At 72.4% G+C, this 52260-nt stretch carries 43 protein-coding genes and 3 pseudogenes (1 of these 46 cut by a window edge); 15 read left to right on the top strand and 31 right to left on the bottom strand.

The features are described 5' to 3' along the window. The 8 genes from IG05_RS0138240 to IG05_RS0138275 form a co-directional block, all read right to left on the bottom strand. Positions 1-622, bottom strand: partial view of an SWIM zinc finger family protein gene (locus IG05_RS0138240; RefSeq protein WP_234336198.1) — the 5' end (the start) only. Its footprint begins 1220 nt before the window's first position; only the first 622 of its 1842 coding nucleotides appear in the window; its start codon is at positions 620-622; the stop codon falls past the left edge of the window. Beyond that, a complete protein-coding gene (locus tag IG05_RS0138245; RefSeq protein WP_030348729.1) occupies positions 619-3492 on the bottom strand; it encodes a DEAD/DEAH box helicase in 2874 nt (957 codons plus the stop codon). Before IG05_RS0138245 ends, IG05_RS0138240 begins: the two co-directional genes overlap by 4 nt. A 96-nt stretch (positions 3493-3588) precedes the next feature. Then, a complete protein-coding gene (locus IG05_RS0138250) occupies positions 3589-4170 on the bottom strand; it encodes a hypothetical protein (RefSeq protein WP_030348730.1) in 582 nt (193 codons plus the stop codon). After that, a complete protein-coding gene (locus IG05_RS0138255; RefSeq protein ID WP_030348731.1) occupies positions 4167-5312 on the bottom strand; it encodes an ROK family glucokinase in 1146 nt (381 codons plus the stop codon). The genes IG05_RS0138250 and IG05_RS0138255 overlap by 4 nt, the downstream gene beginning before the upstream one ends. A gap of 49 nt (positions 5313-5361) precedes the next feature. Next, positions 5362-6132, bottom strand: a complete 771-nt coding sequence (locus tag IG05_RS0138260; protein ID WP_030348732.1) for an ATP-binding cassette domain-containing protein — start codon at positions 6130-6132, stop codon at positions 5362-5364. Continuing rightward, positions 6129-7172 carry an ABC transporter permease gene (locus IG05_RS0138265; RefSeq protein ID WP_030348733.1) on the bottom strand — a complete coding sequence of 348 codons (1044 nt, stop codon included), beginning with the start codon at positions 7170-7172 and terminating at the stop codon, positions 6129-6131. Before IG05_RS0138265 ends, IG05_RS0138260 begins: the two co-directional genes overlap by 4 nt. Then, positions 7169-8173 (bottom strand): sugar ABC transporter substrate-binding protein, encoded by a 1005-nt coding sequence (locus IG05_RS0138270; RefSeq protein WP_030348734.1) that lies wholly within the window; start codon positions 8171-8173, stop codon positions 7169-7171. The genes IG05_RS0138265 and IG05_RS0138270 overlap by 4 nt, the downstream gene beginning before the upstream one ends. A 163-nt stretch (positions 8174-8336) precedes the next feature. After that, positions 8337-9074: a GntR family transcriptional regulator gene (locus IG05_RS0138275; protein WP_107051497.1), complete on the bottom strand. Its 738-nt coding sequence runs from the start codon at positions 9072-9074 to the stop codon at positions 8337-8339. Positions 9075-9204: 130 nt separating this feature from the next. Between IG05_RS0138275 and IG05_RS0138280 the strand changes: the two genes are divergently transcribed. Then, on the top strand, positions 9205-10221 hold the full coding sequence (locus IG05_RS0138280; RefSeq protein WP_030348736.1) for a Gfo/Idh/MocA family oxidoreductase: 1017 nt from the start codon (positions 9205-9207) through the stop codon (positions 10219-10221). Positions 10222-10591: 370 nt separating this feature from the next. On the opposite strand, the gene IG05_RS0138285 is transcribed toward IG05_RS0138280, so the two are convergent. The 9 genes and pseudogenes from IG05_RS0138285 to allB form a co-directional block, all read right to left on the bottom strand. Then, complete coding sequence (locus IG05_RS0138285; protein ID WP_030348737.1) at positions 10592-11782, bottom strand: cytochrome P450 family protein; 1191 nt, start codon at positions 11780-11782, stop codon at positions 10592-10594. Positions 11783-11854: 72 nt separating this feature from the next. After that, positions 11855-12529, bottom strand: coding sequence for a response regulator (locus IG05_RS0138290; protein ID WP_030348738.1), 675 nt, complete (start codon positions 12527-12529; stop codon positions 11855-11857). 85 nt (positions 12530-12614) lie between these two features. Continuing rightward, positions 12615-13874, bottom strand: coding sequence for a sensor histidine kinase (locus tag IG05_RS0138295; RefSeq protein ID WP_030348739.1), 1260 nt, complete (start codon positions 13872-13874; stop codon positions 12615-12617). 317 nt (positions 13875-14191) lie between these two features. After that, positions 14192-14590, bottom strand: coding sequence for a ribonuclease domain-containing protein (locus IG05_RS0138300; RefSeq protein WP_030348740.1), 399 nt, complete (start codon positions 14588-14590; stop codon positions 14192-14194). 85 nt (positions 14591-14675) lie between these two features. Next, positions 14676-15584, bottom strand: a complete 909-nt coding sequence (locus IG05_RS0138305; RefSeq protein WP_030348741.1) for a DMT family transporter — start codon at positions 15582-15584, stop codon at positions 14676-14678. Positions 15585-15844: 260 nt separating this feature from the next. After that, positions 15845-16471, bottom strand: a pseudogene (locus IG05_RS42850) (dihydrofolate reductase family protein). A gap of 74 nt (positions 16472-16545) precedes the next feature. Beyond that, positions 16546-17355, bottom strand: coding sequence for an AIM24 family protein (locus IG05_RS0138315; RefSeq protein ID WP_030348742.1), 810 nt, complete (start codon positions 17353-17355; stop codon positions 16546-16548). 122 nt (positions 17356-17477) lie between these two features. Next, positions 17478-18608, bottom strand: a complete 1131-nt coding sequence (gene alc, locus IG05_RS48630) for an allantoicase (RefSeq protein WP_234336207.1) — start codon at positions 18606-18608, stop codon at positions 17478-17480. A gap of 54 nt (positions 18609-18662) precedes the next feature. Further along, a pseudogene (gene allB / locus IG05_RS0138320) lies at positions 18663-19997 on the bottom strand (allantoinase AllB); the annotation flags it as partial. 272 nt (positions 19998-20269) lie between these two features. Here allB and IG05_RS0138325 point away from each other — a divergent pair. Next, the gene (locus tag IG05_RS0138325; RefSeq protein ID WP_030348744.1) at positions 20270-21067 is read left to right on the top strand and encodes an IclR family transcriptional regulator; all 798 of its coding nucleotides are present in this window, start codon (positions 20270-20272) and stop codon (positions 21065-21067) included. Between the two features lie 224 nt (positions 21068-21291). Here IG05_RS0138325 and IG05_RS0138330 read toward each other — a convergent pair whose 3' ends face one another. The 3 genes from IG05_RS0138330 to IG05_RS0138340 all read right to left on the bottom strand — a co-directional run bounded on the left by IG05_RS0138330 (position 21292) and on the right by IG05_RS0138340 (position 23980). Continuing rightward, entirely contained in the window at positions 21292-22251 is a 960-nt protein-coding gene (locus IG05_RS0138330; RefSeq protein WP_030348745.1) for a DMT family transporter, read from the bottom strand. A gap of 96 nt (positions 22252-22347) precedes the next feature. Further along, positions 22348-23082 (bottom strand): ArsR/SmtB family transcription factor, encoded by a 735-nt coding sequence (locus IG05_RS0138335; protein ID WP_030348746.1) that lies wholly within the window; start codon positions 23080-23082, stop codon positions 22348-22350. Positions 23083-23665: 583 nt separating this feature from the next. Continuing rightward, positions 23666-23980, bottom strand: coding sequence for a DUF5955 family protein (locus IG05_RS0138340; protein WP_078894806.1), 315 nt, complete (start codon positions 23978-23980; stop codon positions 23666-23668). Between the two features lie 143 nt (positions 23981-24123). Here IG05_RS0138340 and IG05_RS0138345 point away from each other — a divergent pair, with 143 nt between their 5' ends. Both IG05_RS0138345 and aceB read left to right on the top strand, forming a co-directional pair. After that, on the top strand, positions 24124-24732 hold the full coding sequence (locus tag IG05_RS0138345) for a nucleotidyltransferase family protein (protein ID WP_030348748.1): 609 nt from the start codon (positions 24124-24126) through the stop codon (positions 24730-24732). Between the two features lie 185 nt (positions 24733-24917). Next, positions 24918-26543, top strand: coding sequence for a malate synthase A (gene aceB, locus IG05_RS0138350; RefSeq protein ID WP_030348749.1), 1626 nt, complete (start codon positions 24918-24920; stop codon positions 26541-26543). Positions 26544-26595: 52 nt separating this feature from the next. Here aceB and IG05_RS0138355 read toward each other — a convergent pair whose 3' ends face one another. Next, positions 26596-27510, bottom strand: coding sequence for a HipA family kinase (locus IG05_RS0138355; RefSeq protein ID WP_030348750.1), 915 nt, complete (start codon positions 27508-27510; stop codon positions 26596-26598). 684 nt (positions 27511-28194) lie between these two features. Between IG05_RS0138355 and IG05_RS0138365 the strand changes: the two genes are divergently transcribed. Then, on the top strand, positions 28195-31035 hold the full coding sequence (locus IG05_RS0138365) for a helix-turn-helix transcriptional regulator (protein ID WP_078894808.1): 2841 nt from the start codon (positions 28195-28197) through the stop codon (positions 31033-31035). A 108-nt stretch (positions 31036-31143) separates the two neighbouring features. Here IG05_RS0138365 and IG05_RS0138370 read toward each other — a convergent pair whose 3' ends face one another. Continuing rightward, the gene (locus tag IG05_RS0138370; protein ID WP_030348753.1) at positions 31144-31920 is read right to left on the bottom strand and encodes a thioesterase II family protein; all 777 of its coding nucleotides are present in this window, start codon (positions 31918-31920) and stop codon (positions 31144-31146) included. Between the two features lie 235 nt (positions 31921-32155). Between IG05_RS0138370 and egtA the strand changes: the two genes are divergently transcribed. The 4 genes from egtA to egtD are packed head-to-tail and all read left to right on the top strand — an operon-like array spanning position 32156 to position 36523. Continuing rightward, positions 32156-33463 carry an ergothioneine biosynthesis glutamate--cysteine ligase EgtA gene (gene egtA / locus IG05_RS0138375; protein WP_051790710.1) on the top strand — a complete coding sequence of 436 codons (1308 nt, stop codon included), beginning with the start codon at positions 32156-32158 and terminating at the stop codon, positions 33461-33463. Further along, positions 33460-34809 carry an ergothioneine biosynthesis protein EgtB gene (gene egtB, locus IG05_RS0138380; RefSeq protein ID WP_030348755.1) on the top strand — a complete coding sequence of 450 codons (1350 nt, stop codon included), beginning with the start codon at positions 33460-33462 and terminating at the stop codon, positions 34807-34809. Before egtA ends, egtB begins: the two co-directional genes overlap by 4 nt. Then, positions 34809-35564, top strand: coding sequence for an ergothioneine biosynthesis protein EgtC (egtC, locus tag IG05_RS0138385; RefSeq protein WP_030348756.1), 756 nt, complete (start codon positions 34809-34811; stop codon positions 35562-35564). The genes egtB and egtC overlap by 1 nt, the downstream gene beginning before the upstream one ends. Beyond that, positions 35561-36523 (top strand): L-histidine N(alpha)-methyltransferase, encoded by a 963-nt coding sequence (gene egtD / locus IG05_RS0138390; RefSeq protein ID WP_030348757.1) that lies wholly within the window; start codon positions 35561-35563, stop codon positions 36521-36523. The genes egtC and egtD overlap by 4 nt, the downstream gene beginning before the upstream one ends. A gap of 175 nt (positions 36524-36698) precedes the next feature. Here the strand turns inward: egtD and IG05_RS0138395 are convergent, their stop codons facing one another. Continuing rightward, complete coding sequence (locus IG05_RS0138395; RefSeq protein ID WP_030348758.1) at positions 36699-38033, bottom strand: alpha/beta fold hydrolase; 1335 nt, start codon at positions 38031-38033, stop codon at positions 36699-36701. A 69-nt stretch (positions 38034-38102) separates the two neighbouring features. Between IG05_RS0138395 and IG05_RS0138400 the strand changes: the two genes are divergently transcribed. Continuing rightward, complete coding sequence (locus IG05_RS0138400; RefSeq protein ID WP_030348759.1) at positions 38103-38720, top strand: TetR/AcrR family transcriptional regulator; 618 nt, start codon at positions 38103-38105, stop codon at positions 38718-38720. 15 nt (positions 38721-38735) lie between these two features. Here IG05_RS0138400 and IG05_RS0138405 read toward each other — a convergent pair whose 3' ends face one another. Then, positions 38736-38987 carry a hypothetical protein gene (locus tag IG05_RS0138405; protein ID WP_051790700.1) on the bottom strand — a complete coding sequence of 84 codons (252 nt, stop codon included), beginning with the start codon at positions 38985-38987 and terminating at the stop codon, positions 38736-38738. A gap of 88 nt (positions 38988-39075) precedes the next feature. Here IG05_RS0138405 and IG05_RS0138410 point away from each other — a divergent pair, with 88 nt between their 5' ends. Further along, complete coding sequence (locus tag IG05_RS0138410; protein ID WP_030348761.1) at positions 39076-39351, top strand: hypothetical protein; 276 nt, start codon at positions 39076-39078, stop codon at positions 39349-39351. Between the two features lie 71 nt (positions 39352-39422). On the opposite strand, the gene IG05_RS0138415 is transcribed toward IG05_RS0138410, so the two are convergent. From IG05_RS0138415 to IG05_RS0138435, 5 genes are all read right to left on the bottom strand, one after another. Further along, positions 39423-39962 carry a hypothetical protein gene (locus IG05_RS0138415; protein WP_030348762.1) on the bottom strand — a complete coding sequence of 180 codons (540 nt, stop codon included), beginning with the start codon at positions 39960-39962 and terminating at the stop codon, positions 39423-39425. Continuing rightward, positions 39955-42069: a tyrosine-type recombinase/integrase gene (locus IG05_RS0138420; RefSeq protein WP_234336201.1), complete on the bottom strand. Its 2115-nt coding sequence runs from the start codon at positions 42067-42069 to the stop codon at positions 39955-39957. Before IG05_RS0138420 ends, IG05_RS0138415 begins: the two co-directional genes overlap by 8 nt. After that, the gene (locus IG05_RS49675) at positions 42038-42970 is read right to left on the bottom strand and encodes a hypothetical protein (protein WP_234336203.1); all 933 of its coding nucleotides are present in this window, start codon (positions 42968-42970) and stop codon (positions 42038-42040) included. The genes IG05_RS0138420 and IG05_RS49675 overlap by 32 nt, the downstream gene beginning before the upstream one ends. Positions 42971-43382: 412 nt before the next feature. Beyond that, positions 43383-44810 (bottom strand): MFS transporter, encoded by a 1428-nt coding sequence (locus IG05_RS0138430; protein WP_234336205.1) that lies wholly within the window; start codon positions 44808-44810, stop codon positions 43383-43385. A gap of 277 nt (positions 44811-45087) precedes the next feature. Further along, complete coding sequence (locus IG05_RS0138435) at positions 45088-46362, bottom strand: cytochrome P450 (RefSeq protein ID WP_051790702.1); 1275 nt, start codon at positions 46360-46362, stop codon at positions 45088-45090. Positions 46363-46567: 205 nt separating this feature from the next. On the opposite strand from IG05_RS0138435, the gene IG05_RS0138440 reads away from it, so the two are divergent. Both IG05_RS0138440 and IG05_RS0138445 read left to right on the top strand, forming a co-directional pair. Further along, positions 46568-47854: a cytochrome P450 gene (locus IG05_RS0138440; RefSeq protein ID WP_030348767.1), complete on the top strand. Its 1287-nt coding sequence runs from the start codon at positions 46568-46570 to the stop codon at positions 47852-47854. Then, entirely contained in the window at positions 47851-49551 is a 1701-nt protein-coding gene (locus IG05_RS0138445) for an acyl-CoA dehydrogenase family protein (RefSeq protein WP_051790704.1), read from the top strand. The genes IG05_RS0138440 and IG05_RS0138445 overlap by 4 nt, the downstream gene beginning before the upstream one ends. Positions 49552-49612: 61 nt before the next feature. Here the strand turns inward: IG05_RS0138445 and IG05_RS0138450 are convergent, their stop codons facing one another. Continuing rightward, entirely contained in the window at positions 49613-50359 is a 747-nt protein-coding gene (locus tag IG05_RS0138450) for a TetR/AcrR family transcriptional regulator (RefSeq protein WP_324605050.1), read from the bottom strand. Between the two features lie 150 nt (positions 50360-50509). On the opposite strand from IG05_RS0138450, the gene IG05_RS0138455 reads away from it, so the two are divergent. Further along, positions 50510-51382, top strand: a complete 873-nt coding sequence (locus tag IG05_RS0138455; protein WP_030348770.1) for an aldo/keto reductase — start codon at positions 50510-50512, stop codon at positions 51380-51382. A 14-nt stretch (positions 51383-51396) separates the two neighbouring features. Next, positions 51397-51804, top strand: a complete 408-nt coding sequence (locus IG05_RS0138460; protein WP_030348771.1) for a DUF427 domain-containing protein — start codon at positions 51397-51399, stop codon at positions 51802-51804. Positions 51805-51867: 63 nt separating this feature from the next. On the opposite strand, the pseudogene IG05_RS0138465 reads toward IG05_RS0138460, so the two are convergent. Continuing rightward, positions 51868-52260, bottom strand: a pseudogene (locus IG05_RS0138465) (2-oxoacid:ferredoxin oxidoreductase subunit beta); the annotation flags it as partial.

The following is a 52260-nucleotide window of genomic DNA, read 5'->3' on the forward strand; positions in this document are numbered from 1 at the left end:
CGAACGCCGGGAAGGTGCGGCGCAGTTCGCCGTCGCGGTGGGGGGTGGCCATGGTGGCGGGCACGTGCGGGGGCGCGGGGGCGGGGGCCGGCGCCGGCGGGGCCGGCTCGTCGGGTTCCGGCGCGGGGGCGGGCGGGGGGGGGGGCGGCGACGGGGTACGCGGTGCCGCGGGGGCCCGGCGCACGCGACGGGGCTGCGCCGCCTCGGCGCGCAGGGCTTCCCGCCGGGCAGCCCTGAGTGCCTCCCGGGCCACGTCACCGGGACGCCCACCCGCCGCAGCACCGAAGCCGCCACCCGCAGCCGAACCCACGACCCCTTGGGACTCCCCGCCCACCGCCGGCCCGGCATCCTCGTCCACCACCCGTCCGGCAGCCTCGTCCACCGCCGGTACGGAACCGGCGGTCCCGGGCCCCTCTCCCCCGGGCCCTGAGACCGCGGCGCCCCTGAGCGCCTCCCGGGCCGAGTCGGCGGGCCTCGGGTCGGTGTTGTCGGCGGGTGCCGCTTCCGCCGCGGGGGTGTCGTGGTCCCCGCCCGGATCCGGGGCGGACCCGGCCCGTTCGCGGGCCGCGCGCAGGGCCTGGCGGGCGGCGTCGCCGGGGCGGGGACGGCCGGCGTCCGTCATGGCGTCCTCCGCAGGGAGACGAGGTCGGACAGTTCGCGGTCCGTCAGCTCGGTGAGGGCGGCCTCGCCGGAACCGAGGACGGCGTCGGCCAGGGCGCGCTTGGCGGCGAGCATCTCGGCGATGCGGTCCTCCACCGTGCCCTCGGTGACCAGCCGGTGCACCTGGACCGGCTGGGTCTGCCCGATGCGGTAGGCGCGGTCGGTGGCCTGTTCCTCGACGGCCGGGTTCCACCAGCGGTCGAAGTGGACGACGTGGCCCGCACGGGTGAGGTTGAGGCCGGTGCCGGCCGCCTTCAGGGACAGCACGAGCACCGGGGTCTCACCGTTCTGGAAGCGGTCCACCATGCGCTCGCGCTCCGGCACCGGGGTGCCGCCGTGCAGCAGGTCCACCGGGATCGCGCGGGCGGACAGGTGGGCCGTGATGAGGCGGGCCATGCCGACGTACTGGGTGAAGACGAGCGCCGAGCCGTCCTCGGCGAGCAGGGTGTCCAGCAGCTCGTCCAGCAGGGCGAGCTTGCCGGAGCGGGCGGCGAGCCGGTCGGGGTGCGCCTCCTCCTTCAGGTACAGCGCCGGGTGGTCGCAGATCTGCTTCAGCGCGCCCAGCAGCTTCAGCACCAGGCCCCGGCGGGCGATGCCCTCGGCGGTCTCGATGGCCAGCATCGACTCCCGCACCACCGCCTCGTACAGCGCGGCCTGTTCGCGGGTGAGCGGCACCGGGTGGTCCGTCTCGGTCTTGGGCGGCAGTTCGGGGACGATGCCGGGGTCGGACTTCCTGCGGCGCAGGAGGAACGGCCGTACCAGGCGGGCCAGCCGCTCGACCGCCTCCTCGTCCTCCCCGTTCTCCACCGCCCGCGCGTGCCGGGCGCGGAAGGACTTCAGCGGGCCGAGGAGCCCCGGGGTGGTCCAGTCGAGCAGGGCCCACAGCTCGGAGAGGTTGTTCTCCACCGGGGTGCCGGTGAGCGCCACGCGCGCGGGGGCCGGGATGGTGCGCAGCGCCTTGGCGGTGGCCGAGAAGGGGTTCTTCACGTGCTGGGCCTCGTCGGCGACGACCATGCCCCAGCGCTCTTCGGCGAGCCCGGCCGCGGCGGAGCGCATGGTGCCGTACGTGGTGAGGACGAAACCGCCGTCCAGTCCCTCCAGACTGCGGTCCTGGCCGTGGAAGCGGCGGACGGGCACGCCGGGCGCGAACCGGTTGATCTCCCGCTGCCAGTTGCCGAGCAGGGAGGCCGGACAGACCACGAGGGTCGGCTCGGTACGGGCCCGCTTGAGGTGCAGGGCGATGAGGGTGACGGTCTTGCCGAGGCCCATGTCGTCGGCGAGGCAGCCGCCGAGGCCGAGGGAGGTCATCAGCTCCAGCCAGGCCAGGCCGCGCAGCTGGTAGTCGCGGAGGGTGGCGGCGAGACCGGGCGGCGGCTCGGCGGGGCGCAGGCCCGCGGTGAGGCGGTCGCGGAGGGCGGCCAGCGCCCCGGCAGGGACGGCCTCGACGGTCTCGCCGTCGACCTCGGCGGTGCCGGTGAGGGCGACGGACAGCGCGTCGACCGGGTCGAGCAGGCCGAGTTCGCGCTTGCGCGCCTTGCGCACGAGAGCGGGGTCGACCAGCACCCAGCGGTCCCGCAGCCGTACGGCCGGGCGGTGGGCCTCGGCGAGGGTGTCCATCTCCGCCTCGCTCAGCGGATCGCCGCCGAGCGCCAGCTGCCAGCGGAACCGGAGCAGCTCCTCGCCCTCGAAGAAGCCGGTGCCGTCGGTCGCCGAGCCGGGCGCCGGGCGGATCACCGCGGTGGCGGTCAGGTCGCGGGCGAGGTCGCGGGGCCAGTGCACCGCGACCCCGGCGGCGGCCAGCCGGCCCGCCGCCACGCCGAGCAGCTCGCCCAGCTCCTCCTCGGACAGGGCGAGGACGCCTGGCACGTCCTGTTCGGCGAGGCGGTCCAGGGGCGGCCACACGCGGGCGGCGCGCCGGACGGCGAGGGCCGCGTCCACGCGCGCGCGGGGCCCGAACGCCGGGTCGGCCTCCCCCGTCCACAGGGCTGCCGCGTCGGCCACCAGGGTGGGGTCGGCGAGGCTGTGCACCTGCACGACGGCCGCGCCCGCGGACCGCGTCCCCTCGTGCGCGCCGGCGTCGAACACGTCGTACGCGGACAGGTCCAGGCGGAGCGAGATCCGCACCCCGGCGTCCATCCCGGCGGCGACCTCGGCCGCCCAGGCGTGTGCCCCGGGCAGGGCCTGGGGCTCGAGGGCGGCGTAGGGCCGGCCGGCGGTGTGGGGGGCGGCCGGTGTGCGGGGCAGGGTGTCGGCGACCGCGTCCAGGAAGGAGCGGACCAGGGCCTCCGGGTCGGGCAGGCACAGCGGGCCCGGCCCGGGGAGGGGCACCGCGTGGCCCTCGGGCGGCAGGGCGGCGGCGACGGCCCGCAGGTGGGCGATGTCGTCGGGCTCCAGCGGGCCGGCCCGCCAGGCGTCGTGGCCGCCCGGGGTAAGGCCGGGCAGCAGCCGGCCGCGGGCGGCGAGCCGCAGCGCGTGCAGGGCGGCGGCGCCCCAGCAGGCGGTGGCCGGGTGGGCGGCCGGGTCGCGCCGGGCGCGGACCAGCAGCGGCAGGGCCTCGGCGAGCGGCAGGGTCAGCGCGGGCACCCGGCGGCGGCGCACACCGGCGCCGTGGCGGCGGACGACCGTCAGCTCCTCCGGGGCGCGCCCGGTGCCGGCGGGCAGCGGGTCGCCGTCCGGGGACCAGAAGGCCAGGCGGCCCTCGCGGGGCAGGGGCGCGGGCAGGTAGACGGACGCGAGGCGCACCGGGACCGGCTGCCCGGTCTCCGCCCCCGCCCCCGTGCCGGGGGCCGGGGAGCCGCCCGTGCGCTCGGCCACCGCAGCCGTGCCGCTCATACGTCCTGCCACCTCCCGCCGATGTGTCGGATCAGTCGTCTCCGACTCTACGGGCGGGGTCTGACAATCGGCCCCGGGGCCGGTGCGGGCCCGGGGCTACGGCACCGTGCGGGAGACCACGAACACCATCGGACGCGCGGGGTCGGCCAGGTTGACGACCACGTCCTGGGTGGGCGCCGGGTTCTTCTGCTCGTGGGTCAGGCCCCACCAGGGGCCCGGTCCGCCGAAGGTCCAGCCGCTGACCTTCCGGTCCCGTTCGCCGACGGCGATCTCGTCCTTCTTCAGCTGCTCCCGGCGGACGCCCATGGCCTCCAGGAAGCTGTCCAGGCCCGCGGGGTTGGTGCGGAACTGGACGTAGAGGCGGCTGGTCTTCCAGTTGTTCGTCTCGTAGGAGGCGATGTCGTCGGCGGGGTGCGGGACGGTCACCTGGTAGAGGCGGCGCTGCACCTTCGAGGGCCAGCCCGGGGTGAGGCCGGTCGCCGAGTACTTCGCCTCCTTGTCCTTGCCGCTGTTGCGGCTCTGGTTCGCGGAGATCACCAGGTAGCCGGCCGGGACGCCGATGAGCAGGACGATGATCAGCAGGGTGAGCGCCCGGCGCCGGGCCTTGTGCCGGGGGTCCTCGGCGGGCCGCCGCGGCTCGTCCGGCGGGCCGCCCTGGTGGGGCAGCGACGGCGTCATGCGCTGTCCTGGTCGCGGCGGGACTGGACGTACCGCTCGTAGCGCTCGTAGCGCTCCACGCGGCGCCGCTTGGCCCGGCGGAACCGGCGGGCGACCAGCCGGGCCAGGTCGGCGGCGCCCACCATGCCCGCCTCGGGGCCGAGCTGGGCGCGGGTGATGCGGGCCTCGGGGCGGTAGCCGCGGCCGGTGAGGTGGCGCTTGAAGGCGTCCCGGGCCGGGCCGATGAGCAGGTCGTCGGCGGCGCTGACGCCGCCGCCGATCACGAAGCAGGACGGGTCGAGCGCCGCCGCGAGGTTGGCGATGCCGACGCCGAGCCACTGGCCGATGTCCTGGAGCAGCTCGATGCACATCGCGTCGCCCTCGCGGGCCAGCTCGGTGATCATCGGGCCGGTGATCTCGTGGATGTTGCCCTTGACGTGCTCGATGATCCCGTAGGCCACCGGCGAGTCGGCCGCGGCCAGCTCCCTGGCCTCGCGGACGAGCGCGTTGCCGGAGCTGTACTGCTCCCAGCAGCCGCGGTTGCCGCACGGGCAGCGGTGCCCGCCGGGCACGACCTGCATGTGGCCGAACTCCCCGGCGACCCCGAACTTGCCCCGCTTGACCTGGCCGTCCTCCAGGATGGCGCCGCCGATGCCGGTACCGAGGGTGATCATGACCAGGTGGTCCTCGCCGCGGCCGGCGCCGAACCGCCACTCCGCCCAGGCGGCGGTGTTGGCGTCGTTGTCCACCAGGACCGGCACGGCGAGCCGGCCGGCGATGCGGTCGCGCAGGGGCTCGTTGCGCCAGGACAGGTGGGGGGCGAACAGGACCCGGTTGCGGTCGGCGTCGACCCAGCCGGCCGCGCCGATGCCGACCGCGTGCACGTCGTGCCGGTCGGACAGGTCCAGCACCAGCTCGACGATGGTGTCCTCGACGACCTTGGGGCTCTTGGACTTGTCCGGGGTCTCCGTGCGGAGCTTCTCCAGGATGTTGCCGTCGGCGTCCACGACGCCCGCCATGACCTTGGTGCCGCCGATGTCGATGCCGACGGTGGGCACACGGGGGGCAGTCAGATGTGACCGGCGTTCCCTGGTACCCACGGTTCGCAGGACGGGTGCTCGGCGGGAGCCGATGGGGGCCGTGAGGTCGCGGTAGGTGCTCATCGGGCTCGATTGTGCCGCACCCTCACGCTGAGTGCTGCGCGGGGCGGCCTCAGCCCCGTTGCAGTTCATGGCGCAGGGCGTCGAGATCGGATCCCCCGGCCATCTGCTGCGTCAGCTCGTCCAGGGTGATCTCGTCCCGTGTGTGGTTGCCCGCCATCGTGCCGCGCCTCAGCAGCACGAAACGATCGCCCACGAGGTACGCGTGATGCGGGTTGTGGGTGATCAGAACAACGCCCAGACCCTCGTCCCGTGCCGCGGCCACATATTTCAGGACCACACCGGACTGCTTCACCCCCAGTGCCGCCGTCGGCTCGTCCAGGACCAGGACCTTCGCGCCGAAGTGGACCGCCCGCGCGATGGCGACGCACTGGCGCTCGCCGCCCGACAGCGTGCCGATGGGCTGGTCGACGTCCCGCAGGTCGATGCCCATGCGGAGCAGTGCCTCGCGGGTGGTGCGGCGCATCAGCTCGGTGTCCAGGCGCCTGAAGGGGCCGGCGCCCTTGCGGGGCTCGGAGCCGAGGAAGAAGTTGCGCCAGACCGGCATGAGCGGGACGACGGCCAGGTCCTGGTAGACCGTGGCGATGCCCCGGTCCAGGGCCTCGCGCGGGGAGGAGAGGGCCGTCTCCTCGCCCTCGATGCGCAGGGTGCCGCCGTCGTGCCGGTGCAGGCCCGCGATGATCTTGATCAGCGTCGACTTGCCGGCGCCGTTGTCGCCGAGGACGCAGGTGATCTCGCCCGCGCGCACCTCCAGGGAGACCCCTTCCAGGGCGCGGACGGTGCCGTAGTGCTTGCTGACGCCGGTCAGCTCCACGAGTGTCACTTGGTCGCCTCCGCGCGCTTGCGGACCCAGGCATTGAGCAGGGTCGCGAGGAGCAGCATCGCTCCGAGGAAGAACTTGAACCAGTCGGGGTTCCACTCGGCGAAGACGATCCCCTTGCTGGTCATGCCGAACAGCAGGGCGCCCACGGCCGAGCCGATGGCGCTGCCGTGACCGCCGGTGATCAGGCAGCCGCCGATGACGGCCGCGATGATGTAGATCAGCTCGTTGCCGACGCCTTCGCCGGACTGGACGGCGTCGAACGAGAACAGCAGGTGCTGGCCGGAGATCCAGGCGCCGAACGCGACGCCCATGTAGAGGCCGATCTTGGTCCTGGCGACCGGCACGCCGACCGCGCGGGCCGCGTCCTCGTTGCCGCCTACGGCGAAGATCCAGTTTCCGGTGCGGGTGCGCAGCAGGATCCAGGACGCGAGGGCGACCAGGCCCAGCCACCACAGGATGGTGACCTTGACGTCGACGCCGCCGACGCTGAGCGTGGAGGCGAAGACGGCGTGGGCGCTGGGGAAGCCCTCCATGTCGGCGATGGTCTTGGTGGAGACCGTGCCGTCGATCAGCTTGGTGAAGCCGAGATTCATGCCGGTGAGCATCAGGAAGGTGCCCAGCGTGATGATGAAGCTGGGCAGTTTCGTGCGGGTGAGCATGAAGCCGTTGAAGGCGCCGATCGCGAGGGTGACCAGCAGGGACACGCCCACGCCGACCCAGGTGTTCGCGGTCAGCTGGTAGCTGACCATCGAGGAGACCAGCGCGGACGAGGTCACCAGGACGCCCGCCGAGAGGTCGAACTCGCCGCCGATCATCAGCAGGGCCACGGGGACGGCCATGATGCCGATGGCCGAGGAGGCGTAGAGGACCGTGCTCAGGCTGGAGGCGCGCAGGAAGCCGTCGGCGGCGACGGCGAAGAAGACGAAGACGGCGAGGGCGCCGACGACCGAGCCCAGTTCCGGGCGGGTGAGCAGCTTCCGCAGCGCGGAGGTCTGCAGAATCCTTTCGTCCCGCGGGTGCTCCTTCGTGGCCGCGCTCATCGGGTGCCCCGCTCGGTGTACTCCGCCAGCGCGGACGCCTGGTCCCTGGTGACGATCTGCGGGCCGGTCAGGACCGGCTTGCCGCCGCCGAGGACGTCGCCGTTGTACTTGTACAGCCACAGCAGGTCGACGGCCTGGTAGCCCTGGAGGTACGGCTGCTGGTCCACGGCGAAGCCGAGGGTGCCGTCCCGCAGCGAGGCCGCCACCTTGGCGTTCAGGTCGAAGGTGTCGACCTCGGCCCTGCTGCCCGCGTCCGTCCGCGCCTTCACGGCGGTGTCGGCGTAGGGCGCGCCGAGGGTGACGACGGAGTCGACGGACCGGTCGGCCTGGAGCTTGGCCTCGATCGCGGACTGCACGTCGGGCATGTTGGTGCCGTTGACGTAGAGCTTGCGCAGCGTGCCGCGGAAGGTCTTGGCGACACCGTCGCAGCGCTGCTCGTGGCCGACGTTGCCCTGTTCGTGCAGCACGCACAGGGCCTTCTTCTTCCCGCGCTTGTTCAGCTCCTCGCCGACGGCCTCGCCGGCGACGGTCTCGTCCTGGCCGATGTGGGTGAGGGCGCCGAAGGCCTTGGACTCCTGTGAGCCGGAGTTCACGGTGATCACCGGGATGCCGGCCTTCTCGGCGCGGGCGACGGCGGCCTTCAGGGCGTCCGGCTTGGCGAGGGTGACGATGATGCCGTCGACCTTCTTGTCCACGGCCGCGTCCACCAGCTGGGCCTGCTGCTGGGCCTCGTCGTCGTGCGAGTACAGGAAGTTGATGTTGTCCTTCACGGCGGCCTGCTTGGCACCGCTCTGCACGATGTCCCAGAACGTGTCGCCGTCCCCGGAGTGGGTGATCATCGCGAAGGTCCAGCGGGGGGTGTTCACCGCCGCCCTGCCCTGGGCGGAGGCGGCCTTGCGGGCGTCCTCCGCCCGCTTGCCGCCGGTGCTGCTGCATCCCGCCAGGGACACGGAGAGTGCCCCCGCCAGCGCTATGCCTACCCAGGTCCGAAACCGTGCCACGAGGCCGTGCCCTTCTTGCCGTGTTCGTACAGACGAAAGGGACCGTCGATCGCGTCAGCGGCCCCGAACACTCCAGTATCGAACACGGGGAACACCCATGACATGACCGGGCGGCCCGCACGGAGGGGATTGTCCGGACATTGCGACGAAGGCGGTGGGCGGGTCAGGAGCGGACGAGCAGCTGGAACTCGAAGGAGTAGCGGCTCGGCCGGTAGGTGTGGTCGCCGAACTCCACCGCGCGGCCGGTGTCGTCGAAGGTGGTGCGCTGCATGGTCAGCAGCGGGGCGCCCTCGGTCTCGCCGAGCCGCTCGGCCTCGGCGGCCGTGGCGCCGCGGGCGCCGATGGACTGGCGGGCACTGTGCAGGGTGATCCCGGCGGAGCGCATCAGCCGGTACAGGCCGGTGGCCTCCAGCTGGCCGGTGCCGAGGTCGAGCAGGCCCGGCGGCAGGTGGTTGATCAGGTACGCCATCGGTTCGCCGTGGGCGAGGCGGAGCCGCTCGACGCGGTGGACTTCACTGTCCTCGGCGACGCCGAGCGCGGCGGCGACCGCGGCGGAGGCCGGGACGACCGTGTTGACCAGCACCTTCGTCGCGGGACGCTGGCCGGCCGCCTCCAGGTCGTCGTACAGGCTGCTCAGCTCCAGGGGGCGTTTGACCTGGCTGTGCACGACCTGGGTGCCCACGCCCCGGCGCCGGACGAGGAGCCCCTTGTCTACGAGGGACTGGATGGCCTGGCGGACGGTCGGCCGGGACAGGCCGAGCCGTGCGGCCAGCTCGATCTCGTTGCCCAGCAGGCTGCCCGGAGTGAGACCGCCCTGCTCGATGGCGGCCTCCAGCTGCTGGGAGAGCTGGAAGTACAGGGGCACCGGGGAGCTACGGTCCACGCGGAGGTCGAGCGCCACGGTCGGGTCCACATCTGATTTCGGCACGGGCCCGAGCGTAGCCCCGTGCCTGGTTGACGGGAAGTTGTGTAGTCCGATTGTCCGGACATACGCATTGACAGGATACGGGGTCGGCCCGCACTTTGTTCCCATGCGCATCGGGGTCATCGGTACGGGCCGCATCGGCACCCTTCACGCGAGGACGCTCAGCCGTCACCGCGAGGTGGGGTCCTTGATCCTGACGGACGCGGAGCCGGCGCGGGCGCAGGAGCTGGCGCACCGGCTGGGCGAGACGGCGGCGCCGGGCGTGGACGAGATCTTCCGCTGGGGTGTGGACGCGGTGGTGATCACCACGGCGACGGCGGCCCACGCCGAGTACATCGGCCGGGCGGCCCGGTCGGGGCTGCCGGTGTTCTGCGAGAAGCCGATCGCGCTGGACCTGCCGGGCACGCTGCTCGCGCTGGCCGAGGTGGAGACGGCCGGGACGGTGCTGCAGATGGGCTTCCAGCGGCGGTTCGACGCGGGCTACGCCGGCGCCCGGGAGGCCGTCCGCGACGGCCGGCTCGGCCGGCTGCACACCGTGCGGGCCATGACCTGCGACCAGTCCCCTCCCCCGGCCGCGTGGCTGCCGCTGTCCGGCGGGCTGTTCCGGGACACGCTGATCCACGACTTCGACGTGCTGCGCTGGGTGACCGGCCGGGAGGTGGCCGACGTGTACGCCACCGGCTCGGACGGCGGCCCCGCGATGTTCCGGGAGGCCGGGGACGTCGACACGGGCGCGGCGCTGCTCACGCTGGACGACGGCACCCTGGCGACGGCTTCGGCGACCCGGCTGAACGGCGCCGGCTACGACGTCCGCATGGAGCTGGCCGGGGAGCGGGACACGGTGGTGGTGGGCCTGGACGACCGCACGCCCCTCGCGTCCACCGAGCCGAGCGGGCCGCCGCCCGCGGACAAGCCGTGGACGGGGTTCCTGGACCGGTTCGGGCCCGCGTACGAGGCCGAGCTGAACGCCTTCGTGGAGGTCGTGCGCGGCGAGCGCGCCAACCCCTGCGACGGCCGCGAGGCGCTGCAGGCGCTGCGGATCGCCGAGGCCTGCGAACGCTCCCGCCGCGAACACCGCCCGGTACCGCTCACGGAGATCCCGGGCAGCACGGCGTCGTCGTAGGTGAGGCCCGCACACCGCCCCCCCCGGGACGGCCGTCGCACGACCCGGCGAGCGCGCCACCCCTGCGACACGGGAGGCATCACAGGCGCCGAAGCCTGCGAACGCCCCCACCGCGAACACCGCCCGGGGAGATACCGGGCGGCACGGGGCCGTCGTAGGCGTCAGGCCCGCACACCGCCCCACCAGGACGGCCGTCGCACGACCCGGCGAGCGCGCCACCCCTGCGACACGGGAGGCATCACAGGCGCCGAGGCCTGCGAACGCCCCCGCCGCGAACACCGCCCGGTACCGCTCACGGAGATCCCGGACGGCACGGGGCCGTCGTAGGCGTCAGGTCCGTGCACCGGCGGCGGGCGGTCGCCGTGTGGTGCTACCAGCGCACCGGCAGGGTGCGTACGCCGCGCATCAGGAGGCCGGGCAGCCACTCACCGGGCTCGCCGTCCAGGGCGAGACCGGGAACCCGGTCCAGGAGGGTGCCGATCGCGACGCGGCCCTCCAGGCGGGCCAGGGGTGCGCCGAGGCAGTAGTGGATGCCGTGGCCGAAGGCGAGATGGCCGCGGGTGTCGCGGCGGATGTCGAAGGTGTCCGGCTCGGCGTACCGGGCGGTGTCCCGGTCGGCGGCGGTGAGACCGATCAGCACGTGCTCGCCCTGTGCGATCGCCGTGCCGCCGATCTCCAACGGCTCGGCGGCGTACCGGAACGTGGCGTTCTCCACCGGGCCCTCCCAGCGCAGCGTCTCCTCCACCGTGCCGTCCAGGAGGCTGGTGTCGGCGCGCAGGGCGGCCAGTTGCCCGGGGTGGGTGAGCAGGGCGAGGACGGCGTTGCCTATGAGGTTCACCGTGGTCTCGTGGCCGGCTACGAGCAGCAGGAAGGCCATGCCGCGCAGCTCGTCGGCGGAGAGCCGGTCGCCGTCCTCGGCGGTGGTGCGGATCAGGTCGCTCAGCAGGTCGCCGGAGGGGCCCGCGCAGCGCTTGTCCTCGATGAGCTCCGTGAGGTACTCGCCGAGGCGGGCCACCGCCTCCTGCTCGGAGTCCGCGTCGGCCGGTGCGACCACCCCCGTGGAGATCCTCCGGAACTCCGCGCGGTCCACCTCGGGGACGCCGAGCAGCTCACAGATGACGGTGAGGGGCAGCGGATAGGCGAGGGACTCGATGAGGTCGGCGCGCCCGTGCGGCAGCATCTCGTCGAGCAGGTGGTCGGTGATCTGCTGGATGCGGGGGCGCAGCCGCTCCACCCGCCGCATCGTGAACGCGCGCGTGACGAGGCCGCGCAGCCGGGTGTGCTGCGGCGGGTCGGCGGCCAGCAGGTACTTGCCGATCAGCTGCTCGTCCAGCGCGGTCGCGCCGATCTTGCTGCCGTCCTTGGCCAGCCGCGGGTCGGCCAGGGCGGCGCGGGCCTCCTCGTACCCCACGACGAGCCAGCTCTCGTAGCCCTCCTCGGCTCCCGTCATCCGAATCCGGTGCACCGGGCCCCGCTCGCGCAGCCTCGCGTACAGCGGATGGGGATCGCGCCGGAACGCCTCCCCGAACTCCCCCAGGTCGACCACCTGTTGCCTGTCCATCGCTCCCCTTCCGGACCCCCCCGAGGCACACCGGGCACGTCCCGGTGCAGTGTCAACGTCCGCGGCGCCGGTTCAGTGCCCGTCCCCAACGAGTCCCGCGTCGTAGGCGAGCAGGGCGATCTGGACGCGGTTGCCGAGGCCGAGCTTGGCGAGGATGCGGGAGACGTGCGCCTTGACGGTGGCCACGCTCATGAACAGCTCCGCGGCGATCGCCGCGTTGGCCAGTCCGCGGCCGACGGCGACGGCGACCTCGCGTTCGCGGTCGTTGAGGGCGGCGAGCCGTTCGCGCGCGCGGGTCTGCCGGGAGTCGGCCGCGCTGACGGCCGCGTGCCGCATCAGCTGCCGGGTGACGGCGGGCGACAGGACCGGGTCGCCGGCCGCGACCCGGCGGACGGCGTCGACGATCTCGGCGGGCGGGGTGTCCTTGAGCACGAAGCCGGCGGCGCCGGCGCGCAGGGCGTGCAGCACCTGTTCGTCGGCGTGGAAGGTGGTCAGCACCACGACCTGCGGCGCGTCCGGCCGGGCGCACAGCCGCCGGGTCGCGGTGATGCCGTCCACCGACGGCATCCTGATGTCCATCAGCACGACGTCCGGCCGGGCGCGCCGCACGAGTTCCTCGGCCTCCGCGCCGTCGGCGGCCTCACCGACGATCTCGATGTCCCCGGCCCCGCCGATCATCAGCGCCAGGCCGGCGCGTACCAGGGGGTCGTCGTCCACGAGGAGGAGTCTGATCGGCGTCGCAGTCATGGGGCCACGTAATCACGGGCGGGGACGCGGGACGCGGGCAGCGGCCCGGGGCCGCCTCCGGGACGGGGCCGGGTGCGGGCCGGGTTCAGGCGCGGGGCCACGGCAGCCACCCCCGTACCTCGAAGCCGCCGTCGGGGCGCGGGCCGTGGCGCAGGTGCCCCCCGGCCAGCGCGGCGCGTTCCGTGAGGCCGATCAGGCCCTGGCCGGAGCCGGGGACGGCAGGCACCTCGGCGGGTGGGGCGGGGTGGGTGACCGTGACCGTCAGGCCGTCGCCGGGGGTGCCGGCGAGGCGGACCGTGACCTCGGTGCCGGGGGCGTGCTTGCGGGCGTTGGTCAGGGCTTCCTGGGCGATGCGGTAGGCGGTGCGGCCGACGGAGGCGGGGACGGCGGCCGGGTCGGCGACGCCGTGGTCCAGGGTGACCTGCATGCCGGCCTCGCGGGACTCGGCGACCAGGGCGTGCAGGGCGGCCAGGGTCGGCTGGGGGCGCCCGCCGGACGGTTCGTCGGCGTCGCCGGCCCGCAGCACCCCGATGATCTCCCGCAGGTCCTGCAGCGCCTCGTGGGCGCTCTCCCGGATCACCCCGGCGGCCCGCGCGACCTCCTCGCGGGGCGCGTCGGGCCGGAACTCCAGGGCGCCCGCGTGCACGCTCAGCAGGGTGAGCCGGTGGGCGAGCACGTCGTGCATCTCGCGGGCGATGGCCTCGCGGGCCAGCCGCTGCGCCTGCTCGGCCCGCAGCCCGGCCTCGGTCTCCGCGTGCCGGGCGCGGTCGCGCAGGCTCAGCACGAGCTGGCGTCTGGACCGTACGAACATGCCCCAGCCGACCATCGCCGCGGTGAGCAGCACGCCCGAGGCGACCGCCACGAGGTACGGCACGTCGGGGTCGGGCCGCAGCCGGAAGAAGACCGGGAGCAGCGCCACGGACACCCCGGCCACCCAGGCCACGTACCGGAAGGGCCGGTGCACGGCGAGCGTGAACAGGGCGACCACGTCCGCGCCGCCCGCGGTGTTCGACAGGAAGGCGACCGGCACCATCGCCACGGCGAGGCCGGCCGGCCACCGGCGCCGCAGCCACACCGCGCCGCAGGCGAGCGCGCCGAGCACCTGGTCCAGGGCTGCGTAGCCGTCCGGGAGGTCCTCGTGCCGCAGGGTGTCCGCGCTCAGCAGGCCGATCAACACGGCCAGCAGGAAACAGGAGAAGTCGACCACCCAGTCGCGCGCCGTGCGCCGGGGACGCCGGCCCGGGGCCGCGGCGTCCGGGGCCAGTTCGTGCACCAGCGCGGACGGGAACAGCCAGCGGCGTCCCGTGAACTGCTGCGGCTCCCGCGCCCGTTCGTCTTCGCTCACGGTCGGTCAATCTACGCACCGGCGGCGCCGTGCCGTCGTCCCGTGCCCGCGATCGCCTACCGGAGGACCGGGAACGTCGACTTAAGTCGCACCGTGGTGGTCTTTCGGCGACCGGCCGCCGGCGGGGCGCGGCCTTCCGGCAGCGTGCGCTCGTCCCGTGGCCGGCGGAGGGGGGGACCACGGGCAGGCTGCGGTGGGGTGTCCTCGACGGCTACGAGTTCTGCGCGGGCATCGCGCTGGTCGAGCCGGCGCCGGCCCTGTTCGGCGCCGCCGGGAGCCGCGGGCACGGCTGACCCGCGGCCCCGGGCGCCGGTGGGTCAGCAGCCGAAGTCGATCAGGTCGAACGTGGCGTAGTGGTCGGGGGTGTAGTAATCCTCCTCGTACCCGCCGCCCGTGACGATGCGGCGCGCGCCGCGGGTGGTCGAGCCGGGCGTCTTGACCGTGTACTCGTGGTAGTAGCCCGACGGCTGCCTGGGCAGAACGCCCTCCCGGTTCTGGAAGACGATCCCGTCCTGCGCGTACGGGTAGGGGCCGCCCCGGTCGATCAGGCGCAGGGTGTCGTGGGCCTGCGAGGGCAGTTCGCCGTAGCAGATGCTGCCGGCCGACACGGACGCCGCGGCGTCGGCGGTGGTGGCGGTGACGGTGCCGCCCACGAGGAGGGCGGACAGGAGCGCGACGGCGGCGCCGGTGCGGGTGGCGCGTGGGGGGAATCTCATGCCCACATGATGACGCGCGTAGACGTTGACATGTCAACGACAAAGTTGAAGATTTTCCGTATCCGTCCGAGGAGTTTTCGGGGAGTTAACCTGCCGACCGGCGGCCCCACGCGGTGCCCGCGAGGACCAGTGCGCCGCCCGCCAGGCCGAGCACGCCGAGCCGGTCGCCGCCCAGCGCGATACCGGCACCGGCGGCCCACAGCGGCTCGGTGCCGAGCAGCAGGCTGACCCGGGACGGCGAGGTGCGGCGGACGGCCCACATCTGCACGAAGAAGGCGAACACCGTGCACAGGGCCGACAGGAACAGCAGCCCGGCCCACTGCCGGGCGCCGAGGTCCGTCGCGACCGTCCAGGGCGCCGGGCCGCCGCCGGCGGCCGACAGCAGGGCGAAGACGGCGACGGCGGTGCCCAGCTGCACCGTGGTCAGCGGCAGCGCGCCGGCCTGCCGCACGGCCCTGATCCGGGACATGGCGAGGACGTGCAGGGTGCGGGCGAGCGCGGCGAGCAGCATCAGCAGGTCGCCGGGGGAGGGGCGGGTGAAGCCGGCGCCCTGGGTGAGCAGGACGACGCCGAGCACCGCCAGGGCCGCCGCGCCGAGGAAGGACGGCGTGGGCCGGGTGCGGGTGGCGGCGGCCTCGGCGAGCGGGGTGAGGACCATGGTGAGGCTGATGATCAGGCCGGCGTTGGTCGCCGAGGTGTGCACCACCCCGTACGTCTCCAGCAGGAAGATCCCGGCGAGGATCAGCCCGAGCAGGGCCGCGCCGCGCCACTGGGCGCCGGTGAGCGCGCGCAGGGCCCGGCGGCCGGCGAGGAACAGGGCGGGCAGCGCGAGCGCGAACCGCAGCACCAGGACGGCGAGGACGGTACGGGCGGTGGTGATCTCCTTCGCCGCCAGGTAGCTGGCGCCCCAGCACACCGCGACGAGCAGGACGGGCAGGTCGGTGTGCCAGGCCCGGCGGGGCGCGAGCGCGGCGGGCACGGCGAGCGAGGACATGGGCGCGGCTCTCCCGGTCTCCGAGGGCGGTGCGCAGACGTCGACGGCTCGCGCGGGTCGCGCTCACCGTACCGGCGGCGACGATCTTCGGCCAGAGCTTTCCGGGTGACCGCGCCCGGCCCGGCTGAGGCCGTTCGGCGGGTCCGGTGGACGGACCTCCGCCCCGGGCGGCACCGGTGCGGCCCTCGCCCAGGGACGGACGCGGCCCGCGTGCTGGAGCAGGCCGGGCCCCGCCCTGCCCCTTCCCGGCGCCGGCAGCCCTAGGCCTCGTCGGGGAGGTCGTACGTGCCGTACTCGGGGCTGCCCGCGAGGTCGTACGTCTGGAGGGAGATGCCCGAGCCGGTGACGTGGCCGGTGCGGTGGGCGAAGCGGGTGGGGAGCATGCCCTCCGTGAACAGCCGGCGGCCGGCGCCGAGGATGACGGGGAAGGTCAGCAGGTGCAGGGTGTCGACGAGCCGGAGGTCCAGCAGGGAACGGACCAGGGCGCCGCTGCCGTGGACCTGGAGTTCGCCGTCCGTGCGCTCCTTCAGGGCGGTGATCTCCTTCACCAGGTCCCCCGTGACGACGGTGGTGCCCGCCCACTCCGGGGCCTGGAGGGTGGTGGAGACGACGTACTTCGGCAGGGCGTTGAGCCGGCCGGCGATCGGGTGGGCGGGGTCGGTCACCTTCGGCCAGTAGGAGGCGAAGATGTCCTACGTGCGGCGGCCGAGCAGGAAGCCGCCCGCGCGGGCGAAGATCTCGGTGATGTACCTGCCGGAGTCGTCGTCGGCGAGCGGGAAGCTCCAGCCGCCCTGCTCGAAGCCGCCGGAGGTGTCCTCCCGGGGGCCGCCGGGTGCCTGGTGGACGCCGTCGAGGGTGACGAAGACCGTGGAGACGAGGTTGCCCATGGCGGGTGCCTTCTTCCGGGTGCGGGATCCGCTGTCACCACGTCGGACCCCGCACCCGCCCGGAACTCATCGGTTCAGCCGGCGTGGGTGGAGAACATTCCCCCGGTCGGCCCCTGCTTGTCGCCGCCCTGGGCCTTCTTCAGGGCGTTGGCGAGGCTCTCGATGGTGAGGGACTGCAGGATCACCCGGCCGTTGCCCTCCAGGGTGGCCAGGGACAGGCCCTCGCCGCCGAAGACGGCGTTCATGATGCCCTGCCGGTTGAGGCCGCCGACGCGCTGGACGCCGTACTGGATGCCCTCCTCGAAGGCGACCACGCAGCCGGTGTCGACCTCGATGCGGCCGCCGAAGTCCGCCGGGTTCAGGTCGATGAAGTTGCCCGCGCCGGCGATGATCACCGTGCCGTGCCCGGTGAACTTCTCCAGGACGAAGCCCTCGCCGCCGCTCATGCCGGTGCGGCCGCCGGCGAAGGCGATGCCGAAGTCGACGGTGGACTCGGCGGCCACGAAGGCGTCCTTCTCGGCGAACCACGCGCGCGTGCCGTCCAGCTCCAGGGCGCGCATCTCGCCGGGGAGGACACCGGCGAAGCCGACGGTGCCCTCGCCGCTCTGGGCGGTGAAGTACTGGAAGGCGAGCGACTCGCCCGCGAGCATGCGCTGGCCGACCTGCATGGCCGTCCCCATGGCCTGGCGGAGCAGGCCGCCCATGCCTCCGCCGCCGCCCTGCTGCTGCCCGCCGCCGGACGGGCCGGACAGCCGGGTCTCCATGGTCACGTTCACGGTCTTGAACAGGAACTTCCCGGCCTCGCAGTACACGGTCTGGCCGGGGCGCAGGTTGACGACCGCCATCTGCATGGCGTTGCCGACGATCTCTTGCTGAAGGGTCACGGGAGGAGAACGCGAAAGAGGGAGGGAAGAGTTCCGGGAGCCCCGGACAGGGTCCACGCGGGTGACGCGCGGGGCGCCCCGGTGCTGTCCGGCCGGGGCGCCCCGCGCGCGTGGGGGCAGGATCAGCCGCCCAGTTCCTGGTGGCGGGCGGCGAGACCGCTCGCGCCCTGCCCGGTCGGGGAGCCGAACAGCCGCAGCCGGGAGATGCCGCCGTCGGGGAAGATGTCGATCCGCGCGTGGGTGCCGACCGCCGGCTCCGGCAGCACGAAACGGTGGTTGGTGTCCGGCTGGAGGCGGGTGCGCGGGAGGATCTCGGTCCACGCGCCGCTCTCGCCGTCCTTGACCGACACCGACGCCCAGCCGGCGCTGTTGCCCTTCAGGCAGGCCGTGTCGATCTCGATGGCGCGGATCTGCGACTGGGCCACGAGCCGGTAGCGGATCCAGTCGTTGCCCTGGTCGCGGCGGCGGCGGGTCTCCCAGCCGTCGTCCATCTTGCGGGAGCGGCCCGGCTGGATGGTGTTGGTGGCCGGGGAGTAGAACAGGTCCGAGGCGTCCTCGACCCGGCCGCCGTTCTCCAGGGCGACCACGTCGAAGGTGCCGAGGGCCGCGAGCCACTCCGGGTCGGGCACGACCTCGCCGTACACGCGCAGGCGGGCGATGCCGCCGTCGGGGTGCTGGTTGATCCGCAGGTGCGTGAAGCGCTGCTCGGCGGTGATTTCGAAGCCGTTGGCCGCGTGGCCGCCGACGGCGGTGCGCGGGACGAGCGTCGTCCACTTCACGTCGTCGCCCAGCAGCTCCTCCGGGGACGGGGAGCCCGGCACCGTGGCGGCCTCGACCGAGACGGCCTGCGGGTAGTTGCCGCGGAAGTGGGCCGTGTCGACGACGATCCCGCGGATCACGCCGGGCGCGCCGAGCCGGACCAGCGCCCAGTCGTGGTCCTCGGCGGCCGGCCACGGGTGCCCGGCAGAGGCGCCGCGCCGGCGGCGGGTCTCCCAGCCGTCCATGATCTTGCCCTTGTGGCCGAAGTGCTCGGGGTCGAACTCGGCCCGCTCGGGCACCAGCAGGTTCTCCCGCTCGGCGAAGAACTCGTCGTTGGCGGCGATGACACCGGCGCCCAGCCGCCGGTCGGCGAGGTTGGCGTACTGGGTGAAGGGGAAGTCGGCGGTGCGGTAGTCCGCGTACGGGTCGCCGCCGCCGTAGGGGTTCGCGTCTCCGGTGAAGCCGGCCGAGCTCGATCGATGCAGCGCCGTCACAGGAATCAGGGGGTCCTTTCGGGAGTCGGGCCGGGTGCGGGGGGTGGCTTGGCGGGGGCGGCTGAGCAGCGTGCCCTTCGGCTCGGTGAACGCGCCGTCCGCGACGATGCGCTCGCCGCGCAGCCAGGTGGACTTCACGACGCCGTGCAGGGTCCTGCCGGCATAGGCGGTGACCCGGTTGCGGTGCTGGAGACCGGCCGGGTCGACGGTGAAGGTCTCGTCGGGGGCGAGGACGGCGAAGTCGGCGTCCAGGCCGGGGGCGATGGCGCCCTTGCGCGCGCCGAGACCGGCCAGGGCGGCGGTCCGCGCGGACATCCAGCGGACGACGTCCTCCAGGCCGTGGCCGCGCCTGCGGGCCTCGGTCCACACGGCGGACAGGCTGAGCTGGAGCCCGGAGATGCCGCCCCACGCGGTGGCGAAGTCGTCGGTCTTCAGGTCCGCGGTGGAGGGCGAGTGGTCGGTGACCACGCAGTCGATGGTGCCGTCGGCCAGCGCCTCCCAGAGCAGGTCCTGGTTGGCGGCCTCGCGGATGGGCGGGCAGCACTTGAACTCGCTGGCGCCGTCCGGGACTTCCTCGGCGGTCAGGGTGAGGTAGTGCGGGCAGGTCTCGACCGTGATCCGCACGCCCTCGGCGCGGGCGGCGCGGATCAGCGGCAGCGCGTCGCCGGAGGACAGGTGCAGCACGTGCACGCGCGCGTTGAGCCGCCGGGCCTGGGCGATGAGGCCGGCGATGGCGGTGTCCTCGGCGTCGCGCGGGCGGGAGGCGAGGAAGTCGGCGTACCGGGGGCCGCCGTGCTGCGGGGCGGCGGCCAGGTGGTGCGGGTCCTCGGCGTGCACGATCAGCAGGCCGCCGAAGCCGGCGATCTCGGCCAGCGACCGGGCGAGCTGGTCCTGGTCGAGGTGCGGGAACTCGTCCACGCCCGAGGGGGACAGGAAGGCCTTGAAGCCGAAGACGCCGGCCTCGTGCAGCGGGCGCAGGTCCTCGACGTTGTCGGGCAGGGCGCCGCCCCAGAAGCCGACGTCGATGTGCGCCTTGTCGCGGGCCACGTCCTGCTTGGTCCGCAGGTGTCCGACGGTCGTGGTGGGCGGGAGGGAGTTGAGCGGCATGTCGATCAGCGTGGTGATGCCGCCGGCCGCCGCCGCGCGGGTGGCGGTCCAGAAGCCCTCCCACTCGGTGCGTCCCGGGTCGTTGACGTGCACGTGGGTGTCGACCAGGCCGGGCAGCAGGACGTGGTCGCCGACGTCCTCCAGCCGGGCGCCGGCCGGGACCTCGGCGTCGTGCGGCAGGACGGCCGTGATCCTCCCGGCGGACACGGTGACGGTGGCGGCCCGTGTCCCCTCCGGGGTGATCACGCGCGTGGAGCGCAGCACCAGTTCAGCCTCGGACACCCGAACCCCTCTCTCCCGCCGTTGTACGTCCAGGAAACGGGATGTACACCCACGTAACGGATTTCAACGTTCTGTTGAAGGAGTCTTCACTCCCGCCCCTCCGCCGTCAAGGGGCACACTTTGGGGCAGCGCGGCCGGCATCACCGCTCTGGACGTTTCCACAAAGCGGAATTAGAATTCCATCAAGCAGAACGTAGCTATGTACAAGCGGGGAGTCAACCGCCTGCCGGGTAGGCTTCTGCCCCTCCCGCCAGCCCCGAAAGGAACGCGCCGTGCCGACGTCCAGCGCCAGCACCACCGACTCCGCCAAGCCCTCCGCCGCAGGCGGGGTGCAGTCCCTGGAGCGCGCATTCGACCTGCTTGAGCGGATGGCGGACGCGGGCGGCGAGGTGGGCCTGAGCGAGCTGTCCGCGGCCAGCGGACTGCCGCTGCCGACCATCCACCGGCTGATGCGGACCCTGGTCGCCTGCGGCTACGTCCGCCAGCAGGCCAACCGGCGGTACGCGCTCGGGCCCCGCCTGATCCGGCTCGGCGAGTCCGCGGCCCGGCTGCTCGGCACCTGGGCCCGGCCGTACCTGGCCCGGCTGGTGGAGGAGACCGGCGAGACGGCGAACATGGCGCTGCTCGACGGCGACGAGATCGTGTACGTGGCACAGGTGCCCTCGAAGCACTCGATGCGCATGTTCACCGAGGTGGGCCGCCGGGTGCTGCCGCACTCCACCGGGGTGGGCAAGGCGCTGCTGGCAGGGGTGCCGGACGACGAGGTGCGGGCGCTGCTGGACCGGACGGGCATGCCGGCCGCCACGGAGAAGACCATCACCACGCCGGAGGGCTTCCTCACGGCCCTGGAGGACGTACGGCGCCTGGGGTACGCCGTCGACGACAACGAGCAGGAGATCGGGGTGCGGTGCCTCGCGGTGTCCGTGCCCGACTCCCCCACGGCGGCGGCCATCTCCATCTCGGGGCCTGCGGGGCGGGTCACGGAGGCGGCCACGGACAAGATCGTGCCGGTGCTCCAGCAGATCGCCCGCGAACTGTCCACGGCGCTGGCCAGCCAGAACCAGGGGTGACCCGTTCCGCGCGGGTCCGGGGCCGGCCGGGGGCCCTCCCGGACGCGGGCCGAGTGCCCGTACCCGTGCGCCCACCCCGCCCGCGGGGCGCGGCGGGGCTGTGCGGGGTGAGGGTGGCCGGTGGTCAGGGCGGGTGACGGCGGCCGAGGCGAACCGCCACCGGGGCCGCGGCTCCCTCCGGCGGGCGCGGAGGTGCCGGTGGCGACGGGGCGTTCGGGAGAGTGCTACCGCCCTTGCGCGTCGGCAGGTTGGGGTACGGGTGCGTCCGCTCGCACCGCGGGGTCCCGGCGAGCGCGGGGGCGGTAGCGGGAGAGGGCCACCCCGGTCAGGCACAGCAGCCCCCCCAGCAGGGTGAGCCAGGCCGGGACTTCGCCCAGGACTACCCAGCTCAGCAGGACGACCACGGCCGGCACGGCGTAGGTGGTCGCGCCGAGCTTCCCGGCCGGCATCCGTGCGAGGGCGTAGGACCAGGTGGTGAAGGCGAGGGCGGTGGGGACCGCGCCCAGGTAGACCATGTTGAGGCTGGCCGAGAGGGGGGCACGGGGGATCTCGGAGACCAGCTGCCCGGTGAACGGCAGGCACGCCACGGCCCCGGTCAGGCAGCTGTACGTGGTGATCTGCAGCGGTGTCCCGTGGCGGAGTGCGGGCTTCTGCGCGATGACCCCCGTCGCGTACGCCACCGCCGCGAGCAGGCACAGCAACACCCCGAGCACCGACGTCGAACCGCCGCTCCCGGACGACATCGACAGGCCGACGACCACGGCGCCGGCGAAGGAGACGACCGTGCCCGTCAGCAGCCGCGGCGGCAGTCCCTCGCCCAGCAGGCGTGCGGCGAGGAGCGCCATGAGAATCGGCCCGGTGTTCACGAGCAGGGACGCGGTCCCCGCGTCGACGAGGCGCTCGCCCCAGTTGAGAGCCACCATGTAGCCGCCGAACCATACGAGTCCGGACAACAGGATGCCCTTGCCGGCACCGCGCGGGGGCAGGCCCTCGCGGCGCAGGAGGAGCAGCGTCACGAGGACGAGCGAGGCGATGAGCAGTCTGCCGAGGGCGAGCGCCCCGGGGGAGTAGGCGGCTGCGGCGCTGCGGATGGAGACGAACGCGGACGCCCAGGCGAACACCGTGAAGCAGACGGCGCCGCCGGTGACGAGGGCAGGGGGGAGGGCACGCGGGCGGGTCTTCATACCTGCCGACCCTACACCGAACACTTCGGCGTTCACCGAATTGTTTACTCGGAAACTCTGTGAGGGGTCAGTTCCCGCCCGGGCGGGAAACCCCCTCTAGTTCCATGCCTGTGGGGTGAGGCCCAGGAGTTCCCCGAGGGCCTTCTCCCCCGCCCGGGTCACCAGCAGGGCCCGTCCGCCGCCCTCGGGGCGTACCACCCAGGACTCGGCCAGGGCCCGCGCGCACAGCCTCGCCCCGACCAGGCCGCCCAGGTGGCGCCGGCGTTCGGTCCAGTCCAGACAGGAACTCGCCGCCGGCCTGCGTCCGGCCCCTGTCACGTCGACGCCCGCCCGCTCACACCAGTCGTATCCGGCCGGCGTCAGCGCGAAAACGCTCTCCGTCCGCAGCAGACCCCGGTCCGCCATCGCGTGCGTCACCGCCATGCCGAGCCTCCCCGCGAAGTGGTCGTAGCACGTGCGGGCCCGGGCCACCGGGTCCGGCGCGGCGACCACCGGGACGGCGTGGGCCGCATCACGGCCCGGGACGGCGTATGAGGCCAGTTCGTCGACCAGGCGGGCGGTGGCCGCGTCGGCGATGCGCACGTAGCTGTGCCGTCCCTGCCGCTCCGTCACGCACACCCCCGCGTCGAGGAGGCGGGTCAGGTGCCCGCTCACGGTGGAGGGGGCGACCCCGGTGGCGCGGGCCAGCTCACCCGCCGTCCAGGCCCGCCCTTCGAGCAGGGTCATGCAGATGGCGGCCCTCGTCTCGTCGGCCAGGGCGGCAGCGAGGGAGGCAAGCCGCGCGGCGGGGGCGGGAGCCTCCGCCGGCCCCGGGGCACGTACGTGTTCCATGGCTTCAGGATGCCTCATCACTTCGACAGACAGCGAAACGTGCGGCCTCCCCCGCCTCGGACACCCGTCCCCTGCCGTGGAAGGCTCTGCCCATGCCTTCGACGTGGCACCCGTCCGGACCCAGGTTCGACGGCTTTCGAGCCGGCGCGGTGCGCGGGTGACGGGGTTCGGCCACGGGTACGTCACGGCGGCAGCGGCCCACCGTGCTGCTTCCTGCACGGCCACCGCCGCACGCACGCGACCTGGCACCCCGTCGCCCCGCTGCCGGTGGCCGCCGGTCGCACCGTGGTCTGCCCCGGCCTCCGCGGCTACGGCCAGTCCGGGAAGCCTGCGCCGGACCCGCAGCACCGCCCCTGCTCCAAGCGGGCCACGGCAGGTGACTGCGTGGCGCTCATGCGCGCTCGCCAGGTGTCGGGGTCGGTGTCGATGACGCGTTCGGCCGGCTTGTCGGTCCGCCCGAGGAAAAACCAGTGCACGGAACGTACGGCAGGCCCACACGAACGCCGCCCGGCTCGCTGACGCGCTCGGCCGGCCCACCGTCCCGGCACCTCGGCCGGGCCGCCAGGGCGGCGAAGAGCGCGTCTCAGGTCCGGTTCGGCTCGCCGAACAGGTCGACGGCGTCGCGCACCTGCGACAGACCCCGGGCCAGCGCGCTCATCGAGCCTATGGCGCCGGCGATCAGCAACAGGGAGCTGCGCAGGCGCGGGATCTCCGGCAGGCCGCCGGCGGCCATCGCGGCCAGGGCCGCCAGCTCGTCCTCGGCTATCGCCCGGTCGGGGAAGTCCGCCCGTAACGCGGCGAGTTCGCGGCGCAGCCGGGACACCGCGGTCTGCAGTTCCGCCACTCTCGGGTCCTCGTCGCTGCCGGTCACCGGCCTCTGCCCCAAGCTCCGCAACACAGCCCTCCCCCAGCCACGCCGTCGTGCGCGGGTCAGTAAACGCCACGCCGTGCGGGAGCGCCACAGGGCGTACCGAAATTCAGCCCAACGGAACCGGCACCGAAAAACCGTCCGGTGCCTCCGCCGTCGGGTATGCAGGACCCATGACGGACAACCAGGATCCGCAAGGGGAGGTCGCGGGGCTGCTGCTCGCCGCCGGCGGCGGCAGGCGGCTCGGCGGGCGCCCCAAGGCGCTGCTGACACACCGGGGGCGGCCCCTGGTCGAACACGCCGTCGGGGTGCTGCGCGCCGCCGGGTGCCGGCGGATCCACGTGGTGCTGGGCGCCGCGGCGGACGAGGTGCGCGACCGGGCGGAACTGGGCGGCTGCGTGCTGGTGGACAACCCGGACTGGGCCGAGGGCATGGGCTCCTCGCTGCGCGCGGGGCTGGCCTCGCTCGCGGCGACGGGGGCGCGGGCGGCCCTGGTGAGCCTGGTCGACCAGCCCGGCATCGGACCGGCCGCGGCGGCCCGGGTGCTCGGCGCGTACACGGACGGGGCCTCGCTGGTCTCGGCCGCCTACGCCGGGGTGCGCGGCCATCCCGTGCTGTTCGGCGCCGCGCACTGGGCGGGCGTCGCCGGGACGGCCACCGGGGACCGGGGGGCGCGGGCCTACCTGAAGGCGCACGAGGCGGAGATCCGGCTCGTGGAGTGCGGGGACGTCGCCGAGCCGTACGACATCGACACCGAGGCCGACCTGAGCCACCTTGAGTGAAGGGGGTGGCACGCCGCGCCACCTTGCCTCGACCCGGAGAATCTCGACATCAACAAACCATTGAAGTTCCACGATGAGGAAACTACTATCCACTGATCAGAAGCGCCTGCCCCGCACAGTCGGCGCTCTTCGCCCTATACGTGCCGCTAGGCACCCGGTGCCACCGCTGAAGGAAGTGACAGCTCATGTCCGCACCAGCGCCGTCCCCGCTGGCCATCGTCGACGCCGAGCCCCTGCCCCGGCAGGAGGAGGTCCTCACGGACGCGGCGCTCGCCTTCGTGGCGGAGCTGCACCGGCGGTTCACCCCGCGCCGTGACGAACTCCTGGCCCGCCGGGCCGAGCGCCGCGCCGAGATCGCCCGCACCTCCACGCTCGACTTCCTGCCCGAGACGGCAGCGATCCGCGCGGACGACTCCTGGAAGGTCGCCCCGGCCCCAGCCGCGCTGAACGACCGGCGCGTCGAGATCACCGGCCCCACGGACCGCAAGATGACCATCAACGCGCTGAACTCGGGCGCGCGGGTCTGGCTCGCCGACTTCGAGGACGCCTCCGCCCCCACCTGGGAGAACGTGGTCCTCGGCCAGCTGAACCTGATCGACGCCTACAGCCGCCGCATCGACTTCACCGACGAGCGCACCGGCAAGTCGTACGCCCTGCGCCCGGACGAGGAGCTGGCGACCGTCGTCATGCGCCCGCGCGGCTGGCACCTGGACGAGCGGCACCTGGCCGACGCCGACGGCCGCGCCGTCCCGGGCGCCCTCGTCGACTTCGGCCTGTACTTCTTCCACAACGCCCGGCGGCTGCTCGACCTGGGCAAGGGCCCCTACTTCTACCTGCCGAAGACCGAGTCGCACCTGGAAGCCCGCCTGTGGAACGAGGTGTTCGTCTTCGCCCAGGACCACCTCGGCATCCCGCAGGGCACCGTCCGCGCCACCGTGCTCATCGAGACCATCACGGCCGCGTACGAGATGGAGGAGATCCTCTACGAGCTGCGCGACCACGCCTCCGGGCTGAACGCCGGCCGCTGGGACTACCTGTTCTCCATCGTGAAGAACTTCCGTGACGGCGGACCGAGGTTCGTCCTCCCGGACCGCAACGCGGTGACGATGACCGCCCCGTTCATGCGGGCCTACACCGAACTCCTCGTCCGCACCTGCCACAAGCGCGGCGCGCACGCCATCGGCGGTATGGCGGCCTTCATCCCCTCCCGCCGGGACGCCGAGGTCAACAAGGTCGCCTTCGAGAAGGTCCGCGCCGACAAGGACCGGGAGGCGAACGACGGTTTCGACGGCTCCTGGGTCGCCCACCCCGACCTGGTGCCGATCGCCATGGAGTCCTTCGACAAGGTGCTGGGCGACAAGCCCCACCAGAAGGACCGGCTGCGCGAGGACGTCCGGGTCGAGGCCGCCGACCTGATCGCGATCGACTCGCTGGAGGCGAAGCCGACGTACGCCGGTCTCGTCAACGCCGTCCAGGTCGGCATCCGTTACATCGAGGCCTGGCTGCGCGGGCTGGGCGCGGTCGCCATCTTCAACCTGATGGAGGACGCGGCCACCGCCGAGATCTCCCGCTCGCAGATCTGGCAGTGGATCAACGCCGGCGTCAGGTTCGAGAACGGCGACCGGGCCACGCCGGAGCTGGCCCGCAAGGTCGCCGCCGGGGAACTCGACGCCATCCGCAAGGAGATCGGCGAGGAGGCCTTCGCGGCCGGGCACTGGCAGGAGGCGCACGACCTGCTGCTGACGGTGTCCCTGGACGAGGACTACGCCGACTTCCTCACCCTGCCGGCGTACCGGCAGCTGCGCGGCTGATCCCTCCCGCGACGAGTGGCCCGGGGACGTCCCCGGGCCACTGTGCGCCGGGTCATCCCAGGTGCGCCGACCAGTCCTGTTCCGCCGCCGGCTTGCCGTGCAGGTCCGGGACCCGCTTCAGCCAGGCCGGGCGGCCCGCCTGGCTCCGTGCCGCGCGGTCGGCCTCCTCGGCCGCCAGCTGCTCGCGGCTCGGGAAGTCGGTGGGCAGCCACTCGGCCGAGAGCCGGACCCGGTCCAGGAGGTAACCGACGTAGGCGTCCCGGACGTCGTCGGGCGTGGCGAACCCGGCGTCCTCGGCCAGCCAGGCGTCCGGCACCTCGGCGAGGATCCCGCGCAGCAGCTCCCGGGTCACGCGGGGCGCCAGTTCGGCGTCGGCGGCGCGCACGTCGGGCCCGTACAGGCCGAGGGCGTGGTGCCGGAAGTCGTACCTGCGGCCCGGGGCCGTGGTGTCCCAGCGGTGGTGGAAGACGAGGGCGGCGCCGTGGTCGATGAGCCACAGGCGCGGCGGCGCGGTGCCGAGCGTGGGCCAGACCATCAGGTTGGAACTGTGCACCGTGCGGTCGACGTTCACGGTCAGCGCGTCCAGCCAGACGATCCGGCCGGCCTCCACCGGGTCCACCGGGAAGGCCCGGGCGATCTCCGGGGTCAGGTCCACGGCGCCCGGCAGGAAGTCCATGCCGAGGTTGACGCCCGCGCTGGCGCTGTGCAGGTCGCGCACCTCCTGGTGCGGTTCCCCGGCGGCGACGGCCGGGTCGAAGTGCACCAGCACCAGCTCCGGGAAGCGCAGCCCGAGCGCGCGGGCGAGTTCACCGACGACGACCTCCGCGACCAGCGCCTTGTGGCCCTGCGCCGAGCCGGTGAACTTCACGACGTAGGTGCCCAGGTCGTCGGCCTCCACGATGCCGGGGACGGAGCCGCCGGAGTGCAGCGGGGCGACGTAGCGGGTGGCCGTGACCTCTCTCAGCATCCTCCAGCGCCCCCTCGCTCGGTCGGGCAGCGAGCCCTCGCTGCGGCCCTCTGCTCCGAGGTGAGCATAGTAACCGAGCGTGACAGCCGGAGGAGCTCCTCCGCTGTCCGGCGTCCCCGTCGCGGCGGGTGGTCCGGGTGCCGTCCGCGCCCGGTCGCCCGGTCACCGGCATTCCGTATACGCCGAGAATTCCCGGCGTACGGAAACACCAGGTGAGCCGGGCCATACGGGTCACGCGTTATTCAAATCGATGTAACCGCCATCGAAAAAGCGCCGTCAAAGGTTACCTACAGGAAACACGACAGGCGCCGACAATTCAGCGGGAAGGGTTCCCCGGCAGTGCCGTCACGGACTCCCGGATCGATTCCCCCCAGCGATCGACACGCGGTCGGCCATGACGGCTGCACACCCCCGAGCACAGGTCACCGGCCGAAAACATACCTTTGAACAACCCCAGGACGATATGACTTAGATCACGTTTAGCGGTCCGCCGGACCTAGAACCGGCCACAAAATCCGACGAAGGGCACCGCCTAAAAAGGGAGTCAATCGCTCCGCTCATTACTCCCGTTGCCCGAAGACGAGTGGTCGGTATTTACTGGCCCCACCCCAGAGAACGCGGCCACCACTCGGCACCCCCCGCCTCAACCACGTGATCAAGCTAATACGAAGCGGAGTCGAAGGAATGCCTGCTACCGCAGCTCTGGCCGTCCTGGAGGGTTTTGACGGCCTGCCCCCGAGGGACACGGCACTGCACGAGCGCGAGGGGCAGTTGTCTCTTCTCCACAGCCTCCTGCAGGACTCCCTGCGGGGGAACACCCGTCTGGCCGTCGTGAGCGGGGCCGCCGGCCACGGGAAGACCGAACTCCTCGACGCGTTCGCCGCGCAGGCCCAGGGCCTGGGGGTGGCCCATGTCGCCGCGGCGGCCTGCCGTGCCGAGCAGCCCGTCCCGTTCGGCGTACTCGCCCAGCTGTTCCAGTCGGCGGACCTGCCCCCGCACATCAGCACCCGGGTGTCCCGGCTGCTGGGCCAGGCCATAAGCTCGGGCGGCTCGGCGATGCCCCACGAGCCGGGGGTCATCCCCCCGCGCCTGTTCCACCAGATGGGCACAGCCCTCCACGATCTCGTGGAACTCTCGCAGCCCCTGCTGATCAGCGTCGACGACGTCCAGTATGCGGACGCCCCGTCCCTGCTGTGCCTGTCCACCCTGGCGCGCCGGCGGCGTACGGCCCCCCTGCTGCTCCTCCTGAGCGAACACCCCTCCCCGCAGTCCGCCAGTGTCCTGCTGAACGCGGAGCTGCCGCCGGAGCCGCTGTCCCACCGGGTGCTGCTGCCCCCGCTGTCCCGCGGCGGGGTGCGCGCCCTGCTCGCCGCGCGGCTCGGCGACGGCGCGGCCGCGCGCCTCGCCGACGACTGTCTCGCCGTCACGGGAGGCAACCCGCTGCTGGTGCGCAGGCTGGTCGAGGACACCGCCGCGCAGGGAGAACCGTTCGCCCTGCACGCCGGTCCCCGCTTCGAGCGGGCCATCCTTCACTGTCTCTACCGCTGCGATCCGTACGCGCGCACCGTGGCGCGGCAGATGGCCGTGCTCGACGACCCGGAGTACACCCCGCTGCTGTCCCGGCTGTCGGACGTGGACCCGCGGTGCCTGTCCCTGACCCTCGGCGTCCTGGAGGAGACCGGCTTCCTCAGGGAGGGCGCCTGGCGCCACCCGAAGGCACGCGCGGCCGTCCTGCACGAGATGACCCCCGAGGAGCGCGCCACTCTGCACACGAGGACCGGAACGCTGCTCTTCAAGAACGGCGCACCGGTGACCGCGGTGGCCCGCCACCTGATCGCCGCCAGCCGCATCGACAACGACTGCGCGGCGAGCGTGCTGCTGGAGGCGGCCGAGGAGGGCCTCGCCACCGGTGACACGGCCCTGTCGTCGAACTGTCTGTCGGTCGCCTACCAGTACGGCCGCAGCGAGCAGCACCGCGCCACCACCACGGCGATGCTCTTCCGCACCGAGTGGCGAGCCGATCCGCGCACCGCGGCGCGCCGCATCCCGACGCTCCTGGACGCGGCGCGGGAGGGGCACCTGACGGGACGGCACGTCTCGGCCCTGGTCGACGCCCTGCTCTGGTTCGGCCGTCCCGAGGCGGCGCTCGACGCGCTGGAGCGGATGGAGCGGGACGCCTGGCAGAGGCAGGACGTGGAGGCTTCCGCGCACCTGCAGGCCCGCCGCGCCACGCTCGGCCTGCTGTACCCGGCGACGGTGTACGGTGACGGCACCTCCGCCGCGGTCCTCGGGGAGGAGCGTCCGCGGTGGACGTCCTCCCGGAGCCAGGTCCTGAGCGAGCTGCTCCGGGTGCTGCAGACGGGCCCCAACGCGGCGTCGGCCCTGACCGCGGAACAGACGCTGGTCACCCACCAGTTGACCGACGAGACCGTGCCGAGCCTCGCCGCCGCGATCGACGTCCTGCTCCTCGACGGCCGCCACGCGTCGGCGGAGCGGTGGATCGACACGCTCGCCTCGGTCACCCGGAAACAGTCGGCAAAAGCTTGGCATGCCCTCTTCAAGAGTTTGGGTGCCAGGCTCGCTCTCCAGCGCGGCAACCCGGCCGAGGCCGCGCGCCTGGCCGAAGCGGCCCTGGCCGAGATACCCACCGGCAGCTGGGGCGTCATGATCGGCCTGCCGCTGAGTGTGGCGATCGAGGCGCACACCCTCCAGGGTGCGCACCACGCCGCCCTCGCCCAGCTCCAGACACCGACCCCGGACGCGATGTTCCAGACCCCGCTGGGCCTGCGCTACCTGACCGCCCGCGGCCGTGCCCTCCTCGGCAACGGGCAGGCGCAGCCGGCCCTGGACGACTTCCTCGCGGTCGGCGAGCTGGCCGCACGCTGGCGGATGGACGTACCGGCGGTGCTGCCCTGGAGAACCGACGCCGCCCTGGTGCACCTGCTGCGCGGCGACACCGCTCGGGCGCGGGAACTGGCGACGGAACAGCTGGCGTCGGTGCGCCAGGGCCAGCACCAGGTGCGCGCGGTGACCCTGCGGGTCCTCGCCGCCACCTCCCCGGCGGAGGAGCGCGGCAAACTGCTCGCCCACGCCCTGGAGGCGGCGCAGCAGTGCGGCAACCCCGTGGTCCTGGCCCAGACCCTGCACGAGACGGGCCGTTGTCACCAGGAGGCGAGCCAGTACAGCAAGGGCCGGATGGCGCTGCTGCGGGCACGCCAGCTCGCCGAGGAATGCGGTGTCCAGTTGCCGGCCCGCACGCTCCCGGAGGCGCCGCGCGGCCGGCAGCCGGCCGCCGTGGTGGGCGGGAGCGACGAGCTGGTCGGCATCCTGAGCGACGCGGAGATGCGGGTGGCGGCGCTGGCGGTGCGCGGGCACAGCAACCGGCAGATAGCGGCCAAGCTCTTCGTCACGGTGAGCACCGTCGAGCAGCACCTCACGCGGGTGTACCGGAAGCTGGGCATCAAACGGCGGAGCGATCTCACGCTCGCCCTGCACGGGGGCGACACCGCCCGCACCGCTTCCTGACGCGGATCCGGACGGGCGCGCCGGCCACGCCTGGACCGGGCCGTCACCGCCCGCCGGTGGCGGTGCGGCCCGGGAGCCCGCCGCTCCGGGCCGGCACCGGCGCGTGGTTCAGGCGCGGCCGGGGCCGGCGGGGAAGGGCGTGAGCGCCGCGCGGATCTCGCGGGCCACCGCCTCGGACTGTCCGTCGAGGTAGAAGTGGCCGCCCGGCAGGACCCGCACGTCGACGTCGCCCGTGGAATGAGCCCGCCACGCCGTCGCGTCCTCGATCGTGGTGACCGGGTCGGCGTCGCCGACCAGCACGGTGATCGGGCAGCCGATCCGGGCGTCCCGCGGCGCAGGTCGGTACGTCTCGATCGCCCGGTAGTCGGCCCGCAGCGCGGGCAGGAGCATGGCCATCAGCTCCTCGTCCGCGAGCAGGGCCCGGTCGGTGCCGCTCAGGCGCCGCAGCTCCGCGATGATCCCGGCGTCACCGCCCAGATGGACCCGGTCGTCCCGGTGCACGGAGGGGGCCCGGCGGCCCGACGCGAAGAGCCGTACCGGACCGGCCGTACCGGGCCGCCGTGCGTAGCGGAGGGCCACCTCGAAGGCGACGACCGCGCCCATGCTGTGCCCGAAGAAGGCGCAGTCGCGCGGCAGTTCGGGGCCGAGGGCGCCGAACACCGCGTCCGCCAGCTCCCCGATGCTGCCGGCCGGGGGCTCCTGGCGCCTCTCCTGGCGTCCCGGGTACTGGACCGCGACCACTTCCACCTCGGGAGCGAGCGCCCGGGAGAGCGGGACGAAGGAGCTCGCCGCACCTCCCGCGTGCGGAAAGCAGACGAGTGTCGCCGAGCTGCCGGAAAGCGGGGTGAAGAGGCGGAGCCAGTCGCTCGTGTATGGGTTCGGCATGTTCACGGACGCAGCGTAGGACGGTCCGGAAGCGGTCCGGAACCCCTACCCGCGGGCGGCGGCCGGCATGCCGGCGCAACCCGTCAGCCGGCCGCGCAACCCCTTTTCCGACCCCGGAAAACAACCCCTACTCCGGTGTCCGGCACCCCCAGAAAGGTCCGTGAACGCTTGTCCCCGTGGCGTCGGCCGGGTGAGGCTGGACGGCGTATCTGCCATCGTGACGGCCGGCTTCCGGATGGCCGGGGACCGGCAGAAGGGAAACCGCGTACCCGTGAGTTACGAGCGAGAACGTGCGCGCCCGATAAAGGAGCTGGAGGCCGAGGAGCTGATCCAGGGGATCTGTTTCAAGAACGGTCCCCCGCGACGCACCGGCGTGGAACTCGAATGGTTACTGCACGACTCCGACGACCCGCACTGTCCCGTCGGCCCCGACCGGCTCGCCCCGGCCGTCGCCGGGCTGCGTGCCCTTCCCCTGCGGTCCGCGGTGACGACGGAACCCGGCGGCCAGCTCGAACTCAGTTCTCCGCCCTCGTCCTCGCCGGACGACTGCGTCACGGTCGTCAACAGTGATCTCGCCCTGGTGCGGGGCGCGCTGAAGGACCACGGACTCGTGCTCACGGGGCACGGGCACGACCTGTGGCGAGCACCGCGCCGTGTACTGGCCGAACCCCGCTACGCGGCGATGGAAGCCTATTTCGACAGGTCCGGTCCCGCCGGACGCTCCATGATGTGCAGCACCGCCTCCGTGCAGGTGTGCGTGGACAGCGGGGACGACACGGACGGACCGCACGGCTACCGGTTCCGCTGGCGGCTGGCGCACCTGCTGGGCCCCGTGCTGGTGGCGGCCTTCGCCAACTCCCCGCTCGCCGAGGGCAGGCCCACCGGGTGGAAGTCCACCCGGCAGCGCGTCTGGGCCTCGCTCGACCCCGCGCGCACCGTGGCCCCCGCGCCGGCCGACGGCCCCCGTACCGCCTGGGCCTCCTACGCCCTGGACGCGCCGGTGCTGTGCGTCAGGGGCGACGGCGCGGACTGGACCGCCCCCGCCGGACTGACGTTCCGGGACTGGGTCCGCGGCCGGGGCCCGCGGCCGGCGACGGAGGACGACCTGCGGTACCACCTCACCACGCTGTTCCCGCCGGTCCGCCCGCGTGGCCACCTCGAACTGCGCATGATCGACGCGCAGCCGGGCGAGGACGGCTGGATCGTGCCCCTCGCCGTGACCTCCGCGCTGCTGGACGATCCGACGGCCGCCGGCCTCGCCCTGCGCGCCCTCCAGCCGCTCGCCGGCGAGGCGGACGGCCCGGAACGCGCCCCGCGCCATCCGCTCTGGCGGGCCGCCGCCCGCCACGGCCTGGCCCACCCACCGCTGCACGAGGCCGCCGTCGCCTGTTTCGCCGCGGCCGGTGAGGCCCTGGCCCGCGGGGGTGCGTCCGCGGCGGTGCGCTCGGCCGTCGCCTCCTTCGCCGACCGCTATGTGTCCCAGGGCCGCTGCCCCGCCGACGACCTGCTCGACACCGTCCCGAGGAAGGACACCGGCTCATGACCGCTCACGTTCCGCAGGAGACCGGCGGGGACGTCGACCCGGAGTCACTGCGGCAGCGCGCGGTCGCGGCGCTCACGACGGCGCGGGCCCGCACCGAGCTGCTCACCTCCTGTGTGGCGGACCCCGAACTCACCGCTCAGCACTCGCCCCTCATGTCGCCGCTGGTGTGGGACCTGGCCCACATCGGCAACCAGGAGGAGCAGTGGCTGCTGCGCACGCTCGGCCGGAGGGAGGCGCTGCGCCCGGACATCGACTCGGTCTACGACGCCTTCGAGCATCCCCGGGCGGAACGGCCCGCACTGCCGCTGCTGCCGCCGGCCGAGGCCCGCCGGTACGTCGGCGACGTGCGCGCGCGGGTGCTGGACGTGGTGGCGGAGACTCCGCTGACCGGGGGCGGTCCGCTCGCCGATGCCGGGTTCGCCTTCGGCATGGTCGCCCAGCACGAGCAGCAGCACGACGAGACGATGCTCATCACGCACCAGCTGCGCCGGGGCGCCCCCGCCCTGTCGGCCCCCGCTCCCCCGCCGGCGCCCGCCGACGCGTCGGCGCTGCCCGCGGAGGTGCTGGTCCCCGGCGGACCGTTCCGCATGGGGACGGACGTCGAACCCTGGGCCCTGGACAACGAGCGGCCCGCGCACGTGCGGCACGTCCCGGCCTTCCACATCGACACCACACCCGTCAGCAACGGCGCGTACCTGCGTTTCATCGAGGACGGCGGTTACACGGAGCCACGCTGGTGGGCCCCCGACGGCTGGTCGTACGTCCGCCGGCACCGGCTTGCCGCCCCGCTGTTCTGGCAGCGGGAGGCGGGTCGGTGGGTGCGCCGCCGGTTCGGCGTGACCGAACCGGTGCCCGTGGCCGAACCCGTCCTGCACGTCAGCTGGTACGAGGCCGACGCCTACGCCCGGTGGGCCGGGCGGCGGCTGCCCACGGAGGCGGAGTGGGAGAAGGCGGCACGGCACGATCCGGCGACCGGCCGGTCCAGGCGCTACCCCTGGGGCGACGCCGACCCGTCCGACCGGCACGCCAACCTGGGCCAGCGCCATCTGCGCCCGGCACCGGTGGGCAGCTATCCGGAGGGGGCCTCGCCGCTCGGGGTACGGCAGCTCATCGGGGACGTGTGGGAGTGGACGGCGAGCGACTTCCTGCCCTACCCGGGCTTCGCCGCCTTCCCCTACCGGGAGTACTCCGAGGTGTTCTTCGGCTCCGACCACAAGGTGCTGCGCGGCGGCTCGTTCGCGGTCGACCCGGTCGCCTGCCGCGGCACCTTCCGCAACTGGGACTACCCGGTCCGGCGGCAGATCTTCTCCGGCTTCCGCACCGCCCGAGACGCCGGGGAGGGCTGATGTGCCGTCATGTCGCCTACGTGGGGGACCCGGTAGCCATCGGCGATCTGCTGCTCTCCCCGGAGCACGGGCTGGTACGCCAGTCGTGGGCGCCCCGGCACCAGCGGTACGGCACCGTGAACGCCGACGGCTTCGGCGTCGGCTGGTACGCGGACGGCGACCCGGTGCCGGGGCGCTACCGGCGCCCCGGACCGATCTGGGCCGACCGGTCCTTCACCGACCTGGCACGGCTGGTGCGCACCGGGGCGCTGCTCGCCGCGGTCCGCGATGCGACCCGGCCGGGGCCGGAGGGCGAGGCGGCGGCCGCGCCCTTCGCCCGGGACCGCTGGCTGTTCAGTCACAACGGGGCGCTGCCCGGGTGGCCCGCCTCGGTGTCGTCCCTGGCCTCGGGACTGCCGGCGGAGGATCTCCTCGGCATGGAGGCGCACAACGACTCCGCCTTCGTCTGGGCGCTGGTCGCCCACCGGCTGCGGGCCGGCGAGGAGATGTCCCACGCGCTGGCGGGCACGGTGGCCGCCCTGTGGGCCGCGGCCCCGCCGGCGCGCCTCAACTTCCTCCTGACGGACGGCCGTTCGCTCGCCGCCACTGCCTGGGGCGACACCCTGTGGTACCGGCTCGTCCCCGGATCGGGGGTCGTCGCCGCCTCGGAACCCTACGACGACGACCCCGCGTGGACCGAGGTCCCCGACCGCTCGCTGCTGCGCGCCACCCCTGCCGAAGTTCTCGTCACTCCCCTTGAGGAATCCCTTTCGTGAGCTCGTTCACCGTAACCCGTACACTCCCCGGCACCGCACGCGACGGCGCGCTGCGCGCCGACGTCCTGGAAGGCCTGGGCAGCGATCCCCGGCACCTGCCCCCCAAGTGGCTCTACGACGCACGGGGCAGCGAACTCTTCGAGGAGATCACCGGGCTCCCCGAGTACTACCCCACCCGCGCCGAGCGGGAGATCCTCGTGGACCGGGCCGCCGACATCGCCGCCGTCACCGGTGCCCGCACCCTGGTGGAACTGGGCTCCGGCTCCTCGGAGAAGACCCGGCACCTGCTGGAGGCGCTCACCGGTCTGGACACCTACGTCCCGGTCGACGTCAGCCAGAGCGCCCTGGAACAGGCCGGCCGCCGGCTGCTGCGCGAACGCCCCGGCCTGCGCGTCCACGCGCTCGTCGCCGACTTCCAGCACGGGCTGCGGCTTCCCCCCGCCCCGGGGCCGCGCCTGGTGGCGTTCCTCGGCAGCACCATCGGCAATCTCCTCCCGGCGGAGCGGGCCGAGTTCCTCCGCGCCGTCGCCGGCATGCTCTCCCCCGGTGACGCCTTCCTGCTGGGCACCGACCTGGTCAAGGACCCGGGGGTGCTCGTCCCGGCGTACGACGACGCGGCCGGCGTCACGGCGGAGTTCAACAAGAACGTCCTCGGTGTCCTCAACCGGGAGCTGGGCGCCGACTTCGACGCCTCCGCGTTCGACCACGTGGCGCTATGGGACGCGGAGAACGAGTGGATCGAGATGCGGCTGAGGGCCAACCGGGCGCTGACGGCCAAGATCCCGTCGCTCGATCTCGTGCTGCACTTCGAGGCCGGTGACGACATCCGCACCGAGATCTCGGCCAAGTTCCGGCAGGAGGGGGTCGGCGGGGAACTCGCCGCCGTCGGCCTGGACATGCGGCGGTGGTGGACCGACAGCGCCGGGCGCTTCGCGCTGTCGCTGGCCGTACGCGGCTGACGTCCCGGCACGACGACCGAAAGGGCCGCTCCCACCTGCGTGGCAGGCGGGAGCGGCCCTTTCGTGAGACACGGCCCTTTTCCGGACTAAGAGATCGCCCTTGGCTGTACCTGCCGCAGGGCCGGGGGCAGCTTCTAGGTTTCGCCCGCCGTTGCCGGTTACGGCTGAACCGTCTTCATTTGTGGTCGCGCAGGAAGGCAGGGATCTCGTCGCGGGTCGGGTAGTTCGGCAGGGGTGCTCGCTTGCCCTGAAGGAACGCGGTGATGACGGCGACGGCCCGGTCGTTGTTGTCGTCGAGGCTGTTCCACATGTGGTGTCCGACTCCGGGCATGTACTGCGTGCGCTGGATGGCGGGGGCATTGGCAAGAACGGTGGTCTCCCATTGACGGACCTGGGAGGAGCACTCGGCGATCATCAGCATCGCGGGGGTCCGGGAGCGCCTCAGTTGCGGTGCGATGGAGGGTGAGTCCTTGACCGTCTGCTGGATGCGGAGGCTGGCGGCGGGGCTGAAGGAGAAGGTCTGTGCGGTGTCCTCGGCGGGGATGCGGTGCGCGTCACGCGCGCAGTATGCGGATGCGGTGTCGCTGCCGAGATCTGCGGCGGTGAAGGCGTTGACGCCTTCGGCCTGTCCGATCAGTCCGGTGTCGGGGCTGAGGAGTCCGAGCCGCATGAGGCCGAAGGCCACGGCGTACCGGGGAACGTGCGTCGATCGCGGCCCGGTCAGAGCCGGCGCGAGGCCGCGCGCGGATTTTCGGCCCTTGTGCCCGGCGATGTGCGCGGTAGGGCCGTCCATGGGGCCGGGCTCGGCGATGATCGCCCGGTGCAAGCGTGCGGCGACGCTCGGGTCAGCCAGGGCTCGGGTGAGCACGGCCCCGCCTGAGGAGAATCCCAGGATGTCGACCTTGCCCTTGTCCAGGTGGTCGATGAAGGCGGCGAGGTCGCGGACCGACCTGGAGATCGTGTACTGGCCCATGGGGAGCAGGTCGCTTCGTCCGCCACCTGCCTGTTCGTAGGCGTAGACGTCGTAGCCCTGGCGTGCCAGGAGTTGCAGGAACCGGTGGTCGAGCACCGAGATGCCACGGACCGGTCCACCGTTGAGGTACACGAGCGGGATGGGGTGCCGGGTGCTGGGGTTCGCGGCCGGGTAGTGGTACACCGCTACCCGGCTGCCTGTGGCCAGGCTCCAGTGCTGCGTGGCCACGAAGGGCAGGGCGGGCGGGTACCGCCGGGCCGTCGGCACGGTCGGGATGCAGACCGTCGCTGTCAACGCCGCCGCGACGACCACCGGCAGGAACGGCACGAGCCGCGCCGGCCAGGTGCGGTGCCGACCCCGCCACAGCGCGAGGACAGCTCCGACTCCAAGAGTCGTCAACCATGCGGCGAGCCCCGAGCCTGCCCCGTCTGTGAGGGCGATCAGTGCGAGAAAGACGACGACCAGCATCGCGACGGCGGCCAGGGCCAGCAGTAAGCGTCCGGTGAAACGGACAAGACGTATGGCGAACGTAGGCATAGCGGACCTCCAATAGTTTCAGAACACCGTTTCAAAACGACGTTATCAAACAGAGGTAGGCTGCTGGCCGTGGGTAGGCCGAGAACAAACGACGAGGCCGTCAAAGAGCGGCTTGTGGAGTGCGCGACCGAGATGCTTGCCACCCGTCCGCGGGAGTCGCTCACGGTCCGCGCCGTGGCCGCTGCTGCCGAGGCGTCGACGACGGCGGTGTATTCGTTGTTCGGCGGTAAGGACGGGCTGATCGGTGCGGTGCGCGACAGAGCCGTCGCAGGCCTGTTCCAGGACCTGTCGGCGGCGCAGACCTCCGCGGACCCTCTCGCCGACCTCTACGCGCTGGCCGTCGCCTACCGTCGTTGGGGCCGCGGACACAGCCACCTGTACACGGTGCTGTTCGGTGGTGTGCAGTCCTTCGACCCGTCGGGGGAGGTCGGTGCCAGTGACCCGATCCGTCCGCTCCTCGCGGCGATCGATCGCGCGTTGGCGGCGTCCGTCCTCGTCGGCGAGGCAACGTCGATCGCCTTGTCCATCTGGGCCACCCTGCACGGGCTGGTGACTCTCGAACTGGCCGGGGCTCTCGACGCCGCCACGGCCGAGGTCGCATTCCGATCGGCGATTCACGCCACGTTGCGCGGGTGGGCGACCCCGGCGGTGTTCCGCAGCCTTCGCCAGGCCGAACTCGCCCACTGAGAGGATCAGGGCCGGTTATCCGCGCCCTCCCGGTCCCTGCCGGGGTGAGGGCGCATGGTCGGTGAAGACCGGCATGCCAAGGTCGACCAACTGCGGCCGGCCATCGGTTGGAGATCGCTTGAGGCTGTTGAGCTTGGTCATCGCAGCGTCGAAGCTGACCTGGAGTCCATCGACCTCGCCGAGCCAGCCGTTGGCGCGGGCCTCGGTGATGCGCTCGCGGAGGTTCCGGGTGATCTCGATGAGGCGTGGCCTCTGGCGGGGATCCATCTGGAGAACGGGGCAGCGGATGCAGGCTTCTCTGAACTTGGTGGTTGGACCCCTGGACCACCTCCGGGGCCTCGATAGAGTCGGCGTGATGACTGGGAACCGAGGTCGTTGGCCGAAGATCGATGAGGAGCGCGGCGTCGAGCACGTGACGCTTCTGATCTTGGAGTGGCTGGGCGAGCAGGGTGTGAATGCCATGATCAGGATGGACGCCGAGAGACTGGCTGACAACGCGCCGGCGTGGACGTTCGCTGCCAGCGGTGGCCCGTTGGCGCATGGGATGCGAGCCGATGGGAGGACTGTTCAGCAGTGCATGTCCGTTGCTCTGGCCCGCCTGCGCGACTCCGGTCTGTCGGTTCCGTTCTGATCTTCGACCGCCTCTGCTGAAACCTCACCTTGGGAACTCAGTTGGAGCGAATTTGATTGCTGGAGGGCTGGTCAGGGCAGGAGCGGTCGGGTTGCGGTCCAGGTCACGAGTCGTTCCCGCACCGGGCCGGGCGCCAGGTAGCCGACCAGGCTTTCCAGATGGGCCGTCAGGTTCTTGTGTCGCCGCAGCTCGCGGATCTGCCCGGTGGGAAGGTCGCGCCAGCCCTCGGCGAGAGCTGCGGCCTGCGGGGGCGTGAAGGACAGTGCGTCGCGCGTGTCGGACGCCAGCGCCTCGGGACTCCAGTCGGGGTCCGTGTCGTCGGGGCCCAGCCGGTCGATCACCCACATCCGGAGCATGAAGTCCTGCTGAGCCACGCGCGCAGGGTGTCCCTCGGCGTGGTCGAGCATGCGTCGGTTCGCGAGCAGCGACAGCTTCGCCCACTGGCGACGGGCTTCCTGGGGATGGCTGGAGTTGTAGGCCTGTCCCTGCGCGGCGACGCGTGCTGTCTCAAGTTGCTGGCCGCGGGCGTCATGGATGAACGTCTGGAGCTGGCCGAGCGTCCACGTGCTCAGATCGTGGCCTGATTCTTCTCGATGTGCGTCGCTACTCAACGTCCCCGCTCCTGGTCGTAGGCATGCCGAGGATGATGGTGGCCTTCTGGAACTGCCTGTCGATCTGGGCGAGCTTATCCTCGGCTCCGGCGAGGCTGACTTTGAGTCCTTCGACCTCGCCGAGCCAGCCCTCGCGCTCGGCCTCGGCGACGCGGGCGAGGAGGTTGTCGCGGATCTCCTCCAATCGGCCGCGCTGGGCGGGGTCCGGTCGGAGGAGCGAGCAACGAACGCAAGCGTGTTCATGGACACAAGGGCTTGAGAAGGCGCGACCACAGGTGCCGATGGAGACCTTGCGCTTCTCGAAGTGCGCGAGGAAGGCGTCCCATTCCTCCTCGGTGGGGGTCCGATACTCTTCGCTGGGCCGGGTGGCCCTGCGGCGGGCGATGAAGGCGCGATGGGCCTCGATGGTCTCGGCCGGGTAGATCGCCTTGTAGCCCATCGTCGTGTCGAGACTTTTGTGCCCGCAGATCACTTGGGCGATGTGTGGTGGCAGGCCGTTCGTGATGGCTTCGGTCACGAAGATCCTGCGGAGGTCGTGCGGGGAGAAGACGAGCAGTTCCCCGCCGGGATCGGTCAGACCCGTGGCGGTCAGCGCGTTGATCAGAAGCTTGCGGAGGGCGGTCGGGGTGAAAGCGCGGTGTTCGGTGCCGATATCGCGCTGGAACAGCAGCGGCATCGGCGGGTTCCAGACCCGCTCGTGGACGTCGTAGGAGGTCACCAGCGGGATCGCACGGCTTCTTCCTCGCAGGCGGCGGATGATGGTGGAAAGGATGTCCGCCAGTTCCGGGCTGACCAGCAGGAGCCGTTCGCTGTCGGTCTTGGACGGGGCGACCTGCAGCAGGGGCACGACTTCGCCGGTGCTGGGGAGCCGGTATTCGGTGATGCTGTGGTGGGTCAGCTCCAGGAGCTCCTCGTTGCGGATGCCGGTCAGGCGCAGGACCTCGATCGCGGCGAAGGCCCAGAAGGCTTCGCTCTCCTCGTAGGTGAGGTTCCGCCGCCGCCCGGTCGAGGTCTCCTCGGCCCAGATCAGGTGCCCAGCGGCCTTCGGCGCGACGGCTCTGCGCAAGGCCCCGGCGGTGTCAGGGATCAGATCCCCGGGCCGGGTGTACTCGGCGGCAGCCAGTAATTCGGCTGCGGCGCGGCGCCTGCGGTCGGCGGTGTCGGTCAGCACCGGCAGGACGGGAAGCCGTTCGCGGGTGCGCTGGTCCATCCGGGCCTTACGGTGTTTGCGGTCCTTGGCCTTGCTGATCTCCTCGTCGCTGATCGGGCAGGGCACCACCCACGGCGCCCAGCGGGCCGGCTCTTCCGCAGCCCAATGGGCGATGTCCAGATAGAAGGCGCGGACGCGGATGAGCTCGTCCTTGGCGTTCAGCCGGGGGCTGGCGATCTCGACGGCGGTGCCGTCCGGACCGATCGTGGTGCGCTTCTTGGTGGCGATGTCCGTCTTCCAAGCCCGGGACAGTGCCGGTGGCAGCCGCAGGGAGTCAATGCCCGGAGAGAGCGCTTCGATCCGGGTCCAGAACAGCCCAGCCAGCGTCCGCGACACCGCGTCCAGGCTGGTGTAGTCCAACGACGGTTGCCGTTCGCGCAGGTAGTCCACGATCAGGTCGCGGACCGGGCGGCACTGGATCGGATAGCGATCCACCAGTTCTTCGATGCTCAGCCGGCCGGCGGCAAGCCCGAACGCCCGGATCGTGGCCGGGGCGTCCTCAGGGAAGACACCCAAGGCTCGCAGCCGAAGGTAGAAGTCCACTTTGCGCTGACCCCCGCGGACATGGACCCGGCGCAGGGTGTCGACCAGCTCCACGCAGTCGCCGACGGTGATGTCAGCGGTCGACCCGCCCTTGCAGGCCAGGAGCATCGCGATCCGAGTCGCCGCGATGGTGGCCTCACCTCGGGCGCTGGCCGGCCCGGACTCTGCCAGCTGTACCAGCCGTGCGAACCCTTCGGGGTCGCGGACCTCGGCCATGACCGGGGCCAGGTGCTTGTGGGAGCGGGTGAGCATCCAGGCCAGGTCGGGACGGATGACATCGCCGCAGACAAACATCAGCAGCCCGGAGGTCAGGTCAACGCGCTCATACGACGGTGACGGCCCACTCTGGCGCAAGAATCAACGTGCTTCGTTCAGTCAACGGGGCGTGCTCGTGCTTGCAGGGGGTTCCGTAAGGTCGCCCGCAGGTGCCCAGTGACACCTTGCGGAGTTCGAAGTGCTGCTGGAAGTCGTGCCACTCCTGCTCGGTGGGCTCGCGGTACTCCTCCTGCGGTCGATCCGCCCGGCGCCGGTCGAGGAAGTCCCCCTTCATGCCCAGGAGTTCCGAGGCGCGGGCGCCGTTGCTGATGGCGAGCGCGACGATCGCCCGGTCCCGGTTGGAGCGCAGCGCGGCGAACAACTCGTTCCACCGTTCGTCCGACATCTGCCGGGGCCGGCGGCGTGGGACTTTCGGGTTGTATCGGAGCCGGCCCTCGCCCCGATACGGATGGAGCGGGTTGCGGTGGGCGTGGGGACGGCGACGCTCGGAGCGCGCCAGCGGCACCGGGTTGATCAGCGGGCCTTCGCCGGTCTCGATCCAGAAGGTGTAGAAGCTGCGGATCACCGCGTTGCTGTGCCGGATGGTGCGCGGCTTGTAGCGATCGTCCAGGTAGGGCTTCTTGGTGATCGGCTTGATGGTGCCCGCCGTCGCGCTGGACACCGTCCGCGCAGCGTTGGGGACTTTGACCGTCGCCCCCAGCCACAGTGCAAAATCCCGACCTTCTGCAGGAGTGGCCTGGTTCCACGGAACATCCACCACGCGCAGCCAGCGCCACCACCGCAGCAGGTCGAAAGCGTAGCTGCGGACGTTGCCGGGCCGGTTGTACCGGGCGACGAAATCGATCAGATACCGGCGTACCGGCTCGACAGCCCGCCCCTCCTCAGCGAAGACCAGCCACGGAACCACACCCGAGTTCGCGGCCACGTACCCCCACCGTGGCAGGCGAATCGATCGGACATCACGCGAGAACTCGTCCAACTTTGCTGCGCTCCTTGCTCCTTCGGATGCGCAACATCTACCGACTAGACCAACCGGGCGACGCGCCGTGGCCCGGCGCGTCGCTCCGTAGTCCGGTCAACACCTCCTTCGTGGCGCCCAGCCCTTCCGGTGGCGCACGGCCCATTCCTGGTGCGCGGCCGTTCCGTGGTGCGCGGCACTTACGTGGCACGCAGCCCCTCCGGTCGCGCGCGTCCCTTCGGCGGCACACGGCCGCTTCGGCGGCACACAGTCCCTCCGGCGGCGGGCGGCCCTTCCGTGGGCCTGTAGCCCTTCCGTGGGGCGGGAGCGGGAATGGGTCGGGACCCGTAGCCGGTACGGGGGAATGGCCGGCCACGGGTCCCGAGTCGGTGACGAGGTGTCCGGGACGGCACCTCGTGCGGAGGTCTCCGCGTCAGCGGGAGACGGGCGCCTCGACCTCGTCCGCAGCCGGGGCGGCGGACTGCTGGGCGGGAGCCTTCTTCAGGTTCAGCGCGGCCAGGGCACCGAGCAGCGCGGCCGCCGCGGTGACCCAGCCGGCCGCGCGGAGACCGTCGACGACGTCGGCGTCACTCGGGGTCGGCGCACCGGCGGACAGGTCCAGGCCGGAGTTGGCGATGACCAGGATGACGGCCAGACCGACGGCGGCACCGATCTGCTGGGCGGTGGAGGCGAGCGCCGAGGCCACGCCCTGCTCGGCCGGGTCGACACCGGCACCCGCGGTGGCGAAGATCGAGGTGAAGGCGAGACCGCCGCCGAAGCCGTAGATGGCGACTCCGGGCAGCACCGCCCAGTAGCTGCCGCCGGTGACCATGCCGAGCGCCATGGCGCCCATGCCGATGCCGTAGATGAGCATGCCGAGCGAGAGCGTCCCGCGCAGACCCGTCTTGTTCAGCATGGAGGCGGCGATCTTGCCGCCGGCCACCATCGCCAGCACGCCCAGCGGCAGGAAGGCCAGGCCGGCCTCCAGGGCGTTGTAGTCGAGGATGTTCTGGATGTAGGTGGTGAACAGGTAGTAGCCACCGCTCAGGGCGCTCATGTGCAGGAACGCCACCATCATCGAGGTGATGAGGCTGCGGTTGCGGAACATCCGCAGCGGCGCCAGCGGGGCCTTGCTCTTGGCCTCGATGCCGAAGAAGGAGGCGATCAGCAGCAGACCGACGATCAGCGAGCCGAGCACGCGGGGGGCGGTCCAGCCGGACTCGGGGCCACTGACCAGACCGAAGACCACGAGCGTGGCACCGACGGTGACCACCAGCGCGCCGGGGATGTCGAAGCCCTGGCGGGGGCCGGTGCGCGGGGCGTCGGGGGCGAGCAGGCTGGGCACGCCGAGCAGCGCGATGGCGGCAAGCGGCACCATGAAGAAGAAGACCCACTCCCAGCCGAGGCTCTGCGTGAGCACACCGCCGAGCAGCGCCCCCGCGGCGAGACCGCCGCTGCCGGTGGCGCCCCAGACCGCGAGCGCCCGGTTGCGGGCCGGTCCCTCGTCGAAGCTGGTGACGATCAGGGTGAGGGTCGACGGGAAGAGCAGCGCACCGCCCAGACCCTGCACGGCGCGGGCCGCGACCAGCACCTCCGCCGAACCGGCGAGGCCGCCGACCAGGGCGGAGGCGCCGAAGAGGATGAGCGCGGTGACGAAGACGCGACGGGCGCCCAGCCGGTCGGCGGCGCGGCCGCCGAAGAGCAGGAAGCCGCCGAAGGCGACCGCGTAGGAGCTGACGACCCACTGCAGGGTCTGCTGCGAGAAGTCCAGGGCCTTCCCGATGTCCGGCAGCGCCACGAAAACGATGTTGTAGTCGACGGCGATGATGAACTGGGCCAACGCCAGGAGCGCGAGCCTCAAGCCCGACCGCTGATGCGAACTTACGGAACGTTCCACTGGATGTGAGCCCTTCTGCAAAGGATCGTCCCGGCCACGGGGCGGCCGGAGAAACGGGGAGCGGTGACTGAGCGCATGCACGAACGAGAACGGCAGGCCGTTCGCTGTCTGTCGTTCGATTGCTGAGCGGTGTTCAGAGTTAGCACTGGAGATATTACTGACACGCCGTTGAGTGTCAAGCGCACACGTGCTCGGCCCCGGACCGCAAGTGCGGTCCGGGGCCGAGCACTTGGGGAAGGGGTCAGGCGGAGGCGGCCGGGGTGATGACGACCGGCAGCTTGCCGATCACCCGGAGGGAGATGCCGGGCCACCGCTCGACCGGCTCGTCGCCGAGGCGCACGTCGTACTCAAGGAGGGCTGCCAGCGCCTCCTGCGCGATCATGCGGGCGACCGGGGCCGCGACGCAGAAGTGGATGCCGTGCCCGAAACCGAGGTTGCGGCTCTGGGCGCGGCTGACGTCCAGCCGCTCCGGGTCGTCGAAGGCGGCCGGGTCACGGTTGGCGGCGGCCATCATCACGACGACGTACTCGCCGGTCCGCACCGGGATGCCGGCCACGTCGGCGTCCTCCAGGGCCGTCCGCGTCACCATGGCCAGGGTGCTGTCGTAGCGCAGCAGTTCCTCGACCGCGGAGGGCACGTGGTCCGGGTGCGAGCGCAGCCACTCCGCCTGCTCCGGATGGGCCAGCAGGTTGTACACCTGGTTGCCGATCAGGGCGGCCGTCGCGCCGAAGCCCGCCGCCAGCAGGTTCATCAGGAGCATGGCCAGCTCCCACTCGGACAGCCGGTCGCCCTCCTGCTCGGCCCTGGTCAGTTCGCTGATCAGGTCGTCACCCGGCGCGGCACGCCGGGCGGCGACCAGTTCGATGCCCGCGTTGATGAAGACGTCACGGGCGGCGTTGCGGCCGGTCTTCTGCTCCTCGGTGAGCGTGAAGCCCGGGTCGAGACCCCGGCCGCTCTCCATCGTGTTGGCGAAGAAGAGCGGGTGGTAGTGCTCGGGGATGTCCATCATGTCGCTGAGGACCTTGGCCGGCAGCGGGCGGGACAGCACCTCCTGCAGGTCCACCCGGCCGTCGGGGCTCTCCTCGACCGCCTTGGCCAGCAGCTCCCGGGCGTACCGCGCGGCCTTCGGGCGCAGCAGGTTCATCATCTTCGGCGTGAACGCCTTCGAGACCAGGCCGCGGATGCGGGTGTGGTCCGGCGGGTCCATGAACATGAGGATGCGGCCGGACTCGCCGCTCGCGGGGTTCTCCACGAACTGGTCGGCCACCATCGGGTTGACCCCCCAGCCGAACCGGGGGTCCTTCATGACCGCCGCCGCCTCCTCGTAGCCGAACACGGCCACGATCCCGCCCTCGGTACGGAAGGCCGGGCCGGACTGCTCCCGGATCTTCCGGTAGTACGGGAACGGATCGGCATGGAAATCAGGGTCGAACGGATCGAAGGGAAGCGCCTGCCGGGCGACTTCCGGGTCGTACGTGATGACATCGGGAATTTTGGCCGTCGCCGCGTCGCCCATATCCACATCCCACTTCTGAGAGTCGTGTTCCTGGGATCTGGAAATTACCGACCCGCACCCCCTAGGGCCAACCCCTCTCATGCAGCAGGGAGGCTAGGGGGTGCGGGGGTGAAATCTGGGGTTGGCAGTAGGGGTGTGGCGTCGATAGATTCGCCGATAAATTCACAGGATATCGCATTTGGTGCTAGCTGACATGAGGTTCCGAATGGAAAAGGAAAGCCGCACGGGAACGGCCACGGACTATCCGGAGGTCCTGGGCGGGTTCGACCTGACGGATCAGTCGAGATTTGCCGAGGGAATTCCGTACGAGCTGTTCGCCAGGCTCCGTCGTGAGGCACCGGCGCTGTACCACCCCGCCGGCACACTGCCGGACGGCGAGGGTTTCTGGGTGCTGACCCGCCATGCCGACATCGCGTCCGCGTCGGTGGACCCGGTCTTCTCCTCGCAGGGCGGCGGCGGCCGGGCCGGGGGCGGCTCACACCTGGAGGACCTGCCGTTCGGCGGCGGCCTCACGGGCACCGTGCTCGCCATGATGGACAACCCCCGGCACGACGTCTTCAAGCATCTGCTCGGTCCGGCCCTGGGCCGGGCGGTGTCCGCGCTGGAGCCGGAACTGCGGTCCGTCGCCGCCGCCCTCGCCGACGACCTGGTCGGGCGGGGTGCCGGCAACCTCGTCGACGACTTCTCGGAGCCCTTCTCGCTGCGTTCGGTGGCGCTGCTGCTCGGCGTGCCGCGCGAGGACTGGCAGAAGCTCACCGAATGGGTGCACACGGTACTCGGATTCACCCACCGCAGGACCGGAAAGGTGGACGACGAGTCGCGGGCCGTCTACGCGAACCTGCGCGGTTACTTCAGCACGCTGCTCGAAACGAAACGCGCGCACCCGGCCGACGATCTCGGCACGGTGCTCGCGAACGGAGAACTGCCCTCGGACTCCGGTCAGCCGCCGCTCACGGAAATGGAGCGGGAGGCCAATGCGAGCGTGATGCTGGTCAGCGGTTTCGAACAGCCCCGCAACACCATCGCCGGCGGCCTGCTGGCTTTCGCCCGGAATCCCGATCAGTGGCGGGAACTGCGGAAGGACCGGTCGCTGCTGCCCACGGCGGTCGAGGAAGTCCTGCGCTGGCTTCCGGCGAATCCCTACAACCGGCGCACCCTCACCCGGGACGTGGAACTGCACGGACGGCGCCTGCGGGCCGGCGAGAAGGTGACGCTGTGGTGGCCGTCCGCCAATCGCGACGAGACGGTGTTCCCGGACCCGGACCGCTTCGACATCCGGCGCGACCCCAATCCGCACCTCTCCTTCGGTCACGGCGTGCACTACTGCCTCGGCGACGCCTTCGGCCGGCTGGAGATCCGGCTGGCGCTGGAGGCCCTGCTCGACCGGGTCGAGGAGATCCGGCTGACGGCGCCGGAGACGTGGGCGCCCAACAACAAGCACACCGTGCTGCTCGACGTCCCCGTGGAGCTGGTCCCCGCGGAGGACGCGTGACCACCGCGGCCCTGAGCTTCGTCGACGCCCTGTACGCGGGCCGGCTCGGCCGGGACCTGTTCCGGTACCCGGTGCAGAGCGCACCGGACCGGTCGGCGGGCGATGCGGTGGTGGCGGAGCTGACGGCGTTCCTGCGCGACCGGTTGGACCCCGACGAGGTGGACCTCACCGGCACGCTGCCGGAGGGCTTCCTCGACGACCTGCGCAAGAGCGGCTACCTGAAGCTGTGCCTGGGCCCGGAGATCGGCGGCCTGGACCTGTCGGCGTACAACGCCTTCCGTGCCGTCGAGCACGCCGCCGGCCACTGCATGCCCGCGGGCCAGATGCTGGCGATCCAGGCGGGCGTCGGCGCACCCGCGCTGTTTCCCGCGCTGCCGCCGGGTCCGTTGCGGGAGTTCGTCGCCGAGCGGCTCGCCGACGGAGCGGTCTCGGGTTTCGGGCTGACCGAGCCCGCCGGCCAGAACAACGCCTGGCCCGGCACGACGGCGACCCGGTCCGCCGACGGGTCGGTCTACGTCCTGAGCGGTGAGAAGGTGTTCACGGGCCACGGTCCGGTGGCGGACCTGCTGCCGGTCGCGGCGACCGAGCACACCGCGGACGGGCGCAGGCTGTGCATCTGCTTCGTGGACACGGCCGCCGCCGGCTTCGAGGTGACCTCGCGCGTCGAGTTCACCGGGAGCCGGGGCCTGCCCAACGGGGCACTGCGCCTGGACGGTGTGGAGGTGCCGGCCGAGTACGTGGTGCGGAGCGAGCCGGAGGACCCGCGGTTCCCCGACCTGATGGCCTCGGCGGTCCTCATCGGCCAGCTGTACTTCACCGCGGCTCCGGCCCTGGCCATCGCCAAGCTGTGCCGGCGCTGGTCGGGCGAGTTCGTGACCCGGCGCAGGATCAACGGCCGGGCGCTGAGCGAGTACGACGAGATCCAGCGAATGCTCGGCGAGACCCTGGCGGAGGTGTACGCCATGGAGAGCGTCGTCCAGTGGGGGCTCGTCGGCTCGGGTCCGCAGGAGCGCTGGTTCGAGCGGCTGACGGCCAAGAACCTGGCGGTGCGCACCTGCTGGCGGATCGTGGACCGGACGGTCTCGCTGTACGGCGCGGAGGGCATCGAGACGCTGCCGAGCAAGCTGCGGCGCGGCGCGGTCCCCGTGCCGCTGGAGCGCCGGCTCAGGGACGCCCGCGGACTGCGCATCGCCGGGAACGTGGACTTCCAGCTGGACGCCCAGGCCGCCCGGCGCCTGCTGACCTGGTTCGCCACGAGCGCCGAGGACGCCTCCGGGCTCGCCGACGGGCTCGGTGCGGAGCACACGGACGAGGGCCGCCTGTCCGGGGTGAACGCCGCTCATCTGGCGGCGGTGCGGGAGCAGGTGCTGCGGTTCCACGAGGTCTGCCGCGCACTGGCCGGCAGCCGTCCCCGGCTGGAGGACCTGTTCGAGCAGGAGCACACGGTCATCCTGCTCGGCCGTGTGGCGGCGGAGCTGTTCGCGATGTACGCGGTCCTCGCCAGGGCCGGGACCGAGCGGCCCGGCGACGGCGGCGAGCGGGACGGCCAGCGGCTCGCGGACGTGTACTGCACCTCGGCCCGGCACCGTCTCGCCGACCACTGGCGACGCCTCGACATGGTCACCGAACCCGACTACGCCGGGATCAGCACCCGCTGGCTGGCCGAAGGGCTGCCCCGGCTCCGCGGCGAGGCCTGACCACGCACGGGACGGCCGGGGGCGCGTCGCGCGGGCGACGCGGCCCCGGCCGTCCGGCGTGTCAGCCCGTGACGGCGCCCTGCGGGTCGCCGACCGCGACGTGTCCCAACGACCGGGACAGGTCGATCAGTTCGGTGTGGTACAGCTTCCCCGGGTCGCGCACCTGGGGGTTCAGGTGGCCGTAGACCTCCAGGGAGACCAGGCCGTGCATGCGGCCCCAGACCCGCAGCGAGAGGGCCACCGCCGCCGGCGGCAGATCGGGGAACGACTCGCGGATCAGCTCGGCGAACTCGGGCGCGAAGTCGGACCAGGTGTGGTCACTGCCGATGTACAGGTGCTGGGCCTTGGGCCAGGCGGCGGCGACGATCCCGGTGAGCACCGCGCAGGAGCGGTGCTCCGCCTCCGCCGCCACTCCGCCCTCCGGCGGCTGGTAGTCGGGCACCGCGTCGCCGTACACCAGCCGGAACTCCTCCGGGTTGGTGACGGCCCAGTTGCGGTAGGCCTGGCCGAACGCCATCACCTGCGCCGCCGCGTCGTCCTTGGGGCACTGTGCGATGGCGGCCTCCAGGACGGAGGCGAGGTCGCTGTAGACGTCCGCGATCAGCACGCTGACGAGGTTGTCCCGGGTGTCGAAGTAGCTGTAGATCGCACCGGCGGTCATCCCCATCTCGCGGGCGATGGCACGCAGTGAGATCGCGGCTGTCCCACTGGAGGCCATGTGCTTGAGGGCTGTGGCTTTGATTTCCGCCGTCGTGGCCTCGCGAAGACGCATCCTCCGGCTCTGAGTCACCTGTCCCATGGTCGGCATCTTAGCAGCGTAGAAACATAAATGGTCGACTCTGGTTTTTTACGGCATTCAATTGACACGCCCAGTGTAGTCAGTGAACGCTGTTCAGAGAGCGATCGCTCACCAATCCCCCCGACTGTCCACGACAGTCCTGCCGAAGGGCTTACGCCGATGAGCACTGGTCTGACCACCGCCCCCGCCGCCGCAGGCGGCACCCTCAGGCTGGGGGACGACCTGACCGTCAACCGGCTGGGATACGGGGCCATGCGACTCACCGGCCCGGGCTTCTGGGGCGAGCCGGCCGACCCCGACGAGGCGGTCCGCGTGGTCCGCCGCGCCGTGGAGCTGGGCGTGAACTTCATCGACACGGCCGACGCCTACGGCCCGTTCAGCAGCGACCGGATCATCAGGGAGGCGCTGCACCCCTACGCCGACGACCTGGTCATCGCCACCAAGGTCGGTCTCACCCGCCCCGGCCCCGACGACTGGCGCCCGGTGGGACGGCCCGAGTACCTGCGCCAGCAGACCGAACTGAACCTGCGTCACCTCGGTCTGGAGACCATCGACCTGCTCCAGTTGCACCGCATCGACCCCGCGGTGCCGCTGGAGGACCAGGTCGGCGAGCTGGCCGAACTCCGCAACGAGGGCAAGGTGCGGTACATCGGGCTGTCCGAGGTGACGGTGGAGGAGCTGGAGAAGGCCAGGGCGGTCACCCCGATCGTCTCGGTGCAGAACCTCTACAACGTCGCGGAACGCAAGTCGGAGGACGTGCTGCGCTACGCCGAGCAGCACGGCCTCGTCTTCATCCCCTGGTTCCCCCTCGCCATGGGGCAGCTGGCCGGACCCGGCAGCCCGCTGGAAGCGGTACTCGAGGACCACGACGCCACCCCGGCGCAGCTCGCCCTCGCCTGGCTGCTGCGCCACTCGCCGGCCCTGCTCCCGATTCCGGGCACCGCCTCCGTCGCGCACCTGGAGGAGAACGTCCGGAGCACCTCGATCCAGCTGTCCGACACCGCCTACCAGGCCGTCACCGACGCCTGCTGAGACTGGAGGATTCCATGACCGTGCCCACGGCACAGCCCGGCCACCGTGTGGTGGCCGTCCGCGGTACGCAGACGGTGCGGGTACGCATCGACGGCCGTCCGGTCTGCTCGTCGGACCGGCCCGTGCTGGTCTACGAGACCGGACTGCCGGTGCGCTACTACCTGCCCCCGGAGGACGTGGAGCTGACGCTCTTCGAACCCTCGGACACCCGCACCACCTGTCCCTACAAGGGTGAGGCCTCGTACTGGTCGTTCCGCGGGGACGAGGGGGCCGGCGGAACGGCGCAGGGCCACCCGGACGTGGCGTGGTCCTACGTCGATCCGATCGACGTGGTCCCCGAGATCAAGGGGTACGTCTCGTTCTACGACGACGTCGCCGAGATCGAGGTGACCGGCGCGCCCCCTGAGGCGCCGGCCGTGTGAACAGGGCGAGGGGGGACCCGGTGTCCCCGGTGTCCCCCCTCGCCCCGTCCGCCTCCTCGGCGCCTACACGGTCCAGGTGTCCCCGCCGGCGAGCAGGGCCGCCAGGTCGCCCTTGCCGTGCTGTTCGACGGCGGCGTCGAGCTGGTCGGCCATGAGGGTGTCGTAGACCGGCCGTTCGACGTCCCGGAACACGCCGATGGGGGTCGGGTGGTGCAGGCGGGAGAGGGCGAAGGCGCGGGTGGGGTCCGGGTGGTGCGCGTCGTGGACGATCTCCTCGCCGTCCGGCGTGAGCCGGTAGGGGCGGCCCTGTTCCAGACGGAGCAGGGCGCCGTCGCGAGTCGCGGGGTCCTTGAGGGTGTCGAAGGCGCCGTCGTTGAAGATGTTGCAGTTCTGGTAGATCTCGATCAGGGCCGTGCCCGGGTGGTCGGCGGCGGCGCGCAGCACCTCGGTCAGGTG

The organism is Streptomyces sp. NRRL S-1022 (assembly GCF_000720135.1).
In the GTDB taxonomy this organism is placed as follows: Bacteria; Actinomycetota; Actinomycetes; order Streptomycetales; family Streptomycetaceae; genus Streptomyces.

Bases quoted from the DNA above. Each gene is read 5' to 3' on its own strand.
- aceB (WP_030348749.1), top strand. From the start codon at position 24,918: ATGTCCGCACCAGCGCCGTCCCCGCTGGCCATCGTCGACGCCGAGCCC.
- IG05_RS0138460 (WP_030348771.1), top strand. From the start codon at position 51,397: ATGACCGTGCCCACGGCACAGCCCGGCCACCGTGTGGTGGCCGTCCGC.
- IG05_RS0138410 (WP_030348761.1), top strand. From the start codon at position 39,076: ATGACTGGGAACCGAGGTCGTTGGCCGAAGATCGATGAGGAGCGCGGC.
- IG05_RS0138345 (WP_030348748.1), top strand. From the start codon at position 24,124: ATGACGGACAACCAGGATCCGCAAGGGGAGGTCGCGGGGCTGCTGCTC.
- IG05_RS0138245 (WP_030348729.1), bottom strand. From the start codon at position 3,492: ATGAGCGGCACGGCTGCGGTGGCCGAGCGCACGGGCGGCTCCCCGGCC.
- IG05_RS0138265 (WP_030348733.1), bottom strand. From the start codon at position 7,172: ATGAGCGCGGCCACGAAGGAGCACCCGCGGGACGAAAGGATTCTGCAG.
- egtB (WP_030348755.1), top strand. From the start codon at position 33,460: ATGACCGCTCACGTTCCGCAGGAGACCGGCGGGGACGTCGACCCGGAG.
- IG05_RS0138370 (WP_030348753.1), bottom strand. From the start codon at position 31,920: ATGCCGAACCCATACACGAGCGACTGGCTCCGCCTCTTCACCCCGCTT.
- IG05_RS0138255 (WP_030348731.1), bottom strand. From the start codon at position 5,312: ATGAGCACCTACCGCGACCTCACGGCCCCCATCGGCTCCCGCCGAGCA.
- IG05_RS0138300 (WP_030348740.1), bottom strand. From the start codon at position 14,590: ATGAGATTCCCCCCACGCGCCACCCGCACCGGCGCCGCCGTCGCGCTC.
- IG05_RS0138365 (WP_078894808.1), top strand. From the start codon at position 28,195: ATGCCTGCTACCGCAGCTCTGGCCGTCCTGGAGGGTTTTGACGGCCTG.
- IG05_RS0138290 (WP_030348738.1), bottom strand. From the start codon at position 12,529: ATGACTGCGACGCCGATCAGACTCCTCCTCGTGGACGACGACCCCCTG.
- IG05_RS0138440 (WP_030348767.1), top strand. From the start codon at position 46,568: ATGGAAAAGGAAAGCCGCACGGGAACGGCCACGGACTATCCGGAGGTC.
- IG05_RS0138455 (WP_030348770.1), top strand. From the start codon at position 50,510: ATGAGCACTGGTCTGACCACCGCCCCCGCCGCCGCAGGCGGCACCCTC.
- IG05_RS0138280 (WP_030348736.1), top strand. From the start codon at position 9,205: ATGCGCATCGGGGTCATCGGTACGGGCCGCATCGGCACCCTTCACGCG.
- IG05_RS0138330 (WP_030348745.1), bottom strand. From the start codon at position 22,251: ATGAAGACCCGCCCGCGTGCCCTCCCCCCTGCCCTCGTCACCGGCGGC.
- IG05_RS0138285 (WP_030348737.1), bottom strand. From the start codon at position 11,782: ATGGACAGGCAACAGGTGGTCGACCTGGGGGAGTTCGGGGAGGCGTTC.
- IG05_RS0138335 (WP_030348746.1), bottom strand. From the start codon at position 23,082: ATGGAACACGTACGTGCCCCGGGGCCGGCGGAGGCTCCCGCCCCCGCC.
- IG05_RS0138355 (WP_030348750.1), bottom strand. From the start codon at position 27,510: ATGCTGAGAGAGGTCACGGCCACCCGCTACGTCGCCCCGCTGCACTCC.
- egtC (WP_030348756.1), top strand. From the start codon at position 34,809: ATGTGCCGTCATGTCGCCTACGTGGGGGACCCGGTAGCCATCGGCGAT.
- IG05_RS0138450 (WP_324605050.1), bottom strand. From the start codon at position 50,359: ATGCCGACCATGGGACAGGTGACTCAGAGCCGGAGGATGCGTCTTCGC.
- IG05_RS0138250 (WP_030348730.1), bottom strand. From the start codon at position 4,170: ATGACGCCGTCGCTGCCCCACCAGGGCGGCCCGCCGGACGAGCCGCGG.
- IG05_RS0138435 (WP_051790702.1), bottom strand. From the start codon at position 46,362: ATGGGCGACGCGGCGACGGCCAAAATTCCCGATGTCATCACGTACGAC.
- IG05_RS0138395 (WP_030348758.1), bottom strand. From the start codon at position 38,033: ATGCCTACGTTCGCCATACGTCTTGTCCGTTTCACCGGACGCTTACTG.
- IG05_RS0138305 (WP_030348741.1), bottom strand. From the start codon at position 15,584: ATGTCCTCGCTCGCCGTGCCCGCCGCGCTCGCGCCCCGCCGGGCCTGG.
- IG05_RS0138405 (WP_051790700.1), bottom strand. From the start codon at position 38,987: ATGGATCCCCGCCAGAGGCCACGCCTCATCGAGATCACCCGGAACCTC.
- egtA (WP_051790710.1), top strand. From the start codon at position 32,156: ATGGCCGGGGACCGGCAGAAGGGAAACCGCGTACCCGTGAGTTACGAG.